This window comes from Kaistella flava (ex Peng et al. 2021) (assembly GCF_015191005.1).
GTDB classification, from domain to species: Bacteria; Bacteroidota; Bacteroidia; order Flavobacteriales; family Weeksellaceae; genus Kaistella; species Kaistella flava.
Genome location: NZ_CP040442.1, coordinates 57672 through 115342, shown reverse-complemented (window position 1 = coordinate 115342; position 57671 = coordinate 57672). Strand labels below are relative to the sequence as shown.

The 57671-nt window shown below is 35.1% G+C and carries 54 protein-coding genes and 2 pseudogenes (2 of these 56 cut by a window edge); 24 read left to right on the top strand and 32 right to left on the bottom strand.

Annotated elements, in window-relative coordinates:
• The 5 genes from Q73A0000_RS00490 to Q73A0000_RS00470 all read left to right on the top strand — a co-directional run.
• A protein-coding gene (locus Q73A0000_RS00490; protein WP_193812141.1) for a CDP-alcohol phosphatidyltransferase family protein crosses the window boundary here: on the top strand, window positions 1–415 show its 3' portion. It extends 302 nt beyond the left edge of the window; the window shows 415 of its 717 coding nt (coding positions 303–717); its start codon lies off the left edge, out of view; the stop codon is at window positions 413–415.
• Between the two features lie 73 nt (window positions 416–488).
• The gene (locus Q73A0000_RS00485) at window positions 489–1253 is read left to right on the top strand and encodes a 3'-5' exonuclease (RefSeq protein ID WP_193812140.1); all 765 of its coding nucleotides are present in this window, start codon (window positions 489–491) and stop codon (window positions 1251–1253) included.
• Window positions 1254–1272: 19 nt separating this feature from the next.
• Window positions 1273–1848, top strand: a complete 576-nt coding sequence (locus Q73A0000_RS00480) for a hypothetical protein (RefSeq protein ID WP_193812139.1) — start codon at window positions 1273–1275, stop codon at window positions 1846–1848.
• 33 nt (window positions 1849–1881) lie between these two features.
• Entirely contained in the window at window positions 1882–2490 is a 609-nt protein-coding gene (locus Q73A0000_RS00475) for a fumarylacetoacetate hydrolase family protein (RefSeq protein WP_193812138.1), read from the top strand.
• Window positions 2491–2549: 59 nt separating this feature from the next.
• Entirely contained in the window at window positions 2550–2984 is a 435-nt protein-coding gene (locus tag Q73A0000_RS00470) for a universal stress protein (RefSeq protein ID WP_193812137.1), read from the top strand.
• 71 nt (window positions 2985–3055) lie between these two features.
• On the opposite strand, the gene Q73A0000_RS00465 is transcribed toward Q73A0000_RS00470, so the two are convergent.
• Window positions 3056–3292 (bottom strand): hypothetical protein, encoded by a 237-nt coding sequence (locus Q73A0000_RS00465; protein WP_193812136.1) that lies wholly within the window; start codon window positions 3290–3292, stop codon window positions 3056–3058.
• A 42-nt stretch (window positions 3293–3334) separates the two neighbouring features.
• On the opposite strand from Q73A0000_RS00465, the gene Q73A0000_RS00460 reads away from it, so the two are divergent.
• Genes Q73A0000_RS00460 through Q73A0000_RS00450 form a run of 3 tightly spaced genes read left to right on the top strand, consistent with a single transcriptional unit; the run spans window position 3335 to window position 5503 of the window.
• Window positions 3335–4240, top strand: coding sequence for a DUF6427 family protein (locus Q73A0000_RS00460; protein ID WP_193812135.1), 906 nt, complete (start codon window positions 3335–3337; stop codon window positions 4238–4240).
• Between the two features lie 9 nt (window positions 4241–4249).
• Window positions 4250–4834: a DUF3109 family protein gene (locus Q73A0000_RS00455; protein ID WP_193812134.1), complete on the top strand. Its 585-nt coding sequence runs from the start codon at window positions 4250–4252 to the stop codon at window positions 4832–4834.
• A 24-nt stretch (window positions 4835–4858) separates the two neighbouring features.
• The gene (locus Q73A0000_RS00450; protein ID WP_193812133.1) at window positions 4859–5503 is read left to right on the top strand and encodes an MgtC/SapB family protein; all 645 of its coding nucleotides are present in this window, start codon (window positions 4859–4861) and stop codon (window positions 5501–5503) included.
• Window positions 5504–5772: 269 nt separating this feature from the next.
• Here the strand turns inward: Q73A0000_RS00450 and Q73A0000_RS00445 are convergent, their stop codons facing one another.
• The 4 genes from Q73A0000_RS00445 to Q73A0000_RS00430 form a co-directional block, all read right to left on the bottom strand.
• Window positions 5773–7107, bottom strand: coding sequence for a trigger factor (locus tag Q73A0000_RS00445; RefSeq protein WP_193812132.1), 1335 nt, complete (start codon window positions 7105–7107; stop codon window positions 5773–5775).
• A 127-nt stretch (window positions 7108–7234) separates the two neighbouring features.
• A complete protein-coding gene (locus Q73A0000_RS00440; RefSeq protein ID WP_193812131.1) occupies window positions 7235–7792 on the bottom strand; it encodes a hypothetical protein in 558 nt (185 codons plus the stop codon).
• A gap of 12 nt (window positions 7793–7804) precedes the next feature.
• Window positions 7805–10189, bottom strand: a complete 2385-nt coding sequence (locus Q73A0000_RS00435; protein WP_193812130.1) for a TonB-dependent receptor — start codon at window positions 10187–10189, stop codon at window positions 7805–7807.
• An 89-nt stretch (window positions 10190–10278) separates the two neighbouring features.
• Window positions 10279–10635, bottom strand: a complete 357-nt coding sequence (locus Q73A0000_RS00430; protein ID WP_193812129.1) for a hypothetical protein — start codon at window positions 10633–10635, stop codon at window positions 10279–10281.
• Window positions 10636–10799: 164 nt separating this feature from the next.
• Between Q73A0000_RS00430 and pfkA the strand changes: the two genes are divergently transcribed.
• From pfkA to Q73A0000_RS00415, 3 genes are all read left to right on the top strand, one after another.
• Window positions 10800–11786 carry a 6-phosphofructokinase gene (gene pfkA, locus Q73A0000_RS00425; RefSeq protein ID WP_193812128.1) on the top strand — a complete coding sequence of 329 codons (987 nt, stop codon included), beginning with the start codon at window positions 10800–10802 and terminating at the stop codon, window positions 11784–11786.
• 33 nt (window positions 11787–11819) lie between these two features.
• Window positions 11820–12824 carry a type I glyceraldehyde-3-phosphate dehydrogenase gene (gene gap, locus Q73A0000_RS00420; RefSeq protein WP_193812127.1) on the top strand — a complete coding sequence of 335 codons (1005 nt, stop codon included), beginning with the start codon at window positions 11820–11822 and terminating at the stop codon, window positions 12822–12824.
• A 758-nt stretch (window positions 12825–13582) separates the two neighbouring features.
• Window positions 13583–14416, top strand: a complete 834-nt coding sequence (locus Q73A0000_RS00415; protein WP_410504135.1) for an oxygenase MpaB family protein — start codon at window positions 13583–13585, stop codon at window positions 14414–14416.
• Window positions 14417–14593: 177 nt separating this feature from the next.
• On the opposite strand, the gene Q73A0000_RS00410 is transcribed toward Q73A0000_RS00415, so the two are convergent.
• Entirely contained in the window at window positions 14594–17461 is a 2868-nt protein-coding gene (locus Q73A0000_RS00410) for an alpha-amylase family glycosyl hydrolase (protein WP_193812125.1), read from the bottom strand.
• A 117-nt stretch (window positions 17462–17578) separates the two neighbouring features.
• Window positions 17579–18313 carry a DUF4230 domain-containing protein gene (locus tag Q73A0000_RS00405; protein WP_193812124.1) on the bottom strand — a complete coding sequence of 245 codons (735 nt, stop codon included), beginning with the start codon at window positions 18311–18313 and terminating at the stop codon, window positions 17579–17581.
• A 139-nt stretch (window positions 18314–18452) separates the two neighbouring features.
• Between Q73A0000_RS00405 and aqpZ the strand changes: the two genes are divergently transcribed.
• Entirely contained in the window at window positions 18453–19169 is a 717-nt protein-coding gene (aqpZ, locus tag Q73A0000_RS00400) for an aquaporin Z (protein WP_193813615.1), read from the top strand.
• Window positions 19170–19212: 43 nt separating this feature from the next.
• Here the strand turns inward: aqpZ and Q73A0000_RS00395 are convergent, their stop codons facing one another.
• The 7 genes from Q73A0000_RS00395 to aceB form a co-directional block, all read right to left on the bottom strand.
• Window positions 19213–19752 carry a hypothetical protein gene (locus Q73A0000_RS00395; protein WP_193812123.1) on the bottom strand — a complete coding sequence of 180 codons (540 nt, stop codon included), beginning with the start codon at window positions 19750–19752 and terminating at the stop codon, window positions 19213–19215.
• A gap of 12 nt (window positions 19753–19764) precedes the next feature.
• The gene (locus Q73A0000_RS00390; protein ID WP_193812122.1) at window positions 19765–20805 is read right to left on the bottom strand and encodes an acyl transferase; all 1041 of its coding nucleotides are present in this window, start codon (window positions 20803–20805) and stop codon (window positions 19765–19767) included.
• Window positions 20806–20894: 89 nt separating this feature from the next.
• Window positions 20895–21308 (bottom strand): hydroxyisourate hydrolase, encoded by a 414-nt coding sequence (gene uraH, locus Q73A0000_RS00385; RefSeq protein ID WP_193812121.1) that lies wholly within the window; start codon window positions 21306–21308, stop codon window positions 20895–20897.
• Between the two features lie 94 nt (window positions 21309–21402).
• Window positions 21403–22167: a UDP-2,3-diacylglucosamine diphosphatase gene (locus Q73A0000_RS00380; RefSeq protein WP_193812120.1), complete on the bottom strand. Its 765-nt coding sequence runs from the start codon at window positions 22165–22167 to the stop codon at window positions 21403–21405.
• 104 nt (window positions 22168–22271) lie between these two features.
• Entirely contained in the window at window positions 22272–22718 is a 447-nt protein-coding gene (locus Q73A0000_RS00375) for a 6-pyruvoyl trahydropterin synthase family protein (RefSeq protein WP_193812119.1), read from the bottom strand.
• A 431-nt stretch (window positions 22719–23149) separates the two neighbouring features.
• Complete coding sequence (aceA, locus tag Q73A0000_RS00370; RefSeq protein ID WP_193812118.1) at window positions 23150–24436, bottom strand: isocitrate lyase; 1287 nt, start codon at window positions 24434–24436, stop codon at window positions 23150–23152.
• 229 nt (window positions 24437–24665) lie between these two features.
• Window positions 24666–26243, bottom strand: a complete 1578-nt coding sequence (gene aceB, locus Q73A0000_RS00365) for a malate synthase A (RefSeq protein WP_193812117.1) — start codon at window positions 26241–26243, stop codon at window positions 24666–24668.
• Between the two features lie 178 nt (window positions 26244–26421).
• Between aceB and Q73A0000_RS00360 the strand changes: the two genes are divergently transcribed.
• Complete coding sequence (locus tag Q73A0000_RS00360) at window positions 26422–27891, top strand: helix-turn-helix domain-containing protein (RefSeq protein ID WP_193812116.1); 1470 nt, start codon at window positions 26422–26424, stop codon at window positions 27889–27891.
• Between the two features lie 210 nt (window positions 27892–28101).
• Complete coding sequence (locus Q73A0000_RS00355; protein WP_193812115.1) at window positions 28102–28755, top strand: ComF family protein; 654 nt, start codon at window positions 28102–28104, stop codon at window positions 28753–28755.
• A gap of 52 nt (window positions 28756–28807) precedes the next feature.
• Here Q73A0000_RS00355 and upp read toward each other — a convergent pair whose 3' ends face one another.
• Together upp and der are read right to left on the bottom strand one after the other, a co-directional pair.
• Window positions 28808–29458 (bottom strand): uracil phosphoribosyltransferase, encoded by a 651-nt coding sequence (upp, locus tag Q73A0000_RS00350; protein WP_193812114.1) that lies wholly within the window; start codon window positions 29456–29458, stop codon window positions 28808–28810.
• A gap of 81 nt (window positions 29459–29539) precedes the next feature.
• Complete coding sequence (der, locus tag Q73A0000_RS00345) at window positions 29540–30847, bottom strand: ribosome biogenesis GTPase Der (protein ID WP_193812113.1); 1308 nt, start codon at window positions 30845–30847, stop codon at window positions 29540–29542.
• A 196-nt stretch (window positions 30848–31043) separates the two neighbouring features.
• On the opposite strand from der, the gene Q73A0000_RS00340 reads away from it, so the two are divergent.
• Both Q73A0000_RS00340 and Q73A0000_RS00335 read left to right on the top strand, forming a co-directional pair.
• A complete protein-coding gene (locus Q73A0000_RS00340; protein ID WP_244140770.1) occupies window positions 31044–31595 on the top strand; it encodes a LemA family protein in 552 nt (183 codons plus the stop codon).
• Between the two features lie 4 nt (window positions 31596–31599).
• Window positions 31600–33525, top strand: coding sequence for a DUF2207 domain-containing protein (locus Q73A0000_RS00335; protein ID WP_193812112.1), 1926 nt, complete (start codon window positions 31600–31602; stop codon window positions 33523–33525).
• Window positions 33526–33601: 76 nt separating this feature from the next.
• On the opposite strand, the gene Q73A0000_RS00330 is transcribed toward Q73A0000_RS00335, so the two are convergent.
• Entirely contained in the window at window positions 33602–33844 is a 243-nt protein-coding gene (locus Q73A0000_RS00330; RefSeq protein ID WP_193812111.1) for a GlsB/YeaQ/YmgE family stress response membrane protein, read from the bottom strand.
• Between the two features lie 367 nt (window positions 33845–34211).
• Between Q73A0000_RS00330 and Q73A0000_RS00325 the strand changes: the two genes are divergently transcribed.
• On the top strand, window positions 34212–36446 hold the full coding sequence (locus Q73A0000_RS00325) for a polyribonucleotide nucleotidyltransferase (protein ID WP_193812110.1): 2235 nt from the start codon (window positions 34212–34214) through the stop codon (window positions 36444–36446).
• A 48-nt stretch (window positions 36447–36494) separates the two neighbouring features.
• Window positions 36495–36659, top strand: a pseudogene (locus tag Q73A0000_RS00320) (acyl-CoA dehydrogenase); the annotation flags it as partial.
• A gap of 37 nt (window positions 36660–36696) precedes the next feature.
• Here Q73A0000_RS00320 and Q73A0000_RS00315 read toward each other — a convergent pair.
• Window positions 36697–38076 (bottom strand): tyrosine phenol-lyase, encoded by a 1380-nt coding sequence (locus tag Q73A0000_RS00315; RefSeq protein WP_193812109.1) that lies wholly within the window; start codon window positions 38074–38076, stop codon window positions 36697–36699.
• Window positions 38077–38659: 583 nt separating this feature from the next.
• On the opposite strand from Q73A0000_RS00315, the gene Q73A0000_RS00310 reads away from it, so the two are divergent.
• Window positions 38660–38992 carry a HopJ type III effector protein gene (locus Q73A0000_RS00310; protein WP_193812108.1) on the top strand — a complete coding sequence of 111 codons (333 nt, stop codon included), beginning with the start codon at window positions 38660–38662 and terminating at the stop codon, window positions 38990–38992.
• A gap of 72 nt (window positions 38993–39064) precedes the next feature.
• Window positions 39065–39190, top strand: a complete 126-nt coding sequence (locus tag Q73A0000_RS17060; protein WP_262892924.1) for a hypothetical protein — start codon at window positions 39065–39067, stop codon at window positions 39188–39190.
• Window positions 39191–39229: 39 nt separating this feature from the next.
• On the opposite strand, the gene Q73A0000_RS00305 is transcribed toward Q73A0000_RS17060, so the two are convergent.
• From Q73A0000_RS00305 to Q73A0000_RS00285, 5 genes and pseudogenes are all read right to left on the bottom strand, one after another.
• Window positions 39230–40417 (bottom strand): DUF1501 domain-containing protein, encoded by a 1188-nt coding sequence (locus Q73A0000_RS00305; RefSeq protein ID WP_193812107.1) that lies wholly within the window; start codon window positions 40415–40417, stop codon window positions 39230–39232.
• 60 nt (window positions 40418–40477) lie between these two features.
• Window positions 40478–41854: a DUF1800 family protein gene (locus Q73A0000_RS00300; protein ID WP_193812106.1), complete on the bottom strand. Its 1377-nt coding sequence runs from the start codon at window positions 41852–41854 to the stop codon at window positions 40478–40480.
• A gap of 326 nt (window positions 41855–42180) precedes the next feature.
• On the bottom strand, window positions 42181–43125 hold the full coding sequence (locus tag Q73A0000_RS00295; RefSeq protein ID WP_193813613.1) for an NAD(P)H-dependent flavin oxidoreductase: 945 nt from the start codon (window positions 43123–43125) through the stop codon (window positions 42181–42183).
• A 320-nt stretch (window positions 43126–43445) separates the two neighbouring features.
• Entirely contained in the window at window positions 43446–43787 is a 342-nt protein-coding gene (locus Q73A0000_RS00290; RefSeq protein ID WP_193812105.1) for a hypothetical protein, read from the bottom strand.
• A gap of 74 nt (window positions 43788–43861) precedes the next feature.
• Window positions 43862–44841 (bottom strand): annotated as a pseudogene (locus Q73A0000_RS00285) (IS30 family transposase).
• A gap of 384 nt (window positions 44842–45225) precedes the next feature.
• On the opposite strand from Q73A0000_RS00285, the gene Q73A0000_RS00280 reads away from it, so the two are divergent.
• Window positions 45226–45915: a hypothetical protein gene (locus tag Q73A0000_RS00280; RefSeq protein WP_193812104.1), complete on the top strand. Its 690-nt coding sequence runs from the start codon at window positions 45226–45228 to the stop codon at window positions 45913–45915.
• Between the two features lie 131 nt (window positions 45916–46046).
• Entirely contained in the window at window positions 46047–47345 is a 1299-nt protein-coding gene (locus Q73A0000_RS00275) for a DEAD/DEAH box helicase (protein ID WP_193812103.1), read from the top strand.
• Window positions 47346–47483: 138 nt separating this feature from the next.
• Here the strand turns inward: Q73A0000_RS00275 and Q73A0000_RS00270 are convergent, their stop codons facing one another.
• The 9 genes from Q73A0000_RS00270 to mutY form a co-directional block, all read right to left on the bottom strand.
• Window positions 47484–47822 (bottom strand): cupin domain-containing protein, encoded by a 339-nt coding sequence (locus tag Q73A0000_RS00270; RefSeq protein WP_193812102.1) that lies wholly within the window; start codon window positions 47820–47822, stop codon window positions 47484–47486.
• Window positions 47823–47948: 126 nt separating this feature from the next.
• A complete protein-coding gene (locus Q73A0000_RS00265; protein ID WP_193812101.1) occupies window positions 47949–48206 on the bottom strand; it encodes an FUSC family protein in 258 nt (85 codons plus the stop codon).
• Between the two features lie 111 nt (window positions 48207–48317).
• Window positions 48318–48941, bottom strand: coding sequence for a class I SAM-dependent methyltransferase (locus tag Q73A0000_RS00260; protein ID WP_193812100.1), 624 nt, complete (start codon window positions 48939–48941; stop codon window positions 48318–48320).
• 212 nt (window positions 48942–49153) lie between these two features.
• Window positions 49154–49561 carry a hypothetical protein gene (locus Q73A0000_RS00255; RefSeq protein WP_193812099.1) on the bottom strand — a complete coding sequence of 136 codons (408 nt, stop codon included), beginning with the start codon at window positions 49559–49561 and terminating at the stop codon, window positions 49154–49156.
• Between the two features lie 426 nt (window positions 49562–49987).
• Window positions 49988–51358 (bottom strand): peptidylprolyl isomerase, encoded by a 1371-nt coding sequence (locus Q73A0000_RS00250; RefSeq protein ID WP_193812098.1) that lies wholly within the window; start codon window positions 51356–51358, stop codon window positions 49988–49990.
• 65 nt (window positions 51359–51423) lie between these two features.
• Window positions 51424–53253 (bottom strand): peptidylprolyl isomerase, encoded by a 1830-nt coding sequence (locus Q73A0000_RS00245; protein ID WP_193812097.1) that lies wholly within the window; start codon window positions 53251–53253, stop codon window positions 51424–51426.
• A gap of 105 nt (window positions 53254–53358) precedes the next feature.
• Entirely contained in the window at window positions 53359–54279 is a 921-nt protein-coding gene (locus tag Q73A0000_RS00240; RefSeq protein WP_193812096.1) for a PfkB family carbohydrate kinase, read from the bottom strand.
• A gap of 186 nt (window positions 54280–54465) precedes the next feature.
• The gene (gene gldD, locus Q73A0000_RS00235) at window positions 54466–55023 is read right to left on the bottom strand and encodes a gliding motility lipoprotein GldD (protein ID WP_193812095.1); all 558 of its coding nucleotides are present in this window, start codon (window positions 55021–55023) and stop codon (window positions 54466–54468) included.
• 441 nt (window positions 55024–55464) lie between these two features.
• The gene (mutY, locus tag Q73A0000_RS00230) at window positions 55465–56586 is read right to left on the bottom strand and encodes an A/G-specific adenine glycosylase (protein ID WP_193812094.1); all 1122 of its coding nucleotides are present in this window, start codon (window positions 56584–56586) and stop codon (window positions 55465–55467) included.
• Window positions 56587–56633: 47 nt separating this feature from the next.
• Between mutY and Q73A0000_RS00225 the strand changes: the two genes are divergently transcribed.
• Together Q73A0000_RS00225 and Q73A0000_RS00220 are read left to right on the top strand one after the other, a co-directional pair.
• On the top strand, window positions 56634–56924 hold the full coding sequence (locus Q73A0000_RS00225) for an HU family DNA-binding protein (RefSeq protein WP_133439951.1): 291 nt from the start codon (window positions 56634–56636) through the stop codon (window positions 56922–56924).
• 343 nt (window positions 56925–57267) lie between these two features.
• Window positions 57268–57671, top strand: partial view of a ribonuclease E/G gene (locus Q73A0000_RS00220; protein WP_193812093.1) — the beginning only. It continues 1159 nt past the right edge of the window; only the first 404 of its 1563 coding nucleotides appear in the window; it begins with the start codon at window positions 57268–57270; the stop codon falls past the right edge of the window.

The window sequence follows — 57671 nt, the reverse complement described above, 5'->3', positions numbered from 1 at the left end:
CGAAATTAAATATATCGGAATTTTAGTTACATTATTTTCTTGTCTACGATTAGCGATTTTTAATTTAGATGATGAACAGACTTATTACTTTAAAGGATTAAATACACCTTCAAACACTATTCTAATTTTCGGATTATACTACGCTTTTTTAGAAAATGAAAGTTTTAAAATGATTTTTGAAAATCCTTTATATTTAATTCTAATCACGATTATTTTATCATGGCTTTTAGTAAGTCCGATTAAAATGATTTCGTTGAAATTCAAATCGATGAAACTGGAAGACAATTATCCGAAAGTCGCTTTGCTGATTGGGGTAATAATCCTTTTAATCATTTTTAAAACAGTGGGAATTCCATTAGCGATGTTGTATTATATTTTGATATCGGTGATTTTTCAAAAACAATTGAAAGCGTAAAAACACATTCAAACTTCTACTATTAAATAACACATTTGGACAAGTCATGACATGTCCGTACAAAAAATAAACAATGAATTTAAAACTACATAAACCTCTTTGTATCTTTGATTTAGAAACCACAGGAATACAAGTTGCCAAAGACAGAATCGTTGAAATTTCTATTCTAAAAGTGAATCCTGATTCTTCACGAGAAAGTAAAACCTGGTTGGTTAATCCTGGAATGCCGATTCCGCCCGAAACTTCAGCGATTCACGGAATTACGGATGAGAGAGTAAAAGATGCTCCAACATTTAAAGAAATTGCGTCGAAAGTAATGGATATGATTTCAGGAACTGATTTGGGCGGATTTAATTCTAACCGTTTTGACGTTCCACTTTTGGCGGAAGAATTATTGAGAGCAGGATTCGATTTCGATTTAAGTAAATTTAAATTAGTCGATGCACAAACGATTTTCCACAAAATGGAACCGAGAAATTTAACAGCGGCTTATCAATTTTATTGTAAAAAAGAATTAGTCAATGCGCATTCAGCAGAAGCAGATGTTTTGGCGACTTTCGAAGTTTTAGATGCACAAGTTGGACATTACGACGAATTACCGAACGATATCGCGAGTTTAAGTGAAATTTCTTCTCATCATAAATTTGCTGATTTGGCAGGTTTCATCGCTTTTGATAAAGAAGAAAAAGAAATCTTCACTTTCGGAAAATACAAAGGACAAAAAGTGAAAGAAGTTTTCCAAAAAGATTTAGGTTATTATGGATGGATTCAGAATGCTGATTTTCCTTTGTATACAAAGAAAGTTTTGACGGGAATTCAATTGAGAAGTAAGTTTTAAAAACTGGAAAAGCAAATCGATGAAAATTTTAAATAAAATATTTCAAATTTTTGTAGGTATTATAATTCTAGGTTTTGTTTATCTGCTTTTTCAATATTTTATGAAGTGGGATGCTATCACAATAGATAACAATATTTCTAAAAATTCAGTTTATAGAAAAATTGATAATCAAAAAATTAGTCATTTTTCGACGATGAATAAAGAGAATAAATATACAAATAATATCATTTTTTCATTCGATGAGCGCACAACAGAAATACAAGACTTTAATTATCATCATTGCAATATCTACTTTGAAGGACCATTTTTAATAATTCAGTTTATTTCTGGTGATGGATTTAGTGGAGGTGGCTATAATCTAAGATTATTAAAAGGTAGATTTAATACTGAACCCTATTTTTATACTGATAGTCCCTCTACTTTTGATAACAATGAATATAGTAAAGTACACTTGCAACATTTAGTTTTAAACAAAGAGAATTACAAATCAGGCGACAGTATTTTTGGAAAAATAGATTTAAAAATTCAGAAAGATTACGGGCCTGAAAAAAGTTTCGAATATGGAAATGGCTATTTTAGAGGTTTAATTCCTTAGATAAAAACTTACACATTAAAAATTAAATCAAACATGAAAATCATTTGCATCGGCAGAAATTACGCAGAACACGCTCAGGAACTCGGAAATGAAATCCCGGAAAGTCCCGTTATTTTTATGAAACCGGACACGGCAGTTTTAAAAAAAGGAAGCGACTTTTATATTCCTGAATTTTCTGATGACGTTCATTACGAATTAGAAGTCGTTTTAAAAATATCAAAAGGAGGAAAATATATTCAGGAAGAAAACGCTGATAAACATTATGAAGAAATCGGTTTAGGAATTGATTTCACAGCCAGAGATTTGCAAAGTCAATTGAAAGCAAAAGGACTTCCGTGGGAATTATCCAAAGCATTTGATGGCAGCGCAGTCGTTTCTGAGTTTTATAAAAAAGAGGATTATGATATGAGAAATATCAACTTTTCTTTAGTGAAAAATAAACAGGAAGTTCAAAATGGAAATACTTCATTAATGATTTTCTCACCGGAAAAAATCATCGCATTTGTTTCTCAGTACTTTACGTTAAAAGTTGGAGATTTAATTTTTACAGGAACACCAAAAGGCGTTGGCAAAGTTTCGGAAAACGATATCCTGGAAGCTTTCTTAGAGGATCAAAAAGTTTTTGATTTACGAATCCAGTAGCGTCACAGTTGACGGTGTCAGTAAATATTTGTAACTTTATTCAACAAAAATTAAACATCATGATAAACATTATTCTACCTGTAGATTTTTCTGAAGCTACTGACAAATTAGTGGAGGGAGCAGTAAAATTTGCAAAAGAAGCCAACGGAAAGATTTGCCTAATTCACGTGGCACCTTCCGATATTGGTTTTGCAATTGGCGATATGGGATTTCAATATTTCCCGGAAGTTGAGCAGAACGAAATCAAACAAGAGCTTTTTCAGCTGAATGCACTGGAGCAACGTATTATTGCACAAGGTGTAGATTGTGAGCATTTACTAAAGCAAGGAGTTGCAGGAGATATTATTCTGGAATATGCAAAGGATAAAACAGCGGGTTATATCGTAATGGGATCTCACGGAAGAAGCAATATGTACGACGTTTTTGTAGGAAGTTTAACAAAAGAATTAACAAGACGTTCGCCGATTCCAGTACTCGTAATTCCTATCCATTAACTAAAATCTAAACAATACAAAATCCCGAAATTCAGAAAATTTCGGGATTTTTATTGTAAATCCTATATCAATTATTTACTTTCTTTTCTATGAATTTTTGGGTCGTAATAAGGATGATGCCCTTCTGTTGGAGAGAAATACTCTTTGTCTTTATCCCCACCTAATGTGACCAATAAAACATAAACCCAGTAGCAAAACAAACATGTAGCAACCAAAAATAAAATCCAGTTGAATACATTACCTACCGCATCGTAAAATCCGAACGACCATTTAAACACACTGCTTAAGAATAAGAAGAAAGACGTCATTATTTTCCTTTTTTAAATTAACTTTGCACAAATTTATAAAAAATGTTTCGATTACTTTCAAAAGAAAGCAATATTTTTTCAGTTCCTGTTTACATTGGGATTCTTCTTTTAATAGTAATTAGCTTTAATATATTAGACTTCAATACTTTAGAGTTAATTTCAGCCGCAATAACTTTTGCCGGAGTTGCTTTAGGATACTTTTGTTTTAATGCAGTTGCGCTGAATTATCAAACGCATCTGCCTCTTTTTTTATACACCGCTTTTATTTTTGCTTTATATCCGGGAGATCTGGATATTGGAATTGCCGTTTCGCTGTTCACCAATTCGATTATTTTGCTGCTGTTAACCAATGATAATATTTCGGTTCGTAATTTTTCTTACATTTTAGTAGGATCAATTTTAGCGCTTAATTTCATCTTTCTTCCTACAACCTGGCCAATGTCTATTTTCGTTATTTTCCATATTATCGGAACTTCTGACCGAATTGGACTGCACATTTTCAGATTGTTTTTCGGAATGTTATTGGTCGCACTTACCTATTTTGGAATTGCCTATTTCCTTAATATGAATTCCTGGAATCCGGCCTATTTTCCTTTTACTGGGTTTAAATTACAGCCGCATTTCGATAATCTTTTATGGTTGCTTCCAATCGCCCTTTTAATGATTCATGCCGTAATGGATCACTTTAAAAACTTTAATAAAAAAAGCCCCACGAGCAGATTCAAATATACTTTTCTACTGGTTTTCTCTTTAACACAATTAATTACGATTGTTCTTTACATGGGAAAAACTTTTGAATATTTACTTTTACTGGCTTTACCAACTTCTATTATTTTAAGCAGAATGCTTCGTTTTACTAAAAAGTACTGGATGCAGGAAGCCGGTTTATGGCTTATTATTATTTCGCTGCTTATTTTTAAACTCACTACTTATTTTAATTTTTTTTAATATAACAACATGATTCAAATTGACGATAAATTAATTTCTGAAGATATCTTTTCTGAAGAATTTGTGTGTAACCTCAGCAAATGCAAAGGCGCGTGCTGCGTTGAAGGTGACGTAGGAGCTCCTTTGGACAAAAACGAGACGTTAATACTCGAAAGAATTTTCGACCAGGTTAAACCCTATCTTAGACCCGAAGGTGTAAAAGCCATCGAAGAGCAGGGAGCCTGGGTTCTGGATCCGAGCGATAACGATTATGTAACGCCGATGGTGGAAGGAAAAGAATGTGCTTATGTGATTTTTGATGAGAAAGGAATCACCAAATGCGGGATTGAAAAAGCGTACGAAGACGGCGCAGTTGATTGGCAAAAGCCAATTTCTTGTCACCTCTATCCTATTCGTGTCGATGAATACAGAACGTTTACGGCACTGAATTATCACAAATGGGAAATCTGCAGCGATGCCTGTGCTTTAGGAAAAGAATTAAAAGTTCCTATTTACAAATTTGTAAAGACGCCACTCATCCGAAAATATGGTGAGGAATGGTATCAAACTTTATGTGATGCAGCCGACGAGTGGAAAGCGGAGTACGGTTCGTAGAAAATGAATACCTTTAAATAAAAAATGTCAGAACATTTTGAACTTTTAGATATTTACAAAGCAGTCATTTCATTAGTTGCCGGATTAATCTTGGGATTAGAACGCGAAATGAAAGATAAATCTGCGGGCTTGAAAACGATTACGATCATTTGTCTGGGCTCAACGCTCTTCTCTATTCTGTCTTATAAACTGGCAGGAACTGGGGATCCAACCAGAATTGCATCTTACATCGTGAGTGGAATTGGTTTTCTGGGAGCAGGCGTTATTTTCAAAGAAGGATTTAGCGTGTATGGTTTAACCACTGCAGGAATTATCTGGATTGCAGCCGCCATAGGAATGTCGATTGGATTTGGTGAAATCTTTATCGCCTTTACTTTTCTGATAAGCGCTTTGATTGTGATTTATGTTGCCAAATTATTCACGCAGAATTTTGTTTCTTATCATCATAATAAAATTTTAAAATTTCAAATTCCGGTTGAAAACGTTGATCAAAAAAAATCGATCGTCAGTGATATCAAAAAGATTTCAAAAGTAGCGTTCGAAATTGCTTTAGAGAAACATGGCGAATTCCTGTTTATAACACTTGATCTTCATATCAACAACAAGCAGATTGAAGAACTGGAATCTTATCTCATTCAAAATAAAAATATAGCTTCTTTTAGTTATTGATTAGGTTTTTTAAACACGAATGACACAAATGATCTCACGAATCTCACTATTAAATTTTTACGCCTAAACTTAATAGTTAATCTAAAGTGATTTCAAATTTTTGCCATTAGTGCAAACATGATTGCAATTCGTGTTTAACTCTATAATGAATCTACCGTGATTTCCAATTTGTGGCATTAATGCAAACATTTGTGTCATTAGTATTTAATTTTAAAACAAAAAAATCCGTCTCGAATTAACGAGACGGATTTTATATTTATAAGAAAAAATTACTTTTTCAATTCTTCCAAAAACTCATCGTGAGAGATTTTGGTTTCTTTTTTAGTTGCTTTTTCCAAGATAACGTCTTTCAATTTCGCCATTCCTACTTCAGAAGAAATCTGACGAACTTGCTCTTGATCTTTCAACATATCAGCAGCATATTTCTGTACTTCTTCGTCTGGTAAATGGTGAATTCCGTACATCGCTAATTGATTTCTTACCAATTGCTCAGCTTGTCCTAAAACGTCTGCGTAATCTAAAGTGATCTCGTTGTCATTCATCAATTTCCCTTCAAGGATTTGATATTTCAACTGATTTTTTTCTGCTTCTAAGATTTCTTTTGCTTGCGCTTCAGAAGTTACGTGCTCATTGCTAAACATTAACCATTTGATCAAGAAAGTTTCAGGAAGTTTAACTTCTTCTTTTTCGTTGATTTGAGCCAATACTTTATTTACGAAATGAACATCAGCATTTTGTTGGAAATATTCATCCAATTCAGCTTTTACTTTTTCTTTCAATTCTTCTTCAGACTTGATTGTTCCTTCACCGTAAACTTTGTCGAATAACTCTTCGTTTAATTCTGCTAAGTTTAAGCCGAAGAAATCTTTTACTTTAACCTCGATTTGGTCGTGGTGTAAATGCTCAACTTCTTCCGGGCTGAAAGTTAATTCTTTAGCCAATTCTTCGTTTTTCGCTAAATCTGCTTTAGAAACTTTTACTGACTCGTCTTTTTTCAAAGCTTTCACTAATTCGAAAGCTGCTTTTTTAGTAGCATCGATAGTAATCGTTTTTGGCGCGTGGTTATGTTCACCTTCCGCTCCTTCTTCAATCACCTGGCTAATTTCTAAAGCAACAGTAGAATCATCACCGATTGCCTCTTGAGGAACTTGCTCAGCAAAACGCTTTTGCATGTTTTCGATACTTTGGTTGATTTCTTTTTCAGAAGCTTCTACTTTAAAATGAGGTGCTTCGTATTTCGCTAAATCAATAGTGAAATCCGGTTCGTATCCAACTTCAAAACCAACTGAAAGTTGTTCTGCATGGTGATCCATTGCATCAACTGGTTGTGGAACCGGCTGACCTACCAATCTCAATTTGTTATCAGTAACATAATTGTTCAAGGCTTCTGATACTTGTTTGTTGATTTCTTCAAAAGCGATTCCCGCTTCATATTGCTTTCTCACCATGCTCAATGGCACTTTCCCTTTTCTAAATCCAGGAACTTGTGCATTTTTTGCGTAGTTGATTAATTGCTTTTCAACTTTATCTTTATAATCTGACTTATCTAATGTAACTGTAAGTAACGCACTTACTTCATCGTGGTTGGTCGCTGTAACGTTCATTTTAATGTATTGAAAATTTAGGTTGCAAAAATAGGAATTTTTTTTTGATTAATTAAAAGGAAAAATTTTCTTTTCCCGATTCCGAAAGGATGGAAAATTTTCTTCCTTTATTTTGATTTAAAGTCTTTTAGTTTGAAATTGAATAAGTCGCCATCGCATCGGTTTCGCCACCGATTACAGAACCGAATTCTTTTCCAGGTTCGCCCACATTAACCGATACAGGATCGTGAATTACCGTTAAAATCAATTGCGGATTTACGCCGTCCTTGGCTTTATTTACGGTCCATTTAGTTTTTAATCCAATTTTAATTCCATCACTGTTGGTAGAAGATTCATCATCGATTCTCTCTAAACCAATATTGGAATTCTGAAAATCAAATAATAAGAAATGTTCATCTTTCGCTTCTTTGATGCTTTCTGTTTCGTCTTCGTTTCCATTTAAGAAAACAGCATTTACGGTGTACGTTTTTCCGTCAGTTAATTTAATGTCTGGATTCGTTGTGGAGTTGACCGTATAATTATAAGTAGTTGTAATTCCGGTGGCATCGTCTTTTACATTCAAAATTATATTTGAAATATCTTCTTGGGAAAGAACATCTTCATCTTCATCGGCGCGGCTACAGCTTAATGTAAACGTTGCAATTAATAAAAAGACGATATATTTTAGTTTAATTAATGATTTCATTTTTAAAGAATTTTAGAAGTTATATTTAATATTGAAAATAATATTTCTGCCCATTTCATAAGAGAAATAACGCATTCTGTTTAGGTAATCTTTATAATTCGTATCAAAAAGGTTGGTCACATTTAGTCCTGCAGAGAAATGTTTATTAAAATCAAAACCAGTTTGCACGCTCCATAAAGTATAAGTCGGCGGCGGTGTAGAAAGATCTAAAGTTTTCTCAACCTCTACTCCATTTTCGAAAATATTAATAGTCGGATTGTAAAGAGGAAATCTTTTTTGGTGCAAGAACGTTTTCTGCTGAACTTTGAAATAGAAATTTCTCCAATGTTCATTTTTAAATTCTAAACTGTTGGCAAAATTCGTTGGAACCATCATTATTAATGGTTGATCGTTGGTTTGATCGTGTCCATTAATATAAGAGTAATTTCCATGATATTCAAAATGATCGTTCAATTTCAATTGCGCGTCAACATCTAAACCGTACATTTTCGCATCGATCTGTTTATAAGACCAAACCGGGAAAACACCACGAATCGTATTCTGAATTCCAGTTGGAATTTCAGTGATGAAGTTTTTAGTAATGAATAAATACGGATTTACGGTTACTCTCAAACCATCTAGCACATTTACTTTTCCATCGATATTTAAATTAAATTGGTTTCCATCTTCATTTTTAATGCCCATATTTCCAACTTCGATAATCGCCGCGGAATGATGCAATCCATCAGCAAAAAGTTCAGCAATATTTGGCGTTCTTCCAACTTTCGCATAATTCAATTTTACATCAAAATTCTTTGAAGGTTGATAATCTAAACCTGCATTAAAAGATAAATTCTTATAAGTCAAATTCGGTTTGGTGAAAACTCGATTTCCATCAGTCTTCACATAAAACTGTGAAAAATCATTTGCATACAGATTTTCCCAATCGCTTAAATCGTACCATTTTTTTACTTCATATTTCGTAACATCATATCGCAATCCTGCTTCTGCATTTAAGTGTGGAGTCAACTTATATTTAAAAACTGAATAAACGCCGCCCGCATATTGATCATAATTTGGAACCAATCTTCTGGCCTGAGTTTCCGGCGTGGAATAATTAAACTGATATTTCAAATCTATTCCGGTTTCTAAACTCCAGTTTTGGCGCTCGATAAAATCATTGATATTAATTTGATTCGTAAACAGTTCCAAATCCAAAGACGGAATTTGAGCCAACTCACCTCTTCTCACATCATATTCCTTTCTATGATTGTATTGAAAGTTGTAATCGACAGAAACTTTCCCCAGATTTTCAAATCTTTTAAAAGCAGAAATCTTGGCAATATGATGCTGAACATCCTGTTTTGGATTGTTAATCGAATAAGAAAAATCTCTCTGGTAAATCGGAATATCCGACGTCAAAGCTTTATAAAAATCTTCTAAATTCCCTAAATCAGAACCTCTGTAAATTCCAATTTCAGAATCAGTCACGCTGTAATCAAAAGAGATTCCCTGTAAGTAAGTATTATTTTGAACGGTAAAACTGAACGATTGATTTTGCAAACTAGTATTCATCAAGTTATAATCTGGAGTTTTTAAATCACCCAATTTCTTAAATCCACCCGTCGTTTTTACAGCCCAACCATTTTCCCACGTTTTCAATAAATTGATTCCAAGTCCAACGCCTTGACCATTCGAGATTCCCGAAAGATTTACATTTCCCTGAATAGTATCTTTTCTTTTATAAACCGCTGGTTCCAAAACAACTACTCCGCCGATCGCATCACTTCCGTATTTTAAAGCTGAAGCTCCTTTAATCACATCAACGTGATCAAACTGATTAACGTCAATATTCGGCGCATGTTCAACGCCCCATTCCTGTTCGGCCATTTTTACGCCGTTATTAATAATTGGAACCCGGCTTCCGTAAAGTCCGTGGATAATTGGTTTCGCGATATTGTTTCCACTTTTCAACGCACCAACACCTGAAATACTGGACAAGATATTTCCTAAATTTTCCGTCGAATTTCGGTCGATTTCACTTCTATCCAAGGATTTCACAATCAATGAATTGGCATTTTTATGCGTTCCATGAAGCGTAATTGTTTCGATATCGGCAATATGATGCTCAAGCTGAAGCGTAATTTCAGCATCTTTATTAACATTTAATTCTTCAGTTATTGGATTACAATCGGGATGGTTGGCGATAAGCGTATATTTTCCTTTATGTAAAGTTTTAAAAGTAAAATTCCCATTGGCATCTGAAACTTCAGTTGATTTTCCAATAGTAATTGTGGCACTTTTTAAGGGAGTTTTATCGTGATAATCAATCACTTTTCCTTTGATCGTAAAAGTAGTTTGTGCGTTTGCTAATAGCAATCCAAAAAAGATTGCGATGATATTTAAAGTAAATTTCATTTAAATTAAGTTTAAGAATAAAAAAAACACGAATAAATAAAAAACTGAAAATCAATTATTTATTATTCATTTCGAAAAATAAAGCTGGTTTAAATGAAAAACGAAGGCGGACCCCGTAACTGGAAATTAAAGAGCGCAAGCGGACGAAAAGTTCTTTCAGCACTAAAAATTTCTAAATGAAAATCTTCAATTGAAATTGCTGAAAAGAAAAAATCCTGAACACTTACATATTTTCCTTCATGCAAAATATGGCAAGAAAGACAATCTGAGTAATGAGCGGCATCAGTTGTTTTTGTAAAAGTCTTTTCAGCTTTGGTAAAGTGAAAATCTTTAAATACTTCGCCACTTCCATGATCGTGGAAACTTTGAGAAAATAAAGCCACGAAAAGATAGACCGCCGTAAACAGCGATGCTAAAAATTTCTGACTCTTTCTATTTCTCAACATTTTGCAAATTTAGGATTTTTAAAACAAAAGAAAAAAAAATAAACTTTAACCTTTAATAATGAAAAAATGATATTAATCAAAATTATAAAAACGGTTAAATCTCATATCATAAAGCCTTACATAATTGACAGAGATTTTGTAAATTTGTGCTGAAATTTTTAACTATGAAAGAAAGTGCAGTGAAAAAGATTGTGGTTCTCACTTCAGGTGGAGATGCACCAGGAATGAACGCAGCGCTAAGAGCCGTTGTAAGAACAGCAAGTCACTACAAGATAGAATGTTACGGAGTAAGAGAAGGTTTTAACGGTTTAATCAATGATGATTTTACAAAAATGGGCCCTCGCTCCGTGAAAAACATTATTACTGAAGGAGGTACGATTTTAAAGTCCGCCCGTTCCTTAGAATTTAAAACAGCGGCAGGAAGAAAAAAAGCTTTTGAAAATTGTCAGAAACATGGTATCGACGGAATGGTCTGTATCGGTGGAGACGGAACTTTCAGAGGTGCTAAAGTTTTCAACGAAGAGTTTGGAATCAAAACCATAGGTGTTCCAGGAACAATCGACAATGATATTTTCGGTACCGATAATACCATTGGTTACGATACGGCTTTGAATACTGCCATGGAAGCTATCGATAAAATCAGAGATACTGCAACTTCTCACAACAGAATTTTCTTCGTGGAAGTTATGGGTCGTGATGCAGGATTTATCGCTTTAAACAGTGGTTTAGCAACAGGCGCAATCGGTATTTTAATTCCAGAAAAGAAAGACAGTATCGAAGAACTTTTTGCCACTTTTGAAAGAGCAGAAAAAGCTGGAAAAGCTTCAAGTATCGTCGTGGTAGCAGAAGGTGAAAAACTGGGCAGTATTTATGATATCGCCAAAGCGACCCAAACCGGTTTCCCGAGTTATGATATTCGCGTTGCCGTTTTAGGCCACATCCAAAGAGGTGGATCACCAAGTTGTGCAGACCGTGTGTTGGCGAGCAGATTGGGTTACGGTGCCGTTATTGGATTAATGGATGGCAAAACCAATATGATGGTCGGAATGAAGTCCAACAGAATGGTTTACACCGCCATAGATGAAGCCGTAAAAAAACACAATGAAATCGATCAGGATCTGCTGAAAATTTCAGAAATTCTCTCAATTTAAATTAACAACAAATCTAATTTTAAAATAAAAATTATGTCAACAATCAAAGTAGGAATCAACGGATTCGGTAGAATTGGTCGTCTTGTTTTCAGAGCAATGGCCGAAAGAGAAAACATCCAGGTAGTTGGAATCAATGACCTTATCAATGCCGAATATATGGCGTATATGTTAAAGTATGATTCTGTACATGGTGAATTTAAAGGTGAAGTTTCTGTAGAAGGAAATGACCTTATTGTTAACGGAAAAAGAATCAGAGTAACTGCTGAAAGAGACCCTAACAACTTGAAATGGAACGAAGTAGGCGCAGAATATATCGTAGAATCTACAGGTTTATTCCTTTCTAAAGAAGCTGCTCAAGCTCACATCAATGCTGGTGCGAAAAAAGTAGTTCTTTCTGCTCCATCAAAAGATGACACTCCAATGTTTGTAATGGGTGTGAACCACAAAGAATTGACAGACGATATCAAAATTTTCTCTAACGCTTCTTGTACAACCAACTGTTTGGCGCCGATTGCAAAAGTAATGCACGACAACTTCGGAATCGTTGAAGGTTTAATGACTACAGTTCACGCAACTACTGCGACTCAAAAAACAGTTGACGGACCTTCAGTAAAAGACTGGAGAGGTGGACGTTCTGCTTTGAACAACATCATTCCATCTTCTACAGGTGCTGCAAAAGCAGTAGGAAAAGTAATTCCTGCTTTGAACGGAAAACTAACCGGAATGTCTTTCAGAGTACCAACAGCAGACGTTTCTGTAGTTGACTTAACCGTAAGATTAGAAAAACCAACTTCTTACGAAGAAATCTGTCAGGCAATGAAAGCTGCATCAGAAGGTGAACTAAAAGGAATTTTAGGTTACACCGAAGATGCGGTAGTTTCTCAGGATTTCGTAGGTGAAAAGAGAACTTCAGTATTCGATAAAGACGCTGGAATCATGTTGTCTCCACAATTCGTGAAAATCGTTTCTTGGTATGACAACGAAATGGGATACTCTAACAAATTAGCTGATTTGTTGGTACATTCTGCTTCTCTATAGAACATAAGCAATTGTTAATAAGCAATTAGTAATAGGAACCTCTCGAATTTTCGGGAGGTTTTTTTGTATGATAATTTGGGCAATCCCCTCGCCTTGCTTTTCCAGCCGCTCGGGTCGGGCTATCCGTTGCAATCTTTTTTTACAAAAAAGGATTTCCACTCCTATCCCTATTGCAAGACAGTTATAACAACAATATTGGTTTAAAAATTGATAAAAGAAATGCGTATCTTAATAAAGTTAAAAACTAATTTAATTGATAAAACAAGTTTTCACTTTGCGAAGCGAAGCGCCCCTACCTGCCGGCAGGCAGGTTTGCGCTCGTAATTTCAGCACGATGAATTAAAAAAACTTTGCGACTTTGCGTGAAAAAAAACTCTTCAGCCATATAAACTATGACACCAAAATTCCAAAACACCACTCACTTCAAAAACTTCTGGAAACAAGGAAACGGAAAAGAACTACTCGATTGGGCAGAAATAATTCCCAACTTTCAAACTTTTCAAAACTACGCTCCACTCTATCATCAAGTCGATGAACTGGGAGATGAAGTCGTGAAGGAAACTTATCTGAAACTCAAATACAAAGAAGCGAGTGCTTTAATTCAAAAATATTCAACACAACCAATTTCCGAAAATGATAATGCACCTGAAAATGTAAAAAAACTATTTCTTGAATTACAGGAAATCCCTGATTGGTTCGATGAAAACTTGGCCAACAAAGGCGCGAGATTCTGCATGAGAACTGGAGCCAACGGTTTAATGATTCTTCGTGATTTCACTTTGATGGGCGGTTATGATTTCGCTTACATCAGCAAACCTTTAATCTTCACCGAAGCTTTAAAAAAAGGCGCTGTAAAACGTTTAAAAGACACTTTGGAATTCTGGGTTAATGTCACGCGGGAAAACGCTTTAAAACAAAATTCAGAAGCGTATCAGTTAATTGTGAGAACAAGGTTGATGCATTCTTATGCCCGTTTAAAAATTACAGAAAAAACAGAAAACTGGGATTATGAGAATTGGGGCGAACCGATTAATTCCTGGGATATGATTGCAACGTACACTGGATTTTCATTGGTGTTTATGCAAGGTTTAAAAAAATTGGGAATCATTATTTCCGATGAGGAAGAAGAAGGATTATTTCATCTTTGGAAATACATCGGTTATCTCTTAGGAATTCCATTTGACTACTTGCCCGATAATCGGCAGCAAGCTGTTGAACAGTTTTATTGGTGGACCACAATTCAGGACAAAGGCGATGATGATTCAGTTCAATTAGCAAAAGCATTACTCAAAGAGAATTTAGAAAACACCATTTATAAACATTCCTTTCAAAGAAAAATATTGAAAAATCTTCATCAAAGTATGAATTGGTTTTTATTGGATGAAGAAATTAATGAAAGACTTCAAATTCCAAAACCTGCAAAAGCATTTTTAGTTTTCCCAAACATCGTTTTGAGAGGAAATAAAATCTTTCAAAAAATCTATTTACGCAATTCTACCAAATATCAAAAGTTGGTAGAAATGGGAGATGAACAACAGCGGAAAGTTTTGGTAGATTATATTAAACATACGCCGAACGATTTTCATTATTAATAAATACAATAATTAATCTTATAGGTTTTGACTAAAGCAAGATGAATTCTATCACTCTATAAACAGGTAAAAGCCCGTTCCTATTGATGCTTAAATCCAGTTCAAAATCTAAACTAGTTTAACAAAAAAACGGTTCGCTTTTTCAGCGAACCGTTCTTCAATATATTTCAAAGGAAATTATTTCACAATCATTTTTGTTACTGCAACTCCTTTATCAGATTTTAATTGAATTAAATAAATCCCAGATTTTAATCCGTTGGTAGAAATCGTGTCATCACCATTATCTTTAGAAGCTTTTACAGTTTTAACCAAAATTCCTGCAAGATCATAAATCGCAATGGTTCCGTTTTTCGCATTGGTATAACGAACAGTTGCATTTCCATTGGTTACCGGATTTTGAGTCAATCTCAAAGAAACTGAACTTTTATTCCCAACAACTTCATCAGTTCCTAAGGCCGCCGCATTTCCGAAAATTCTGAAACCTCCCGGTTCAATCGTAATCGGCGTAATAGTACTCGTTACTGAAAGCGAACTGTTATCCATCAAATTCACCCAATTTCCAGTGTAAGGAAAGTCTGGAACAATGTTTTGAGAAGCCAAAGTAAAGTTGGCCAAAACAACAACATTCTTTAAAGCACTTGAACTTGTCGCATTATTGATAAAAATTCTCGGCATTAAGTTTCCAGACTCGACGGTGAACGTTGTCGTATTGAAAACGTCATTCGATAATCTCAACGCCAGAATTTTTGCCCAAGTATCATAAACCGATTTTCTGGCAGCATCTACATCGTAAGCCAATCCAAACGCTGACGGTTTCGGATCTAATTTACAATCTCCTGGAGTCGCATCAGTTTCCGTATTTACAGTTCCATTCTCACAAGTATAAATACTTTTATCAAAACCTAATTCTGCAAACTGCCAAATCATTTTCGGCCCAGGAACTGTTAAGAAAACTGCGCCATAAGCTTTTTGTCTTTGGAGTGAAGTTGCTAAATCTCTAACATTATAACTACCTGCAGATCCACCAAAAGTAATGTTTTTGTACATCAATCTTTCCTCATCATGACTTTCACCATAACTCATTGCTCTTCTTTGAGCAAAGCCATGCGCTTGATAATTCACTCTGTTAAAATTACTGCTTGGAGCAAATCCCATTGTATTTTCGTTGTAAGGAGTTGTTTCCTTATCCCACATCATCACGCCTTTTCCTTCGGCAACTTTATAATTTGCCCATTGCGCTTCTTCAGAATCAGTTCCTAAATGTTCGAAAATAATGTAAGAAGTCGGATCATAACTCCATTGATTATCGGCATAACCTTTCAGAATATTAACACGATCTTGTTGATAAGCATTGGTACACGCATCGTCTCCTGCTGTACAATTCTGTGTAAATCCTTTGGTTAAATCCCAACGGAAACCATCCACTTTATATTCTTTAATCCATTGCTCCAAAACTCTGTTTACATAATATTTCGTCGCAGAAGTAGAGTGGTTAAAGTCATTAAATACACTATAAGAATGTTTTGCAACTTGATTAAAATAGGGGTTATTCGCCGCAGGATCACCGTAACCATCTCCATCTGGATCGATCATCCACATTCTTTCGATTGGACTTCTTCCGGTAGCGTGGTTTAAGGCAACATCAAGAATTACGGCAATTCCATTTTGGTGGCAAAGATCAATAAACTCTTTAAATTTCTCTGGAGTTCCGTACGCTTTATCTAAAGCATAATGAAATCCAGTATTATAACCCCAAGAATTATTTCCATCAAATTCCATCACTGGCATTAATTCTATCGCATTGATATTCAAAGATTTTAAATAAGACATTTTATCGATAAGAGATTGCCAAGTTTTCTGAGTGGTAAAGTCTCTCACCAACAATTCATAAACGATTAAGTTTTCTTTTGCAGGTTTATTAAAATTAGTAATCGTCCAGTTATAAGTTGGTTTTGAAGTTTGAATGACAGATACATCAAAACTTTGTCCCGCAGGATAAGCCGGAAGATTTGGGTAAACATTGGCATATTGGTTAATCCATGGATCATCATCTGGTGATAAAACTAAGGGCGAATAAGGATCAGCTACTTTAATTCCGTCTGCCGTTCTATATTGAAAAGTATAGGTTTGCTGCGGAGTAAGACCTGTAACTTCTAACCAATATAGGTCGGGATTCGCAGTGTCTTTTTTCATTAAATAATTAGCGCTAACTGCCCAGTTATTAAAACTTCCGATGACATGAACGTACGCTTTAAAAGGAGCATAAATCGCCAAACCAACTTTGGTTGGATCAGCAGGATCGTAAGAAATACCTTGTCTCATATAAGAAGGAATCGCAGCAGTTTGTACCGGAATTGAAAGTGCAACCGTAAATGATTTGCTCACCACTGTTCCAGAAGCTGCATCTGTTGCAATAACTTCCATTGTCGCATCTTGAGTTACGGTATAAGGGAAATTTAATGTTGTAGATGCAGAAGCACTTGTGTAAACTGAAGTCCCATTTGCTTTAACCACATAATTCGCAGTTAAAGTTGATGTTCCTTTAATATTTAGAATCGTCCCAGAAGTAACTACATTCGTACTTCCTTGGATTGGATTGGTTAAATTAAACTGAAATTTGCCAACGTTCAATAAAATATCCTGAGACTGAATTCCGCCGTTAACCGTTTTTACCAGAAATCCTATTTTAGAAAGTGCATTGGCTCTGTTCCCATAAAAAGATTTTACAGTGTTCATGGAAAAAGTATAAGTTCCCACTCCTGCAGAACTTGATACATATGTCAATTTATTCGCTGCATTAGAAGCTGTCCAGGTTCCGTTTGTTGGACTGTCTGCATTAACATTATTAGAGTCAAAAGACCATGCCCAAAGATAAAGTGCGTGCGAACTTGCCACTCCAAAACTATTCTCATTAACAGTAAAGGTTACGGTAATCGCCTCAGTTTCTTCAAAAGTAGCCGGATTTACAGAATACGTAATAACCTGCTGTGCAACCCCAAAAATCGGAAGCATTAAGGCTAAAAATAGCGTGTAAAAATATTTCATGATTCAATTATTTTAAGAATGTAAAAATACTAAAACTTAAGGATGAAGCACTGAATATTTAAACTTTCATTAATAATGAAAATTGAACCTTAAATACTTTTGAAAAATTCAGATTATTTAAGAATGATCTTTAATTAAAGGAGATTGATAATCGATCCTATTTTTGCTTTCCGAGATAACAGAAGCATTTTCCAGGAAGAAGTTTTTTCCCGCTAAAAGCTCTGTGAGTAAAGTTCGCATCTGCTCTGCCGCCACTTCTGGAAGATGTGATTTCTTCGCCGCTTCGATAACTTGCTGTTTTCCGTTTTGTTGAATTTTAGCTAAATCATCTTTGCTAAAAAGATTAAAAAACTGCTCCTCGATATTGTAATATTTATAATCAGTTTCCGTCGACAGAATTTGCGGAGCTGGAAAATTGATAAGCTTAACTGTTTTATTAACTTCATCGATTTCCCACTTAAATTTTTCGAAGTCATAACCGACCAAAACTTTGGCTTGAACAATGACTAAAGCTTTCTTTTTTGATGGAATAAAATTAAAAATTTTGGTCGTCTCTTCGTAATTATAAATTTCATTGAAATGACCTTCTGCAGAAACAACTTTAAAAACCTTACGCATGCTTTCAGCAATCGTATGTGAACTTTCAGTAATGACAACCGGTGAAGAACCTAACTTACTGGAAGCTAAGAAAGCAATCACTCCACCCAGAATAAGTCCTAAGATGAGCATCAAAACAATCATCATCGAATTGATATTCTGACTCTTCGTCATTTGATAAATAAAGAAGCCAAGGAAAACCACCATTAAAATCCCTAAAGACCAAAGCACGATTTTGAATTTACTGAAGTTCATCTGCTGATATTTTATGTAAAGATAACGATTTTGAAAAATTGATTGTTAAATTACTAATAACTAAGCTAATTTATTTACGAATATTTCAATATCTGTTCCGAAAAATGCATAAATTTGAGTAACATAAAACACAAAAATGATGACAAGAAAATTAGCAGCCGAATTTTTCGGCACGTTTTGGCTGGTATTCGGTGGTTGTGGAGCCGCAGTATTCTCAGCCGGAGTTCCCAATGTAGGAATCGGATTACTCGGAGTCGCCTTGGCTTTCGGACTAACTGTTTTAACCATGGTTTATGCAGTCGGACATATTTCCGGCGGACACTTTAATCCCGCAGTTTCCTTTGGACTAATGGCAGGCGGCAGATTTCCCGCAAAAGATTTAATTCCTTATGTAATTGTTCAATGTCTCGGTGCACTGGGCGCAGCAACTTGCCTTTATTTTATTCTGAATGGCGCAGGTGCTTTTTCCAGAGAAGGAGCTGGAGCTTTTGCCTCTAACTTCTATGACGAAGCCGTTTATAACGGACGTGCTTTTAGTTTAGGAGCGGCATTTTTAGCTGAATTTATATTGACCGCATTTTTCGTATTTGTCATTATGGGAGCAACCGATAAATACGCGAACGGAAAATTTGCAGGAATCGCAATTGGATTAACGCTGACCATAATTCACCTCATCTGTATCCCGATTACCAATACTTCTGTAAATCCAGCGAGAGCAACTTCACAGGCTATTTTCGTTGGTGGGCTTGCCATTCATCAACTTTGGCTGTTTTGGGTAGCTCCAATTCTGGGAGGAATGACTGGAGGTTTAATTTATAGATATCTGCTTCAAAAAAACGAAGTAGAAGTTACCTAAAAACAAAAGTATATCATGATAAAACCGCTCCAAATTGGGCGGTTTATTTTTTCTGTAGAAATTTCGGGGGCAGAATTAACTCTTCAAATTTCCCTTTCACTTCCAGTTTTTTAAAGTAGAGATTTCGCGCCATTATTTTCAGCATTAAATCTTTATCAAATAATTTCCAGAATTTTTCTTCGTGAACTCTTTTAGGTTTTCTAATTTCATCAAAGGTCGTTTTCCAGGAATCTGGATTATGGTAAAACTCAATGATTCCGCAATGTTCAGGAATATCTTCAGCTTCAACCATTCCTTGTGGTAGGAGAAAACTAAACTGATTACACGGATAATCGCCACAGGAAATTTTATCGTGTTTTAGAAATTTCTCTTTGGTTTTCTGATTTTGATATTTCTTTTTAAAATCATTTTTAAAGTCGGCTTTTGATAATTTAATTTCCAGTTCATGACTGAAACCTTCTTCATTAATAATTAAAATATCTGCTTCCCAATCAGAATGAAAGTGATTCGTCAACACCAAATCCTTCTCAAAATCACAAAATTGAGAAATATAATTATAGGTTAATTCTTCTACTTTAAGCATGAAATTTAAAAATTAAGAAACCAGCAAACTGCAACCACGAATGTCAGAATGATCAATTCTTCCCAACACTTGAAATTGATTTGATAAAATTTCTTTTTCATTATCAACGAAACCAATAATCTCTTTATCAGTTAGAATCCGACCTAAATCCTGAGTCGCAATAAAACTGCAAGAATATCTATTTGCAAGATCTATAATATTAATGGCACCATTTCGTCCCGCTTCCAAGTATGAAAAAGGATCTTCCGTATTTCTAATGAGAATGCGCATCCAGTTTGGACTTTCGTAGATATTCTTACCTAGAGAATACGCCTGAGAAAGCAATTCAGTCATTGAGTATTCGGAGTAAATTTTATCCGTTCCGAAACCTTTATGAAAAATTGCCAACAATTCATCTTTGGTCATTTCTTGCTTACGACCTTTCATTCCACCCGTTTCGATGATTGTTAAATCGTTTGTCAATTCAAAAGCTCCTTCGACAAGCTCAGGATGACAGAAATCTAGAAAATCTAAAAGCGCAAAAGAAACTCCAAACAAAATAACTTTCTTATTTTCAGTTGAAAGCTTATTTAACAATTCAAATAAATCCTGATGATTATAAAGAAAATATCCATTTTCTGGTTTCCCCGATTTTCTCATTAGAAAATCAACCATAAAGATTAAAGAGGAGTTTTGTTTTTCCAGATAACTTGGCAACAATCCGAGGAAAATATAATCTTCCGGTTTTCCAATAAACTGTTCGAAACTTTTCTCAATACTATCTTCATATAACTTTTCATCAGCGATCCAATGTTTCGAAAGATTCATCTGAGTTGTTCCGGAACTTTGAAAAAACAAATTGGTATTTTTATTTTTATCTAAAAGCGTATGATTTTTAAACATCTCAATCGGTAAAAAAGGAATCTTTTCCACTTCCCTAATTTCGTTTGGATTGATGTTTAAATAGTCTACAAACTTTCTGTAAACCTCGATGTTATGATATTGATATTGAAAAGTTTCCAGGCATTTCTGTTGGAATTCTTCTTCGGTCTGAATGTTGAAAATATTGGTCATTTTATTTGAAAGCACAAAAGTCAAAAAAGAAAAGCGGAATTCAAAATTTATATTTGAATTCCGCTCATTTATTTTAGTTGAGAAAAATATTAGTTTCCTCTGTAAGTTGAATAACCGTAAGCAGAAAGAGTGATTGGTACGTGATAATGATCTCCATTTGTAATTTGAAAAACTACCTCAACCCAAGGATAAAAACTTTCAGTATTCATTTTTTTGAAATATTCGCTGGTGTAATAAGTCAATTTGTAAATTCCTAAGTTCGATTTGTCATTAGGTAAAAAATCAGGAACACGACCGTTTTTGTCGGTTACTTTTTCTTGTACTGAAGTCCATGTTTTTTTTGCTTCGTTAAATTTTTCCAACTTAATCGTAACTCCCGGCGCAGGCATTCCTTTCGATACATCAAGAATGTGACTTGACAATTGGTAAGTAACTTCTTTTTTCTGTCCGAACGCAAAAGCGGAAATAAGCACAAAGAAAAGTGCGATAAATGAATTTTTCATGATGATAACTTATAAGATTGTTTAAGTAATTTTCACCGCAAACTTCAATAATCGTCACGGCGATTCTCTTGCTCAACAATAGTGCCGCGAATTTTTACTTTTCAAAAGTTTTTAGCTCAAATTCATCACCAAATTCACCATAAGTAAAGTAAGAAATCCAGTCACCAAGGTTGATGTACTTGGCTTTACCATTTTCTAAATCAAGAACCATTGGTAAATGTCTATGACCGTAAACGAAATAATCTATCTTTTCAGTTTTCAATTTCTCTTTAGAATAAATAATGAGAAATTCTTTGTCTTCACCTAAAAAAGCTTTGTCTTCTTCACCTGAAATCATCTTATTTTTCGTTGAAGCATAAATCGCAATTTTCATCGCAATATCAGGATGCAACCATTTAAAAGCCCATTGTGCCAAAGGATTAGTAAAGACTTTTTTCATTCTTTTATATCCTTTATCGCCAGGTCCTAAACCATCGCCATGAGCAAGTAGAAAGTTCTTTCCATTGATTTCAAAATACTGTTTGTCGAAATAAACCTTACAGCCAATTTCTTCTTCAAAGTAATTCTTCATCCACAAGTCGTGGTTTCCGACGAACATAAAAAGTTCAATTCCAGAATCTTTCAATTCTGCCAATTTACCTAAAACACGCACATATCCTTTCGGAATAACGTGATTCCACTCGTGCCAGAAATCAAATAAATCTCCCATTAAAAATAAAACTTGCGCATCGCCTTTTATTTCATCGAGCCAACGGATAAATTTCTCTTCCCGAACTTTACTTTCTTTCGGCGTCGGTGCACCAAAATGTTGATCGGAAGCGAAATAAACTTTTTTAGTTTGTTCTAAATTGATTTTCATATTTTAAATCTAAACACAAATGGCACTAATTGTTCTCACAAATTTCACAAATCTTATATTGTGTAATTTGTGATTTTCATTCGTGTAATTAGTTTTTAAGAATTTTAAGAATTATCTTCTGCAAACCATTCCCCGTAAGAGTTTTCGGTTTCGTGAAGTTTGAGGTAAGCCAAAGAAACCGTTTCTGGAAGTTGCTTTTTTATTTTTGCTGCGATGTCGTAAAGCATATTTTCGCAAGTCGGCTGATATTGGCAATAAATTACTTTATGACCTTTTCCTTCTAAATCTTCACCTAATTGTTTGTGGGGCGAAATCCCATTCAGCATTACGGCATGATCCCAAATATCAAGTATTTCAGATTTTACAATTTTTTTGATATCGCCAAAATCTACGACCATTCCATTTTTTGGATGGTCTAAATCATTAATGGGAGTGCCTTTTACCGTAACAAAAAGTTTATAGGAATGTCCATGCATATTTTTGCATTTGCCGTCGTAATTGTAAAGAACGTGGGCAGTTTCGAAAGTGAAAATTTTGGTGATTCGTATCATTTTGCAAAGATAAAGAAAGTTTAATCTTTTTGGAGTAATTAAGTAAAATGCCTTTTCATCTCGTCTAAAGGAAGAGACAAAGATTTCATTTATAATGCTTCGTAAAAATTACGGTCGCAAACCTGCCTGCCGGCAGGCAGGGGCGTTTCACTTAGCAAAGGCAATACACATTTTGACAATCTCAAAAGATTACCGATTTTAATAATCAGGTGAAATTTCAATTTAACAATCCCAATTGCGTGAGCGATTGAAGTGGAAATCCTTTTTTTTGGAAGGGAAAAGTATTGGCAAAAAAAGATTGCAACGGAAAGCGCGGTCTTTTGGTGGAGGGAAATGCGACTGCGAAAGGCACGCCCAAAAAAAAATCCCCTCCCAAAAGTATGGGAAGGAATTTTCTAACAATTTATAAAATATGGAGGATCTGTGTTTAATCAATGAAACTGTTCTGCTTCGGTAGAACCGGCTAAGGCATTCGTAGAAGAATTTCCGTCGGTAACTACGGTTTGCACTTCGTCGAAATAAGAGGTTCCTACAAAACTTTGGTGTTTCACCGCGCGGAAACCTTTGGATTGTAAGGCGAATTCTCTTTCCTGCAATTCGCTGTAACCCGCCATTCCTCTTTCTTTGTAAGCCAAAGCCAACTCGAACATGGAAGTATTTAATGCGTGGAATCCGGCTAAAGTAATGAACTGGAATTTGTAACCCATTGCGGCTAATTCTTCGCGGAACGTTTCCATTTCCGGAACTGATAATTTCGCAGCCCAGTTGAAAGATGGTGAACAATTGTAAGCCAACATTTTTCCCGGGAATTTTGCGTGGATTCCTTCTGCAAATTTTCTCGCGTAATCTAAATCAGGATTTGAAGTTTCCATCCAAATCAAATCGGCGTAAGGTGCATAAGCCAAACCTCTGTCGATTCCCTGCTCTACTCCATTTTTCACCTCGTAGAAACCTTCACTTGTTCTTTTTCCCGTCACAAATCTTTTGTCTCTATCATCAATATCTGACGTCAATAAATCTGCAGCATCAGCATCGGTTCTCGCTACCAGAACGGTTGGAACTCCGCAAACATCGGCTGCCAAACGAGCGGCAACTAATTTATTAATCGCTTCCTGAGTCGGAACCAAAACCTTTCCACCTAAATGTCCACATTTTTTTGCCGATGATAATTGGTCTTCAAAGTGAACTCCGGCTGCACCGGCTTCAATCATTTGTTTCATCAGTTCGAAAGCATTTAAGTTTCCACCAAAACCTGCTTCAGCATCTGCTACGATTGGAACTAAATAATCTTTGCAATCTTCACTTTTAACTTCATTTACAGACTGAATTTGATCCGCACGCAACAAAGCATTATTAATTCTTTTCACTACCGACGGAACTGAATTCGCAGGATACAAACTTTGATCAGGATACATTTCACCACTCAAATTTGCATCTGCAGCAACTTGCCAACCTGAAAGATAAATCGCTTCTAAACCGGCGTCAACTTCCTGTACGGCTTGGTTTCCAGTGAGCGCGCCTAATCCTGCTACGAAATCCTGGTTGTTTAATTTATCCCATAATTTCTCCGACATTAATTTGGCAATCGTGTAATCGAGTTTGTAAGAACCTCGAAGTTTCAAAACTTTTTCTGCGGCGTACGGTCTTTTGATACCGTTCCATCTTGGACTTTCTAACCATTCTTTTTCCAGCTGCTGGATTTGTTCTTGCTTTTTCATATCGATTTGTTTTTGTGATTTGTTGTTTTGTTTTTGAATACTTTAACGCAAAGACGCAATGTTTATATTCGTAATACTTCTGAAATTACGGACGCAAACCTGCCGGCAGGCAGGGGCGTTTCACTTAGCAAAGGGAATGTCCTTTTTGTACTTTTAGAATAATGATCTTAGACTTTTGTGACTTTTGTGGTAATGTTGCTCTTGGCTCTTTTTACTTTTTCCTTGGCTCTTAAATAAACTGATACGCTTTCAAAGTCAGGAATTCTGCAAAGTTTTCATTAAGAATGAGGTCATCAAAAAGTTCAGTTGCCAACTCGAATTTTCCATTGTTGTATCGATCTTCACCAACATAATTTTTGATTTTATCCAGTTCTTCTTCTTGCCAGGTCAAAACCATTTCGGGCATTAAAGTTCTGCCGTCGTCCAGTTTTGCTTCATTTTTTAGCCATTGCCAAATTTGAGTTCTGGAGATTTCTGCGGTTGCGGCGTCTTCCATTAAATTGTATAAAGCCGCAGCTCCAACTCCCATTAACCATGATTCTATATATAAGATTCCGACATTAATATTTTTTCTAACGCCATTTTCAGTAATCGTTCCTTTTGGAATTTCAAGGAGGTTTTCTTCTGATACATGATACTCTTCAAATTTTTTATGGATTTGGTTTGGAGTCGGCATGAATTCATCGAAGATTTTCTTGGCCACAGAAACCAATCCTGGATGCGCAACCCAAGTTCCGTCGTGTCTGTTTTTTACTTCTCGTTCTTTATCTGCACGAACTTTCGCGTAAGCGATTTCGTTTTCTGCCTCGTTATTTTTTACAGGAATCTGAGCGGCCATTCCGCCCATCGCGTGAACATTTCTTTTATGACAAACCTGAATGACTCTTTTGGAATAAGCACTCATAAAAGGAGAAGCCATCGTAACCTGATCTCGGTCCGGAACCAAAAATTCAGGAAGATTTCTAAATTTTTTGATGTAGGAAAAAATGTAATCCCAACGTCCACAATTCAGACCAGAACTGTGTTCTTTTAATTCATATAAAATTTCGTCCAGTTGAAAAGCTGCTGTAATGGTTTCAATTAAAACCGTGGCTTTGATCGTTCCTTGTGGAATTTCTAAATAGTCCTGAGAGAATTTGAAAACATCATTCCACCATTTTGCTTCTTTATAATGTTCTAATTTTGGTAAATAAAAATAAGGTCCACTTCCATTCTCAATTAGCTTTTTTGCATTTCTAAAGAAGTAAATTCCGAAATCAATGAGAGAAGCAGATGCTTTTTGACCATCAAATTCAATATTTTTCTCTTCTAAATGCAAACCTCGTGGACGAACTAAAAGCGTTGCTAAATTTTCTCCAAGTTCATATTTTTTACCGTTTTCATTTTCAAAACTAATAGTTCTGTTGATTGCATCAGAAAGGTTTCTTTGTCCATCCATACAATTTTCCCAAGTCGGAGAATTGCTGTCTTCGAAATCAGCCATAAAAGTGGAAGACCCAGAATTCAACGCATTGATGACCATTTTTCTTTCCACAGGTCCTGTAATCTCCACTCTTCTATCGAGTAAATCTTTCGGAATTGGATTACAAACCCAATTCCCAGTTCTGATCTCTTCAGTTTCAGGTAAAAATTTAGGAAGTTGACGATGATCGAATTCCGCTTGCTTCATTGTTCGCGCATGAAGAAGCTCAATTCTTTGATTATTAAATTTTGAATGAAGTTCCGTTAAGAAACTCACTAATCCGGAGGTGAAAATGTCGTTGTATTGTTCTTGAGGAAGAATTTGAAATTGTGTTGCCGTTTCCATTTTGTATAAACTTTAATGATTTGGTATTACAAACTTAATCAAAAAATATTCACTTACAGCGAACGTTCGCTAAATTTATTAAATAATTATTATGCGAACAATCGCTTAATTTTATTTACCTTTGTGTTCATCGGATTTTACAATCTATTTAGACATATTATAAATTAATATTTGATTAATGACAAGCGACAGTGATTTTATAAAAACAATTTTTGGATTGAAAATGAAGCAGTTCCGACAAAAGAAGAACTATTCTTTACAAGATCTTGCGAATGCGACGGGCGTTTCCAAATCTTATTTAAATGAGATTGAGAACGGTAAAAAATATCCGAAGCACGATAAAATTGCGCAACTTGCCACAGCGTTGAACTGTACTTATGACGATCTAGTTTCCACAAAACTGGATAAAAGTTTAGCACCGATAGCTGAAATTATACAGTCCGATTTTTTCAAGGAAATTCCGCTTGAACTTTTTGGTATTAATAAAACCAACCTCATCAATATCATCAGTGATGCTCCGAAAAAAGTCACAGCTTTCATTAATACTTTAATTGAAATTTCGAAGAATTATAATTTGAGTAAAGAGCGTTTTTTCTTTGCGGTGATCAGAAGTTTTCAGGAATTGCAGGATAATTATTTCCCCGATCTGGAAGAAAAAGCAGAAACCTATTTGATTGAAAATAACCTATCCGTAAAACCAAACTCCGACGAATTCGAACTTATTTTACAAGAACAGTTTCAATATGAAATCAAATCGATGGATCTGGAACAATACGGCGCTTCAGGTAAATTACGCTCACTTTTTATTCCAGAAAAGAAACTTCTTTTATTGAATGAACTTTTAGATGAAGATCAGAAAACCTTTATTTTCGCGAAAGAAATCGGTTTTAATGTGCTCAACTTAAATCCTCGTCCGAACACTTATTCCTGGCTGGATTTTACCAATTTTGAAGAACTGCTGAATAATTATTATGCTTCTTATTTCGCAGGCGCTTTATTAATTCGTAAAGAAATTTTAACCCGTAAGTTGAATGAATTCTTTCAAAACCAAGAATGGAATCCCGAAATTTTCGAAACCATAATTGAAGAATTTACCAATTCACCTGAAACATTCTATTATAGACTCACCAATATTCTTCCCGCAGAAATGGGAATTAAAGATGTTTTTTATTTATGTTTTACAAAAAAGAAAGATTCCAATAAAGTACAGATATTAAAAGAATTGCACCTCAATCAACAACAAGCTCCTCACGCAAACGCAACCAATGAACATTATTGCCGTCGCTGGGTTGCAGTGAAAAATCTTTCAAACTTAAAAGACAACGAGAAACTGACCGACGCGCAAATCTCTCATTATAAAGACAGCGGTTTGACTTATCTTGTACTTTCAACATCGCAAAAAAATCCGTTTTCTGATGGAACAAATAGAAGTTATTGTGTAGGTATTTTATTGAATTCTAATTCTTTAAAGAAAATTAAATTTGCGAAAAGCGATCAGATTAAAACCGTGAATGTTGGTGTAACATGTGAATTTTGCAGCATTCCAGATTGTGAAGTTCGACAAGCTCCACCTTCAAGACTGGAGAAAGAAATCTTTAATGAAAATATGAAGAAGTCGATTCAGCAGATTCGAAAGGAAATGCTTTAAAATACTAAAACCACATTTATTTAAACCACAAAGCTACAAAGATTTCTTGCAGAATGAATAAATGCAAGTTCATAAAGTAAAATATATACATTTTTTAAACTTTCGGGACTAAGAAAATAAATTTCCTAGATTTTCTATTTACATCTAAAAACTTTTGTGACTTTGTGGTTTTAAAAAACTAAATCGTAACTTTCACTAAATTAATGAAGTATGTTTTTAGTCGACCTACTTTTTCCGAATCGCTGTCTGGAATGTAACCGAATTATTCATCACAATGAAGTGGTTTGTGAATTGTGTTTTGACCAGATCAATTTTACCCATCATCATTTTTCGGAAAGCAATCTTCTAACGGAGAAATGCCGATTATTATTTCCGATAGAAAACGCTTTTGCTTTGATGCAGTTCGAAGAAGAAAGTACGAGTCAAAAGATTATTCATCAACTCAAATATGGAGGTCGAGAGAAAATTGGAAAGATCATTTCAAACTGGACTTTAGAAAAAATAGATTTAAGGAAGTCCAAAATAGATCTTTTAGTCACCATTCCACTTCATCCGACGAAACAGAAAGAGCGTGGCTATAATCAGTTGCATCTTTTTGCGGATACTCTTTCAAAAGGACTGAAAATCCCTTGTGACCATAGTTTAATTAAAAGAAATTTTTACAAAAAAGCTCAGGCTCAAAAACGTCGTGAACAAAGAACATTTAATGAAAATCTATTTTCAATAACTAAAAACATTTCGAATCAACATATCTTATTAATCGATGATGTTTTTACGACTGGAAATACAATGAGCGCCGTGGCCTGGCAAATTCTAAAAGAAGGAAATAATAAAGTCAGTGTTCTGGTAATGGCAATTGACTAAAAAATTCCTCCTCGAAATGAGAAGGAATTATGCTTATCTATTTTAGAATATATTATCTCTGTAATTTCTCGCCATAAGATAAATCTCCTGCATCTCCTAAACCTGGCGTGATATACCCTTTTGAAGTTAGTTTTTCATCAATAACTCCAACCCAGATTTTTGCTTCAGGATACTCTTTTTGAATCGTGTCAACTCCTTGTTGAGAAGCGATCGCTGCAACGATATGAAGTTGTGTCGGTTTTCCGTGGTTTAATAAATCTTTGATGGCTTCAATTAAACTTGCACCAGTTGCCAACATTGGATCCGCGACAATCAAAGGTCTTCCATCAATACTGGGACATGTTAAATAATCCTGTTTAATGGAAAAATAGTCATTGGCGTCATGTTTTCTGTAAGCAGCGACGAAGCCACAATCTGCGTTATCAAGATAATTTAAAATCCCTTGAAACAAAGGAACTCCTGCTCGCAGAATAGTGGTAATTACGGGTTGTACCGCTATTTCTGTTGCTTTAATTGTATCTAAAGGCGTGGTGATTTCAATTTCTTTAGTTTCGAAACCTTTACTGATTTCAAAGGCGGCGATTTCTCCAATTCGTTCCATATTGCGACGGAATCTTAATCGGTCACTTTGTATATCTACATTTCGAAGTTCATTAATCCATGTATTTACGAGAGAAAAGTGGTCTGAAAGATTTATTATCATTGCTATAAGTTAGGTTGCAAAGTTGGTGAAAAATTAAGGTATTAAAAAGCCCTTTAGATAAAATCTAAAAGGCTATTATTTTTATTTTTGTCTAAAATAAATTTCAATAGGAACTCCGGTGAATCCGAACTCTTTTCGAAGTTGATTTTCAGTAAATCTTTTGTAGGCTTCTTTCACATATTGAGGTAAGTTGCAGAAAAATACGAACTGCGGACTTGGCGTTGGAAGTTGTACGCAATATTTAATTTTCACGTATTTCCCTTTCAATGCTGGTGGCGGCGTTTTTTCAAAAATGGGAAGCATAATTTCATTTAACTTAGAAGTTTTAATTTTCTTGGCTCTGTTGGCATAAACTTCCATCGCAACTTCAACCGTTTTCAGAATTCTCTGTTTCGTTAAAGCTGAAACGAAAAGAATTGGAATATCGGTAAACTGACCAATTTTTTCTTTAATTCTTGCTTCGAAATCACGGGTTGTATTGGTTTCTTTTTCAACCAAATCCCATTTATTAACAACGATTACGATTCCTTTTCTATTTTTCTGAGCCAATCCGAAAATGTTCATATCCTGAGATTCCCAGCCTAAAGTGGCATCAACCATGATAATTACGATATCAGAATACTCGATAGAACGAACAGAACGCATTACTGAATAGAATTCTAAATCTTCTTTTACTTTGGCTTTACGACGCATTCCGGCCGTATCAACCAAAACAAATTCATGTCCGAATTTATTGTATAAAGTTTGGATAGAATCGCGCGTTGTTCCCGCAACATCAGTTACAATATTTTGTTCTTTGTCTAAAAGCGCGTTGGTCAAAGTAGACTTTCCAACATTTGGTCTTCCTGCAATCGTAATTTTTGGTAAACCTTCGAAAGGATCTTTGTATTCGGTAGTCGGGAAATCTTTTACGATATCATCCAACAACTCTCCTGTTCCGGAACCTGTTGCAGAAGACATGGTGTAATATTTTGAAATTCCCAACTGATAAAATTCGGTTGCAGCTAATTCTTCTTTCGCAGAATCTGCTTTATTAACCACGATGTACACCGGCTTATTGGCACGGCGTAACATTTCATGAATTTCGATATCAGTATCTGTTAAACCTTCAGCAACGTTCAGCATGAAGATGATCGAAGTCGCTTCATCTACGGCTAATTCAACCTGTTTGATGATTTCTCCCTGGAATGCATCTTCAGTATCTACTTCATAACCTCCTGTGTCGATTACGGTAAATTCAACTCCGTTCCAGTCAGATTTTCCGTAATGACGGTCTCTGGTAACTCCGGCGGTTGAATCTACAATTGCTTCTCTACGTTCTAGAAAACGGTTAAAAAGGGTGGATTTCCCAACGTTGGGACGTCCTACTATGGCGACGATATTCGACATAAAATTTTGTTTAATAATGTTATTATTAATGGGTTACTCGAACTATTCGAGCCCAAAAATTTTTGCAAAGATAGCTTTTTTTAGTCGTTTGCATTATTAATGTTAATATTTGTAACTTTCCATTTGGTTTGATACTCATTATATTAATAAGTAGGACACTCAATTAAAAAAAAATAATAACTAAAAACTTAAAATTATGATCATCCTAATTATTCTGGCGGCGATTGCTATCTTTTTCTTTTACGGAATCTCCATCTACAACCGCTTGGTAAAATTGCGAACAATGGTTCAGGAAGCGTGGAGCAGCATCGATGTTATGTTGAAAAAACGTCACGATTTAATTCCGAACTTAGTGGAAACCGTAAAAGGATATGCTACCCACGAAAGAGAAACTTTTGATAGTGTGACTCGCGCCAGAGCCGCAGCAATGGGCGCAAATACCATTCAGGAAAAAGAAGCTGCAGAGAAAAATTTAAATCAGGCGATGATGAATTTGAATGCTGTTGCTGAACAATATCCGGATTTAAAAGCGAATACCAACTTCTTACAGCTTCAAGCAGAACTTTCAACCTTGGAAGGTGATATCGAGAAATCGAGAAGATATTATAATGGAACGGTTCGTGAAAACAATATTTTGGTAGATACTTTCCCAAGCAATATCATTGCGAATATGTACAAATTTACCAAATCTGCGTTCTTTGAACTCGATAATATTGCAGAGCGTGTGGTGCCGAATGTACAATTCTAAAACCATGAAACGTTTATTAATAGGATTATTCCTGCTGATTTTCAGTTTTGGATTTACACAGGATGTGAATTCAGCTAATGGTGACGCGTATAATTATGAACACATCTTATCTTTTGATTCCGATATTGTGATTTCAAAAGATGCCGAAACTACGATTACAGAAAAAATCAAAGTTTATGCAGAAGGCATTAATATCAAACGGGGAATTTTTCGTTCACTTCCACTTTGGCGAAATGTTAATGGCAAGAAAATCAGAATTAAATATGATATCCTTTCGGTTCGAAAAAATGGTTCGAACGAAAATTATCACACTGAAAACTCGAGTGATGATTACGCTATTTATTTCGGAGACAAAGACATCATTTTATCGCCGGGAGTTTACGATTATGAACTGACGTACAAAACAAATGATCAGATTGGATTCTTTGAAAAGTATGATGAATTTTACTGGAACGTGAATGGAACTTTATGGGATTTTCCAGTTGATGAAATTTCCGCTAAAGTTACTTTACCGGAAGGTGCCGAAATCTTACAACAATCTTGTTATACAGGAAGCTACGGCTCGAAGGAATCCAATTGTATTGGTAAACAATTTTCTACGAATACTATTGAGTGGTCAGCAAAAAACTTAGGACGAAATCAAGGGTTAACAATTGCCGTTGGTTTTAACAAAGGAATTTTCACACCTCCGCCTCCACCCGGAATGCTGGAGAAGTACGGAGTTTTAGCGATGCTCATCGCGGCAGCTTTAGGATTGTTAGGCTACTTATATTCGAGCTGGCAGAAATATGGAATTGATCCGCAGAAGCCAGTTGTGTATCCACAATTTAATGCGCCACAAAATCTTTCACCTGCGTCTTTGGGTTACTTGGAAAATGAATATTATTCCGCTCCGATGATTACAGCAGCGATAGTAAGCTTGGCCGTTAAAGGTTACATTAAAATCATTGAAGATGATAAAAGGATTTTAGGAATTTTCGGTGGCAAAGAATACACTTTAGAAAAAATAAAAGAACAGGATCAAACTTTACCGAAAGAAGAAATCAACCTGATGAATAAATTATTTTCGGGTGAAGCAACAAGTGTTTCTTTTGATGGAAAATACAATTCAAAAATTGAAAATGCGGTTAATGATTTCAAAGCAAGTCTAAGGTTTCAACATGATGGTTTTTTAAAAAAAGGAAATAACACCAATAAACTCTTCTTGCCTATCATTATTATTATTGTCTTATACGCCGCAGGATTATTTTTTAGTTACAAAATAAGTTACAGCGATGTTCACTTAGGCGCAGGAATTCCTTTGGGTGCGGCGGCTTTATTTGCAGGAATTTTCATTTCTATATTTTTTGAAAGATCGAACGTGGTTAAAGCTCTATTTGCTTTAATTTCAATAGGACTCATTTTAATTCTGGCGACGATATTTTCAGTCGATACGGAACGGTCAGAAAACTTAGGCTTTTACGGAAGTTATGGATTTTTGATCATCGGATTTATCGCAATCGTTCTTTACCAATATCTCATCAAACAACCCACTCCTGAAAAATTAGAAACCCAATCACTCATCGAAGGTTTCAAAATGTACTTGGGAACGGCAGAAGAGAAAACCTTACAGTTTCATAATCCACCAGAAATGACTACACAGGTTTTTGAAAAGATGTTGCCTTATGCGATGGTTTTGGGCGTTGATAAAATTTGGGGTCAAAAATTTCAAAATATGCTGAAGAATTCATCTTTAGAAAACCAGCAATACATCTCCAGTTGGTACGTAGGAAGTTCAATGATGAATATGAACTTTGCCAATACTTTAACTTCATCTTTATCGCAATCAATCGCAAGTTCTTCAACCCAACCATCCAGTTCAGGAAGTGGATCTGGCGGAGGTGGATTCTCCGGAGGTGGTGGCGGAGGTGGCGGCGGAGGCGGCTGGTAAAAAACAAAAAAAAACGTTCTGCGAAAATCAGAACGTTTTTTTTAGCCAATAGCTTTTAACAAAAAATAGATTTGTTTTATACTTTTCCTCTGGTCAATAAGTTAATGATTGCTAATAGAACAATTGCACCAACGGCTCCAGTAAGAATTTGTCCAACAACTGCTGTTCCGAAAGTAGAACCTAAAAGCCAATATCCGATAAATCCACCGACGATTCCGACGATAATATTTCCGATTAAACCTAGGCTTCCACCTTTAAAAATTTGAGATCCTAACCATCCTGCGACAGCACCGATAATCAAAGTCCATAAAATTCCCATAATGTTTGTTTTTAATGTTAATTAATTGTTTTATATTTAATACAACATCTAAATTTATGCCGAAATCACTTTTTAAACTTCTAATTTTCACAAAATTATTATAGCTACTCTAACTTAGTTTACTCATAATGAATCATTAAGATGTAGAAATTAAAACTAGAAATAAAAAGCTTCAATAGATCATTTTCCCAATTCATCGTTCCAGAAGCAAGCAATTATAAGCATAAAACACTCAAGTTTAACCGTGAAACTTCCGCTCAGACGAGACTTTCCCACTCGGGAAAATTCCGTATATTTGCCCTCGAAAATTTAAATAGATTAAATACAAACCGCACTCAATACGGAGTGCCCAAGACGAACAAATTTTATGAATGCTCCACAAGCAATTATTGAAAAATTTCAATTAAGTGATGGTAGAGAAATTACCATCGAAACAGGAAAATTAGCAAAACAAGCTAATGGTGCTGTAGTAGTAAGAATGGGAGGCACAATGCTTCTTGCAACAGTTGTCGCAAGCAAAGACGCGAAACCAGGTGTTGATTTCTTACCTTTAACAGTAGATTACAGAGAGAAATTTTATTCAGCAGGAAAAATTCCAGGAAACTTTTTCAGAAGAGAGGCTAGACCATCTGACGAAGAAATTTTAACAATGAGATTAGTTGACCGTGTTTTGCGTCCACTTTTCCCATCAGATTTCCATGCAGAAGTTCAGGTGATGATTTCACTGATTTCTTATGATAAAGAATGTATGCCAGAATCTTTGGCAGGATTAGCCGCTTCTGCTGCAATCGCAATTACCGATATTCCTTTCAACGGACCAATGTCTGAAGTTACTGTTGCGAGAATCGACGGTAAATTGGTTGTTAACCCAAGTATGGAAAATCTTGCAAAAGCAGATTTGAACATTATGGTTGGTGCAACGAAAGACTCTATCGTAATGGTAGAAGGTGAAATGGAAGAAATTTCTGAACAGGAAATGATCGAAGCCATTAAATTCGCACACGAAGAAATTAAAGTTCAAGTAGCAGCTCAAGAAAGATTAGCTGAGAGAGTTGGTAAATCTCTTCCAAAAAGAGAATATACGCACGAAGATCACAACGAAGAAATTCGTGAAAAAGTTTGGGCAGCAACTTATGATAAAGTATTGGATATTGCTAAAACTCCTTCTGCTAAAGAAGAAAGACATGACAACTTCCAAGCTGTATTAGCTGATTTCTTAACTCAGTATTCTGAGGAAGAATTAGTAACAGTAACACCTTACGCAAAAATCTATTTCCACGATGTAGAAAAAGAAGCAATGCGTCAAATGATTTTGAACGATAAAATCCGTTTGGATGGAAGAAGTCCGGAAACGATTCGTCCAATCTGGTCAGAAGTTGATTATTTACCAGGAGCACACGGTTCTGCAATCTTTACAAGAGGAGAAACTCAGTCATTGACTGCAGTAACTTTGGGATCTGTAAAAGATGCAAATATGGTGGACACGGTTGCAATCAACTACGATCAAAAATTCTTCTTACACTATAACTTCCCACCGTTTTCAACTGGTGAGGCAAGACCTTTAAGAGGAACTTCAAGAAGAGAAGTTGGTCACGGAAACTTAGCGCAAAGAGCTTTGGCGAAAATGATCCCTACAGAAAACCCTTACACCATCCGTATCGTTTCTGATATTTTAGAATCAAATGGTTCGTCTTCAATGGCAACTGTTTGTGCTGGAACTTTAGCATTAATGGATGCCGGTGTTCAAATTTCAAAACCAGTTTCCGGGATTGCAATGGGATTGGTAACTGATCCAAAATCAGGTAAATTCACGGTACTTTCTGATATCTTAGGAGACGAAGATCACTTAGGTGATATGGACTTTAAAGTAACAGGAACTGCAGACGGAATCACGGCTTGTCAAATGGATATTAAAGTGGAAGGACTTTCAATGGACATTATGGAAAAAGCATTAATCCAGGCGAAAGACGGAAGATTGCATATCCTTAATGAATTGTTGAAAACGCTTGACGCACCAAGACCAGACGTGAAACCACACGCACCGAAAATGGAAGTATTGGAAATCTCCAAAGACTTCATCGGAGCGATCATCGGACCTGGAGGAAAAATCATTCAGCAAATGCAGAAAGATTTCGAAACGGTTATCGCGATTGAAGAAATTGGCGAAATCGGAAGAATCGAAATTTCTGGTGTTAGCAGAGAAAATATCAACGCAACAATTGCAGCGATTAACGAGATTTGTTTCGTTCCTGTAGTTGGAAGTGTTTACAACGGTAAAGTTGTTAAAGTAATGGATTTCGGAGCATTCGTAGCGATTGCAAAAGGAACAGAAGGTTTACTTCACATTTCAGAAATCGAATGGGCGCGTTTGGACAAAGTTCCTTACAACGAAGGCGATATGGTAGAAGTGAAATTCATGGGTTACGATGATCGTAAGAAAATGAAACTTTCAAGAAAAGTTCTTTTAGACCGCCCAGCTCGTGAAGAAAGACCAGCGAGAGATGATCGTCCAAGAGATGATCGTCCGCAAGGCGACAGACCTCAACATAGACAAGACAAACCGCAAAATGGCGGTGGACATAATCCTGAAAATAACGGATAAAATAATAGAAACCACCTCGACATGAGGTGGTTTTTTTATGGTTTTGAAGTTTCCAGAGCACGCTTAGTTCCAGGCGAAAACGGAATTTTAATAGAATACGATGTCGCAAGATTTGTCGTTGATACCGAAGCGATTTATTCTTATAAAGGCTCAAAGGAGATTAATTCTTTGATTGTTGGTAGGAGTATTACTGGATTTAGTGCTTTTGTTTAATAGAAAAACCACCTCTCTCAAGGTGGTTTTCATTTATTTAATGTTTTTCAAATCTCGCTTGAAAAAACCTCAAATATTTCGGTTCATAAATCATCTTCAAACCTTTGATCTGGTTTCGTCTTTCATAAACTCGTGCGGTAGATTCTGCAATCACATCCATGTGTGCTTGCGTATAAACCCGGCGTGGAATGGTAAAACGAACCAACTCCAATTTCGGATGGTAATTTTCACCTTTAGAATTTCTTCCGGCAGAAACGATTCCTCTTTCCATGGTTCTGATTCCGGCATCCAGATAGATTTCTGCGGCTAATGTTTGAGCAGGAAAATCATCTTGTGAAACGTGAGGTAAAAATTGTTTGGCATCAACGAAAATCCCATGTCCACCAATTGGCGTCACAATTGGAACTCCGAATTCTCTCATTTTATCGCCTAAATAAAAGACCTGACCAATTCTGGCTTTCATATGTTCTTCCTGCACACTTTCATAAATCCCGATCGACATCGCTTCCATATCACGACCTGCTAAACCGCCGTACGTATGAAGACCTTCATAAACAACGACCATATTTCTGGCTTCTTCAAAAATATCGTAATCATTTAAAGCCAGGAATCCACCGATATTTACCAATGCATCTTTTTTTCCGCTAAAGGTTGCGCCATCGGTATAACTGCAGATTTCCTTTACAATTTCAGCGATAGTTTTTAATCGAAAACCTTCTTCTTTTTGTTGAATGAAATAAGCATTTTCTGCAATTCTGGTCATATCGAGCATGACTTTAATTCCTTTTTCTTCGGTATATTTCCGAACTGCTTTTAGGTTTTCCATACTCACCGGTTGTCCGCCGGCTAAATTCACTGTTACGGCAACGCAGATATAAGCAATTTTTTCAGCACCATATTCCTGAACTAATTTTTCAACCTTGTTTAAATCTACATTTCCTTTAAAGGGAAAATCAGATTCTGAATCATGTGCTTCATCGATAATGACATCATGAAAAACGCCTCCTGCCAACTCCTGATGTAATCTGGTTGTGGTGAAATACATATTTCCGGGAACGATATCGCCCGCTTTAATCATAATTTGAGAAAGAATATTTTCCGCGCCTCGACCTTGATGCGTTGGAACTAAATACTTGTAACCATAAACATCTTTCACGGCATCTTCTAAATGGTAATAATTTTTACTTCCGGCGTAAGCTTCATCACCAAGCATCATCCCACTCCACTGAATATCGCTCATGGCATTAGTTCCGCTGTCGGTGAGTAAATCGATATAAACATCTTCGGATTTTAATAAGAAAGTATTAAATCCAGCTTCTTGAAGTGCTTTTTTTCTTTGTTCGGCGGTGGTCATTTTTAAAAGTTCCACCATTTTAATTTTATAGGGTTCTGCCCAACTGTCTCTTTTCGGTAACATAATTTTGTTTTAATAATTGTACATGAAATTGTATTGGATTTACATAAAACCCAATCTATTAATTGAAAAAAAACAAAGGAAGTTACGTCGGTTTGCGCAGAAATTTTTTAAACAGAAGCAATGAGAACAAATCCAAAAACTGTTCGGATAATTTTAGAAAATTTAATTGAGCGATTCCCATTTTGCGATTCTATCGAACAAATATAGGTAATGAATCAGCACAAAAAATCTGATTTGAATCATACGAAATCAACAAATTTCAATATATTTTCAATTAAAAATTACGATTATGAATCTTATAATCCATTAGAGTCTGTTTAAATATTTTTTACCACATTAGTCACATTAGTTTTAAGTAAAAATAATGCGTATAAAAGTTCACAAAAGATCAAGGGTTCTTTTAACTAATGTGATCTCAATTATATAATTGAAGGACTTTTCTTATGTGACTAATGTGTTTACTTTTTAAATTAAACACATTATAAGCGATTCAAAAGTTCAAAAAAGGGGTGAGTTTTCTATTTTAAAATTAAAAACTTGCATTCTCAATCCGTTTCTTCTATTTTTATTGAAAATTAAAAAAATGTTAATAGCGCAATTAAAGCAAAATCCAGAAACTATTCAATTCAACGATGTTATTTCCTTTATTGATGAGCATAACAACTTTACTCCAACGCAATTTAAAAATGGAAATACAATCAACGAAGCCGATCAGAATAATGGTTCCTGCAAAGTTTTCAGTTTTGCAAAATTGAATGATTTATCAAAAGAAGAAACCTTATCCCTTTTCGGAGATTTTTATCGAAACGATGTTTTGAAAAACCCTGAAGGAAGCGACCATCAAAATATCCGAAACTTTATGGAGTTCGGTTGGGATGGGATTTCTTTTGAAGGTGAAGCTTTGAAGCAGAAATAAATAGAACAAATCTTTCTTAGAAAGTTTTGGCAAAGTAATTGCAAATATCTGTACCAATTAAAAATTACTATTATGAATCCAGCACTTTTAAGAAAAATCCTGATGTGGACGGCACCAATCGTAATCGGTTATGTCATGAAAAAATATGAAACCAGACATGCAAAAAAGCAACAGGAAAACGGTCTCGCTAAAAATTAATTAGCAAAAAAATCTCACTTCGAAGTGAGATTTTTTATTTTAAACAAAATCGTAAATACCATTTTTCCATCCCAGAATTTTATTGGAATCGGCACCGAGCCAATTTTTTAAAACCGTTGCATAAACTTTACGAAAATCTTCGGTATAAATTAAATCGCCGTCATTCAATTTTTCTAAATCTGGTAATTGATTGAGAATTCCTTTCTTCTTTAAACCGCCGGAAACAAAAAACATTTGATTCGCAGTTCCATGATCTGTTCCCTTGCTCGCATTTTGAGAAACGCGCCGACCGAATTCAGAGAAGGTCATTAACAACACCTCATTAAATTTACCGTTCGATTTTAAATCTTTAACAAACGCTTTCACCGCTTCATTAATCTCAGAGAAAAGCTGAGATTGTCGTTGATTTTGATTCACGTGCGTATCAAAACTTCCGACGGAAAGATAGTAGACTTTCGTATTAATATCTGAATTAATGAGCGAGGCAATATTTTTAAAATCTTTCCCTAAAGCAGAATTAGGATAGCTTGCTGTAGTTGCTTTCGCATTGCTTTTATCGAAAATATATCCTGCATTGTTAATGGTTGAACCCATCGTTTGATATAAATACTCTACCGTTTCATCATGATGATCATGCGTATCATAAAGTGATTTGAAATATTTCTCCTGTGAAGTTTCGTATAACCTTTTCGGATCTTTAAACGCAAAGGCTTTCTTCTCTTTCCCTTTCAGCGCCAGACTCAACATATCATCAATCTCTAAAGCCTGCGTTGGATGTTCGCAATTGTAACAGGCTTCATCCAAATATCTTCCGACCCAACCGGTTTCTAAAAACTCATCACTTTTACTCGCGGAATGCCAGATATCCATACTTCGGAAATGAGATTTGTCGGGATTGGGATAACCTACGTTATTTAAAACGGCCAATTCACCACTATCAAAGAGTTCTTTAAAATAACTGAGACTTGGATTAATTCCCGCTTCATCAGTTAATCGCAGAGAATCTTTAATCGCAATCATTTCTCTTTCCCGAAAATAAATATCATTTTTTGTAGGAATGATGGTATTCAATCCGTCGTTTCCACCACTCAGTTGAAGTACAACCAGAATTCGGTTTTCCTTATCCAAAGCTTCCGGAAAAGTCATTGATTTAAGAAAATTCGGCACCATTAGAGAAGCAGTTGCCAGGGAAGATATTTTTAGGAAGTCTCGTCTTTTTAGTAGCATATTTTTAAAATTAGCAATGAGTAATCAATAATGAGTAATGAGTAATGAGTAATGAGTAATTTAACAAAGTTGAAATTCGGGAGTTGACATCGTATTGATGATTCTTTGTTTCACCGAAGCATTAGAAAATTCCTGAACCGTTTTCTCACTTAAAGAAGATTTATTTTGAAGCAGATAATCGCTCACCTTTTTATTTTTATAAACGCTTTCGACAGAATCCCAGTCGATCACAATATTGGCATTTTTGAAATTTTTAAAATTACTCTGTGCATTCTTCATTCCCATTTCTACGTCGTCATCTGATTTTGGAGCAAACTCCAGCGGTCGTAAACCAGACCAAATCTGAGGAAGCTGCAAACGCAACATCAAAGTAGAACTGTCGATCCAGGATTTTCCGGAAGGCCAGCCTGCAACGTTGGGTGGATAAAGCAGCATCTGTCCGAGCAATTTTTGATAAACAATTAAATTTTCCGGCTTTTCGATTTTCATGGGAAGCGTTCGCATGATTCCAGCCATTAATTCAATCGGAGATTTTATCTTGGTGCCAATATTTTCTTCATTGTAAAACCATTTTGCCGTGAAAATCTCGGTCATTAGATCTTTGATATCGTATTTGGAAGCGTAAAACCGATCACTCAAATGGTTGATAATACTGGGATTGGGTTTTTCATTAACAAAAAATTTATAAATTTTTGTCACAATAAATTTTGAAGTTGCCTTTTGATCCAGAATAATTTGCAAAGCATCGTTTCCATCAAAATTACCGGTTTTCCCCAGAAAAGTTTTGGTTCCTGAATCATGCGTTTTTGGTTTTTCGGAAAACGTGCCGTCAGGTTGAAAACTCCATCCGGTAAATGCGCGCGCTCCTTCTTGAACATCTTTTTCTGTATAATTTCCACGACCGAGAGTAAAAAGTTCCATCACTTCCCTGGCGAAGTTTTCGTTGGGATGACCTTTTTTATTTTGTTGATTATTTAAGAATTGCAACATCGCGGGACTTTGAGAAACTGATGTTAATAGATCTCCAAAATTCCCAAGTGCTTTTTGGCGAATCGTATTTAAAAGTTGGAGATTGAATTGAGAGTTTTGCGTTCTGGTGGCAAAATGTCCGTGCCAGAAAAAGGCCATTTTCTCCCGCAGTTGATCTTCGGAATGAACCATCTCCTTGAGAAATTTCAGATTGATTTCCTGATTTTGTTTTCGGTTCTTCTGAAGGATTGCTTTCTTGGAATCAGCATCCAATTTCGCCAATTTCTGATAATCCAGATTCTCCGGTAACGCTTTTAATTCGAGTGGTTTAAAAGAATAATTTGCAGATAAATTTTTCCAAATTCCGGTAACCGTTAAGCTTTCTAATTTTTCAATTTGAGAAAGATTGGATCCGAAACCGGCACGCAAAAGCAGATGTTGATTTTTTTGAAGCTGGGAAATATTCATAGACACTATTTCATCTTTGATGTAAAGAATGAAAATAGGTTAAAATCGAGGATGAAATTTATACTAATTTTTAATCTCGCAGATTTTGGAGATTATGCAGATTTTTTTTGCTTGGCTGAATAAAGGCTGTTGTTAGGAAACGCAAATTAAGAGTGAGAATTAATGCCACGAATGCACGAATTTTAATTCTAAAATCATTTGGGAAAATAGCGATTTAAAAACTTTAAAAGTTATTTAAGTAAAATAACCAAAACGTTTTGTTTCCAAAAGATATTCGTGAATTCGTGGCAAAAAAACTTAATGTGTTTGTAGAACTTGTATCAATACTAAAGGTCAACTGCATTTGCAGCCTGATATTCTTTCAGCAGATTTTCAAAGACTTTTTCGACGGGTAAGATTTCGTGAATTAAAGCGGAGACTTGTCCAATTTCCAATTCGCCTTCTTCCAAGTCGCCTTCGAACATCCCGCGTTTGGCTCTGGCTCTTCCAAGGGTTTCCCTTAAGACTTCGGCATTTCTGCCTTGATCGTAGAGTTTTTCCAAATCATGGAAGAATTTATTTTTCACCAAACGAACAGGTGCTAATTCTTTTAAGGTTAAATGCGTATCGCCTTCATCCAGCGAAATGACTTTATTTTTAAAATTATCGTGAGAACTCGCTTCCACCGTGGCGGCGAAACGGGAACCGATTTGAACACCATCTGCGCCGAGAATCATGGCTGCTTTCATTTGAGAACCTAAAGCGATTCCACCAGCGGCAATCAAAGGTTTTGAGATATGTTGTTTTACATTTGGAATCAAACAGAATGTCGTTGTTTCATCACGTCCATTATGTCCGCCGGCTTCGAAACCTTCCGCGACAATTGCGTCGACTCCAGCGTCCTCACACTTCATGGCAAACTTGGTCGAGGAAACCACGTGAGCGACTTTTAATCCTTCTTTCTTGAGGGTTTCTGTATAGGTTTTCGGATTTCCGGCGGAAGTGAAAATAATCTTTACGCCTTCTTCTAATATGATTTGAATAACTTCTTCTAAATTTGGATAAAGCATCGGAACATTGACGCCAAAAGGTTTGTTAGTTGCTGCTTTGCATTTTTGGATGTTTTCGCGCAAAATATCGGGATACATACTTCCGGCTCCAATTAAGCCTAAACCGCCGTTATTAGAAACCGCAGAAGCCAACCGCCAACCGGAATGCCAAATCATTCCACCCTGAATAATGGGATATTTTATTTTAAATAAAGTGGTGACTTTATTTTCTTTTTCACTCATTTCTTTCATTTTTTTGGCCACGCCAAAATCTAAAAAACTACTCATGGCGTAAATTTAATTAAATCAGTGAAGAGGAAAAAATGTTGGAGTGGAAAATTTAGGATAGAAGAAAATACTTAGAAGTTTTATAATGATCTGAAAGTGCAAATATTTAATTTTTAACCGCAAAAGAGGCAAAAGATAAATGAAGAAAAAGTATATCAAAAGAATGCAAAAAGTACAGACTTAATAAAATGTGTCTTTTACATACTTTTGGATAACTCAGTAGGTCAAAGCTTTTGTTAATCTTTTGCGGTAAAAAAAAGGTTGTAGACCAATTCTTATTCTGTAATAATTTTATAATCACCGAATTTGCCATTCCAGTTTTCGCCGTAGGTTGTGAATTCGATGTATAAAATTTGACCGTCGGTAACGTCAATTACATAGCTTAACCCTTCTTTTAAGCCTTTGACTTCTATATTTTCTCCACCGCTAAATAAGGCATTTATATCTTCGAAAGTAAGTTCATCTTCAGCATTGGTGTATTCAAAATTTACAGTCATTCCGACTTTTGTGATTTCCCGATCTTTGACTTTCAGATAAGGAATATGAGATTTTAAAGAGGGATATTTTTCGGTTAAATTATTGAGAAGGGTTGATTCGAGGGTGTTTAGTTGTTCCATAGTTTTGGGAGTTTCGGTTCGATTAATTATGTTTTGCTGATTTGCGAATAAACGGCAAATATTAGAAGGTGGATTCAAGTAATAAATGCAACATGATCAAAATTATTTAGTTGTTCGGCAAATATTTCATTGGGCGTTTTGTACCCAAATCTTTTCCTAGGTCTATTGTTTAAAATATAAGTTACATCTTGTATTTGTTCTTTTGTGATATTTTCAAAGTTATGCTTTTTAGGAAAATATTGTCTTATTAATCCATTCAAATTTTCATTCGCTCCTCTTTCCCAACTGTGGTATGGTTTGGCAAAATAGTAGCTTATATTGAGTGCTTCTGCTATCGCTTGATGATTTGCAAATTCTTTTCCATTGTCAGAGGTTATAGTTTTGATCAGAGGTTTCCAATCTTGTAATAACTCGATGGTTTTCTTCTCAATTTCAGCAGCTTCTTTACTACCTACTTTTCCCATAAATAGTACACCAGAGGCTCTGTCATTAATAGTTAGTAAGGCTCCTTTGTGATCTTTCCTATGACCAAATCTATTTCTAAATCTCCTAATCTATTCTTCTTTTCAACTATTGAAGGGCGCTGACTAATGTCCACTCTACCAACAATAAGACCTCTTTTGTCTTTTAAATGACCTCTTTTTTTATACTTCTTTCCCTGGGTTCGAAGATGCCGATACAATTTACCTCCTCTGCGTTTATCTTCCCAAATGTATTGGTAAATTCTTTCACCAGATACCATACTTACCTTATCAACTTTAGATCTACCCACGATCTGTTCTGGGCTATAATCCTTAATCAAATAACACAAAATATTCACTTCTATCTCTGCTGTTAATGAGCATTTTTTCCTTTTTATTTGATGCCTATTTTGAGCCTTTTTATCGGCTAATTTTGCTTTGTATGTCCCACTTCTTTGATCCGCATTTCGCTTGATTTCTCTGGAAATTACACTTTTGTCTTTGCCTACAAAGTTGGCTATTTCAGAAATGCTGATTCCAGTACTTCTATAAGTTTCTATTTGGTATCTTTGTTCCAACGTTAAATGAGCCATCTGTTTTTAGAGTTTTGCAACCCAAAGATAAGATGAAATTTTTCGCCGACTGCTGGGATAGCTTCTGTTCCTAGGAACAGAAGCTATCCCAGCAGTCTTTTATTAACCGTTGCATTTATTAATTGAATGTAAGGAATAAAAAAATTATTGATGGAAATAAAGTACTTGGAAGTTACAAACCTTCAAGAGTAGAATATAAAACCTCACGGAAAATTAGTGTAGGAGCAGGATTATATAAACTGTAATGACATCTAAAAGGTTGAATTTTACCAATGAATATTTTGGATTAACTTTGTTAAAATAAAATCTTAACCTCCCGGATATTTCTAATTTTTTATCAATAACGTAGTGTGAAAAAATTGAAGTAAAAAGGCCTTCCCCACCATGAAAAATATATTCCATTTCGTCAGTTTTTTCGCCATTTTTATGATGAGTTCATGTGTTGCTAAGCGGGACAGAACAATCGCAATTGATGTTTTACTTCTTCTTCCACAAAATCTTTCTGAGGAAGCCATCCTTCTTAATACCGCAATTTTGAAAAATAATCCTGATAATTTCACCCTGGACAAAGACCATGTTCCACACATTACACTTTTGCAGTGTTACGTTCGCCAAAGCGATCTTCCAAAAATAACGATGGCACTGAACGGACTTTATAACATGATTGAAAATGAAAGTCTTTGGGCAAATGAACTTCAGTATAAAAAAGATCAACCTCAAAGTTTCGCTTCGATAGGCATTGAGAAAAGCAGTGCGCTACTGGCCATTCACGAAAGGGCAATTGCGCTTGTACAACCTTACATTACGACCGGCGGTTCCCAGAATGCTTTTATACCTACTAAAGATGGTTCTCCAATCGATCAGTTCACCATCGATTATATTCCCAAATTTGTGAGTAATTACAGTTATGAAAATTACAATCCACACATTAGTTTAGGAGTTTCAGAAACATCGGTCCTCCATTATTTGGAAAAAAATGAGTTTCGTGAAATGAAATTTAAAGCTCCCGCAGTTGCCGTTTATCAATTGGGGAAATATGGAACTGCTCGAAAATTACTTTGGAAGTCGGAATAAAAAAAGACGCATGATGGTTGGTCTGGTTTCATAAAATTCAAAACATATTTTTTACTTAAATTAATAAAATCGGTAATTATATCACCCGATCAAACAATTGATGAAAACAGTATCTTTGCAAAAAAATTAGCATGTCCAGACTCATATCCGATTTAGGAATTATTAAAAAACTTCAAAGCGCTTTAACCGATTTAGAAATTACGGTGGCGACTGATATTCAGGAACAGGTGATTCCGGTCATTCTGGATCAAACTGAAGATTTGGTGGCTCTTGCCAAAACTGGAACGGGAAAAACTGCAGCGTTCGGATTGCCTCTTTTACAGTTGGTAGATGTTGAAGATAAAAGTGTACAGACCTTAATTTTAGCGCCGACAAGAGAGCTGGCTCAACAGATTCATAGCAATCTAAAGGATTTAGCGAAATATATCCCTGAGGTTTCCCTTGTTTTACTTACCGGAGGAAATACGGTGAAATCGCAAGTTGAAGAGTTGAAATCGGCTCCTCAAATTATTGTGGCAACGCCGGGTCGGTTTTTAGATTTATTGGAGAAAGGTGCTTTTGATATTAAATCGTTGAAAAACTTGGTTTTAGATGAAGCTGACGAAATGTTTCAAGCATTGAAGGAAGATTTAATGTCAATCTTGAAAGTGGTTCCTAAAAATCGACGTACTTATTTATTTAGTGCGACTATGCCGGGAGAATTGAAAGATATCGTTCATAATTACATGTCGAAGAATGCGGTTTCCATTAATTCTGATATGGCAACGATTGGGCATGAAGGTATTGATCATCAATATATCGTGGTAGATCCGATTGAGAAATTAGATGTGCTTTTACACTTTTTAAATTCGCAGGAAGGCGGAAGAGGTATTATCTTCTGTAAAACCAAAGCGGCGGTTAATAAATTAGCGAAAAATTTAGCGATTCGTAAAATCTCCTCAGGAGCGTTGCACGGAAGTTTAACGCAGGGAATTCGTGACCGTATTATGGATCAGTTTCGTGAAGGATATATTGATATTTTGGTGGCGACCGATTTGGTGGCGAGAGGAATTGATGTGAAAGAATTAGCGTACGTTGTAAATTATCATTTGCCTGACACGCATGAAGCTTATGTTCACCGTAGTGGTAGAACGGGAAGAGCTGGTTCGAAAGGACTTTCGATGACGATTATTCAGGAAGAGGAAGTGAAAGAAATTGCTGAATTTGAACAGGAATTAGGAATTAAATTTCATCCTGTTAAAAAAGCAAACGCTGAGGACATCGAATGGAATAATACTTTGGTTTGGGCTAAAAAAGTGTTCAAAACAAAACCAAACCGTGAAATCCCTGAAGAGGTAAGACAGCAAGTGAAAACGATTTTTCACCATTTGACAAAAGAGGAATTGGTGGATAAAGTTCTTTCAAATTATTTGGCGGAGAATAATAAATAACTTTTTAAAGTTACAATCATAAATAAAGAAGCGGTCTAAGGTTGAATACAAATGTTCAAATTTAGACCGCTTTATTTTTATGTCAACTCTATACAGATTTTTTCTGGTAAAATTTGTATAAAGTTGAAAGTATGAAATCTATTCAACTACTTTTTTAACTCTTTCGACATTGTCAAATTTTGATAATGTTAGTCGGACAATACTGTCTTCCTGTGCGAGTAAATCGTGCGGCACATTGGCTTCTAAAGAAATCAAATCGCCTGCTATTAAAGACATTTTTTCGCCGTTCACGCCAAATTCGATTGCGCCTTCATGAATTTCCACTGTGATCGGGAAACCAGCTTTGTGCTCTTTCATCGTTTGACCTTTTCTAAAGAGAATTCGTATTTCTTTTGATGATTCTGTTTCCATCATTACCGTAACGGCAACTTTATCTTCGTTGTAATTAAGTTCATTTCTTAAAGAGGCTGTTTTCATAATATAATTTTTAATAATTATTCAAGTTACCAAAATCTTTCGAATAATTTTGATTTGCTGTGGTGAGAATTTTAATTATTACAGTCGTAAATTAGTCAATCTTGATTTTTGATGACCTGAATTTGATCACTTTCCTATCGTTAAGTTTCTTTCTTTTAACTGATTTTCGAAGGCTTTTTTGCGAGCTCTATTTTTAATGAGCATTTGGATAAAAAGTAAGGGAAAGAAGGTAAGAATTCCGAAGCCGTTTCTGATGGTGCTGTAAGTTGCAACTCCGATCATTACACCGAATAAGACGGCATTAACGATGTTGGTTGATTTTATTTTTTTTCCTTCCATGAGAAGTTCTTCATCTGTTAATTCTGATAAGTCTTTTTGAATCATTTAGTTTTTTTATTTATTGGGGTGGAGTGATTTTTTATAATGGTTAGAAGCTGAACTAGAATTTAGTACTAAGCACGCCATATTACAAAATCTATTTCAAACGAAGGCCTACTATTTAATGAATTTAAAAGTTAATATTCTTGGTATCAATTTTTCGTTTTCATCATCAAAATATTCATTTATATCTTCGATTTTAAAATTATATTTTTTAGCAATTCTTGTAAATTCAGAAACATGATGGGTAAAACATTCTACAACTTGTTCAATGTCATTATTTTGAAATCTTGCTTTTGACCCAGAATATTGTTTAAATGGATGAAGTTCACCGACATAAAGAATTCCACCCACTTTTAAATGTTTACCAATCAGCTCAAAAACTCTGTCAATATTTTCAATATGTTCCAAGACCAAACTACAAACAACTAGATCATAAACATCGTTTGTAAAATTCCAATCGTGATTGATATCTACTTTGAGAAATTTGACATTCTCACTTTTGATTTTATTTTCAGCAATTTCCAACATGTGCTGTGATAAATCAATCGCTAAGATTTTTTCGCATTTGTTTTTTAGCCATTCTGTATTTTTACCGGTTCCACAACCAATCTCCAAACAGTTTTCAAAAACACCATTATTTAGGGTTTCTCTTAAAGATTTTGCTTCTAAATCTCTGGTTTTATTTTCATTTGAATCATATATTTTTGACCAATGTTTATACGCTTCTTCTGTGTTCATTTACTTTATTTTTTTCTGATTTTTGGGGAAGCTTTCTTCTAACGGTTGGGTATTTCTGTTGGCGGGGGTTTTTATAACAAGTCTTTGTAAATATAACAAATTGAACAATTACCGAAAATCTTTATTATAGGAACTTCCGCCCCGCTAATAGAAATACCGTTTTAGCACCAGTGGTTTCTATCTCATTTTTAGCCTGTCTGTCATTTGTCCGACTATTTAAATTGCATTGGCTTGCTAATCCATCTATTATTAAATCCCTCTGCTTCTGAATATAAAATTTCAGCGTCTCCAAAAACTAATAATGTTCCCTGGTCTGCTCCAATTGTCTCTGTTAGTGCAGTATCAATGTCAAGTCGTTTTTTGTCAATGCGCTGATTTTCCGAAATTACATAGCAGTCTTTCAAGTTTCTTAACAGTTTAATTCGATCTTTAATAAATTCATATTCGTTTCCTTCAACTTTTTCAAACAGGTCTTCGCGTAAGAAATTAATTTGAGATAAAACGTTTATGAATTTCGGTCTTGTTTTTTCGCTTTTAATGAAAGTCAAATATCTTTCCCGTTTTGTCTTGATAACAAAACGGTCAATAACTTTGGATTCTATGTCAATATTATTGGTCATTTGTGTGTCGTCTTACCATTGGTGGTAACTCTCAAATATACGCAAGTTTCAAAAATCACCAAAAATAATTAAAACGTTAATCGTGATTACAATTGCATTAATTCAAAATCTCTGAAGTTTTAAAAAAGTGTTTAGATAACTGCTATCTAATTTTGATGATTGAATGGTTCAAAATGCGTAACCGCTTGCGAGGGAAATCTAATTGAAAAAAAAACCGCCCGAACTTCTAGCCCCGATCGCAGTGGAAATCCCGGAATGAGGCGCGATCCGCCGAGGCGGAGAGTGCCGAAATGAGGAATTGTAACGAAGAGCGGGACCGAGATTTCTAAGAAGCGAAAAATCTTGTTGCTCCCTATTATGATTACTTTTCTACTTCAATTATGGAGCAAAAAAAAATCTCTGCGAGTGCAGAGATTTAGTTTCTTATTAGTCAACTTTCTTACGCCAGTCGGTTTTGAAAGTACAGTCTTTATATCGATCGTTGATGGAGATAAATATATTCGGTAATTTTTCTTTTACCCATTTCTCGACCATTTCGTTTTTCTTTTTGTTCAGCGCCATTTGCTTAATTCTGTTGTAATCGGTAGATATATCGAGTTTGTGAGCTGCGATCACATCATCTACTTTAACGATGGCTACAGTTTTTCTGTCCTGTTGTGCCACATCTTGAAAAACATCGGTGATATCGCCTTTATTAAGCCCTGCAATCTGGTAAGAGATTGTTGGCGGAAGATTTAGTTTTTCGATTTTATCTGAACCGTCTTCCTGAGAAGTTACAATTCCCGCGTTGAACTTGGTTTGCTTGTCATCTGAAAATCGGTATGCTGCATCTTTGAAACTCATTTTACCATCGATAATTAAAGTTCTGATGCTGTCTAATTCTTTTTTGGCTGCATCAATTTCTTCTGCATTTGGTTCTGCTTTTAACAGGATATGACGTGCATCATACTGTTTTCCGCTTTTCTTCACCAACTGAATTAAGTGGTAACCGAAGTCTGATTCTACTGGATCAGAGATTTCTCCTTCCTGTAAATTTAATGCTGCTGCTTCGAACGGTTTTACCATTTTCCCTTTGCCAATGTTGGTATACAAGCCTCCTTTTGCTGCGGATCCTGGATCGTCTGAATAAATTCTTGCCTGGCTTTCAAATGATTCGCCACCTTGAATATCTGCTTTTATTTTATTGAGTCTCGCAATGATTTCGTCTTTGTGAGCATCGGTCAATTTCGGATACATTACGATCTGAGAAAGTGACACTTCGTCTTTCACTTCTGGAAGTTGGTATTGGAAAGTGGTAAAGAAATCGGTTACTTCGTTTGGAGTAACGTCAGCTTTTTCTGTAATTCTACCATATTTTGCCTGTCCGTAATAGTTGTCACTATCAATCTTTTCGATGGCATTTTTCATCTCATAAGACGTACGGAATTTATAGGTAGAAAGCATTGTTTTCTCATCCGGAAACTGTCCTAAAATCTGAGTGTATTTTTGATTAGCATTGTCTTTAATTGCCGCAGATCTATTTTCAATCAAGGTATCTCTTTTGGCTTCATAGATCAAAAGCTTATTGTTAATGATGCTTTCTACAAATTCACATTTGTCTGCAACATTAGCTCCCTGCTGTTTTGCAAAGTTGGCCTGATCTTCTATATCTGATTCTAAAATAATTTCATCACCTACGACTACTGCAATCCCATCAACCAAATCTCCCTTTTTTAATTGCGATTGTGCTTTGCTCAACGTTCCGAAAAACACGAGCATTAAGCTAAAGAGCAGGCTGAATTTTACATTCTTGTTCATATCTATTTTTTATCGATTTGCAAAATTATCATTCTAAACGATATAACATGCATGTTTTATTATAATTATTTCTTAAAATTCTTTTCTAAATCCTTTAGGAATTCAGGTTGAACCACAATTGTAGTTTTGGCTTTTTGTTCCGCGATGATCTCATTCAGTTTTTTCTCATTAACTGCATCTTTCAATTCTTCGCTCGCTTCTTCCTGAGTCATCTGGGAAGGGGCAAGGATTTTATCAATTGCAATCACCAAAGTTTTATCGCCCATTTTAGTTTCATGAACTCCTTTTTTAAACGGAACTTTGTATTTGGTGAAGACTTCTGCTTCTTTCGACATTTCTCCTTTTTCAAAATTGACCAAGACTTGTTTTTTGTCATTCAGCTTTCCAGCGAATTTAGCTTTTAGACCATCCCAACCTTTAGCATCTTTTATTCCTTTAGAAATTTCTTTTGTCAGTTTTGGATCATCGAAAATGGCAACTCTTCCTTCTGCTCTTTCGTCCCAAATGTATTTTGATTTATTCTGATTGTAATATTCAGTTAACCATTCTGGGTGTTTTGTAATTTCTTCGGTCAAATATTTAGAGAAAATATAATCAGAATAAAGTGATTTTTTATTCGCCTCTAACTCCTCTTTTACATTTTTAATATTGGTAAAGTTTTGACTGTAAATTTTCAAAACATCTTGGGAATTGATATTATCCAAAGCTTCAGCCCATATTGCCGGTGATAATTTCGCAGCATCTTCTTTTTTATCGCCAATCATTTCCTTAATATATCCAGCAGTTACTTTTTCATTTTTATATTGAAAAAGAACTTCGCTGTCTTTCGCAGCAACTAAATTTTTATAAGATTTTTTGATCAGTTGAAAAGCTGGAAACTCTTTATAAGAAGGATCTGTTTTTAAATAAGCCGTCATTTTATCCTGTAAAATTTCAGAATAAAGCGTGTTGTTCATTTCTCTCAAAAAGAATGCTCTGTTCTTGTCATTTAAAACATACGGTTCAACATTGTAAATATTGAAAACAAAATAGTTATCTCCAAATAACAAAGGTTCCGGCGTGTAATATCCCGCTTTTTTACCTTTGAACAATTCGTAAACATCATCCGGTAAAGTTGGCGAACCCATGATTACACCACCATTATCTTTCTCATGTTCGTTGGCGCCATATAATTTTGCAACTTCCTGAAAGGTTTTTCCTTCTTTTAAAGCTGTGTAAATATTATTTTTCACGGTCTCAGAATTGTCATCTTTAGGAAAAGAAATCGTTCCGAAAACCATGTATCCTAAACTTGGTCTGGAATTCAACACTTTAGCAAAACCGATGTAAGAAGGCGTGTCGAAGAATTTGGTCATTGTATTATTCGGCAAAGTTTTAATCTCTGCATACATTTGATTATCCAGACTTCCCGGCTTAATGTAAATTGCTTTTGGATTGGCTTTCGTGTATTTCGTGATCGCATCTTCCATCGTTAGTTTACCCGATTTTACATCGTTATAAACCTGCTGATAATTAGTCGTATCGCCAGCGGTTTTTTCTAAGATAAAAACCTGAACTTCTTTTTCTGTCTGATTGTCTTTAACAAAATCATTTAAAACTGGATCAATCACCTGTGGTGGAAAAAAGTATTTGCCTCTCAACTCTACTTCTTTTTCCGACATTCTATCGCGGAAATAAGATAAAGTATCTGCTTTTTTCTCTGCCGCAAATTGCTGAAACAAATAGAAATTCTGTATCGTATTAATCGTATTTTGAACACCGGTATTTTCTAAACCGTATAAGTTTTCTTTTTTAAATTGAGCCAGCGAAATACTGTCTTTGCCCACAATCATATATTGTGCAGAAATCCCACCGCCTAAAACCATCATCATCAATACACCGAATATTTTTCTCATATTTTTATCTGTCTTTTTTTTTGAAGATTAATCCAATTTTAAATTTCTCATTCCCACGAATGAATTTATTTTTCTAACAATTCAGATTCTTTATTTAAAAGGAAGTTAAACCTCTACTTCAAAAGTGGTTAATTCTTTAAAACTATTGATTCTTCCAATCATTTCAGCTTCTGTAACTTCTTCTAAACGCTGAGTTCCGAATTTTTCTACGGTGAATGAAGCCATGGCAGAACCTACGATCAATGCAGATTTCATGGTATCAAAAGAGAAATTTTCTTTCTTCGCTAAATAAGATGCAAAACCTCCTGCAAAAGTATCTCCCGCTCCAGTTGGATCGAAAACTTCTTCTAAAGGCAAAGCTGGGATTGCAAATATTTTTCCTTCGTGGAATAATAATGCTCCGTGTTCTCCTTTTTTAATGATCACGAATTGTGGCCCCATTGCATGGATTTTCTGAGCAGCTTTTACTAATGAATACTCACCAGAAAGTTGTCTTGCTTCTTCATCATTAATGGAAATTACATCAGTTTTAGCAATCATTTGCATTAAAATATCCAAAGCAGAATCCATCCAGAAATTCATGGTATCAAGAATTACCAATTTCGGACGGTTACGCATTTTTTCTAATACAGAAAGTTGCACCCCTGGATGAAGATTTCCTAATAATAAGATCTCTGCATCTTGCATTGATTCAGGAATTTTTGGATCGAAGTTTTCTAAAACATTCACTTCAGTTACCAAAGTATCTCTTGAGTTCAAATCGTTGTGGTATTTTCCACTCCAGAAAAAAGTTTTCCCTTCTTTGATGATTTCAATTCCTTCGATATTCACGCCTCTTCCAGAAAGCATATCTAAATCGGTCTGTGGAAAATCACCACCAACTACAGAAACAATTCCAGATTCTATACCCAAAATTGAAGAAGCTATACTGATATAAGTCGCAGCGCCACCTAAAATTTTATCTGTTTTTCCGAAAGGTGTTTCGATTGCATCGAACGCAACTGAACCAACAACTAATAATTTCATATCTAATTTGTTTTATTTTTTTATAAAAATCTACCTTATAAAAGGTATGATGTAATTTCTTCTTATTAATAATAGGATTTCATCCTAATCCTTTGTTAAACCGTCACGTCCTGACTCAATTTAGTTTTATTTAAATAATCTCTTATTTTAAATATTGCTCATTAACGATTTGCTTAATACTAATTGTTACTTTTTCCACTCAAAGCTTTCAATCAAATGCAGCATATCATTTTTAATATATTCTACCGCCGGCGCCAATGAATCAGGTTTCGGTCTGGAATTGAAATACAAATTTGCAGTCACATAATGTCTTGTAGAATCGGTTACAAAAAATTGTAAATTCGATGCACTCTGACCTTTTAGTTCATAGAAGTTACCAAACACTTTATGGTCCGGAAAACTAAATGATTTCGTGTCAATTGAACTGGCTTTTATGGTATGTTCGTACACCATTTTCTCCGATTCTCTTACATGCAAATCAAAATCATTTTTGATTGGAAAATAGGTAATAAAAACTTTCGCTTTCATTTCTGGATATTCGATATAATACCAGCACGGATTTTTTGCCTCTCTAACTTTCGCAAAATCAGAGTACTCAAAACTAAAATTACACGGAGAAGTGAATCTTTGATATTTAGGTGTGGGATATTCTAAACGAAGTTCACCAGAAGGTTTGGGCTGTGTTTCTTCTGAACACGAAAGTAAAACAAATCCTAAAAAAGTGAAAATGAGTTTTTTAAACATTGCGCAAAAATACGAATTAGTTTTAAATTTTTAATAAAGATAATTATGGTTTGAATTACGTCTTGAAATACAAGACTTTTTTATCTATATATTACGTAATTATGAATATATAGAATTAAAACTCCCGCAGATTTAGCGGATTTAGCAGATTCTTCAAACGCATAAATATAAGATCTGCGAAATCTCCAAAATCTGCGGGAGAAAATTACTATAAACATTCATTGAATTTGAACCATTAAGTTTTTGATTAAGGAGTTTAGAAAATTAAGATTCCCTACGGAAATAGAAGCGTGAAACTCTAATGTTTACTATTAATCGTATTATTAAAATACAAAACTAATGCGACTGATGTGTCAAAAAATTTAAAACATTAAGAAATGAAGATGATTAAGATTTCCTGCAGAATTTAAAGCACGCAAAACCTTTATGAACTTTTATGCATCATATATAAAAACTCTGAAGTACTACACAAAGCTTTGTGACTTTGTGGTTTAAAGAACCCACCTGTTTTAATAATAAATCCCAATCGTTTTTATAAAAATCAACAAGATAATTTTCCAGTGGTTTCGGGAAGGATTTCTGATACGATTCTTCAAAGGTGATGATCGAAAAACCGTTTTGGTTAGCAAATTCGGTGAAAATCTCCTCAGACAGTAATTCTATATGATTCATTTGAATCTTTAAATTTTTATGCGTCAGTTTATGAGCAATGGTTTTCTGCTTAACGATGAACTGCTCCCATTCTACAGGAATTTCAATTGGAAATTCGTAGAGCTTTTTCCAGATGAAATCGTCTTTTCTTTGTCTGATCAAAAATTGACCATTCCATTCGACAAAAGAATAATGAAGTTCTAAATCAGTTGCTTTTACTTTCTTGGTTTTCACCGGGAAATTTGAAATCTTTCCTAAATTAAAAGCCAGGCAATCTTTATTTAAAGGACAAGAATCACAAAACGGATTCTTGGGTTTACAGATTTCAGAGCCTAAATCCATCATCGCTTCATTGAAATGTCCGGCTTCATTTTCGGGCATCATTTTCAAAGCTAATTCAGAGAAATACTCAAACGCTTTCGAGTTTGAAATATCAAAATCATCGGCAAAAACTCGTGATAAAACACGATAAAAATTACCATCAACAGCAGCGATTTTTTCACCAAAACAAATACTCGAAATTGCTGAGGCTGTGTATTTTCCAACCCCTTTTAATTGTAAAATATCATCATATTCTCTAGGGAAAACTCCTTTAAAATCATTGACAATCTGAAGAGCTGCTTTGTGTAAATTTAACGCTCTCGAATAATAGCCTAAACCTTTCCAATACAATAAAACTTCATCAGTTTCAGCATTGGCCAAAGTTTGCACATCGGGAAATCTTTCGATAAAATTCAAATAATGATTGAGTCCTTGCTCGATACGAGTTTGCTGGAAAATGATTTCACAAATCCAAATCTTGTAGGGATCGTTGGTTTTTCTAAATGGTAAATCTCTACCGTGGATTTTATACCAATCCAGTAATTTCCTACCAACATGAAGAAAATCAGCATTTTGTTTTTTTGTTTTCAAAAATTCTTATTATATTTGCACACCAAAAATATAAATAAAAAAAGGAAATGACAAAGGCAGAATTGGTAAACACCATCTCAAATAAATTGGGAACTGAAAAGAATGAAACCCAGAAAGTTATTGAAGCTTTTATGCAGGAGATCAGAACGTCAATGTATAATGGAGATAATGTATATCTAAGAGGATTTGGTTCATTTATTATTAAAACCAGAGCAGCAAAAACAGGAAGAAACATTTCTAAAAACACAGCAATCGAAATTCCTGCTCATAATATCCCAGCCTTTAAACCTTCTAAAACCTTCGTAGAGAAAATCAAAACGAAAGTGCCAGTAAAGTAATAAACTAAATAATAAATATAAGTTACAAACAAAAAAAATTAAAATTATGCCAAGCGGAAAGAAAAGAAAGAGACATAAGGTTGCGACCCACAAAAGAAAGAAAAGAAGAAGAGCAAACAGACATAAGAAAAAATAATCTCTTTGCGATTTAATATATAACAAATATAGTTGGTGTTTTTATCTATTTAAAATTACACCGGCTATATTTTTGTTTTAATCAAAAGGTTAAAATTTTGCCAAAATTGATTATACAAAACCAAGAAACTATTAAAAAATTGAGCAATTAGAATTGATTTTTTCAGAATTTCTAAGACCCTTAATATTTTAATCCACTATCAACAGAATGAAGAAAGAACTGATTATATCACATGAAGACGAGCAATCAAAAATTGCCCTACTTGAAGACGGACGCCTTTTTGAGCTCCACGAACAGGAGGACAAAAGTGATTTCGTAGTCGGCGATTTATTTATCGGTAAAGTAAAAAAACTCGCACCCAATTTAAATGCTGCTTTCGTAAGCATAGGGTATGAGAAAGATGCTTTCTTGCATTATCAGGATTTAGGTCCACAATTTCTTACATACAAAAAGTTTCTACAAGACACCGTTTCAAAAAGACAACACAATTCGTCCCTAAAGAATTTCGAACTTGAAAAAGAAATTCATAAAAATGGAACGATTGATAAAGTTCTGGCAAAAGACGACAGCGTTATTCTGCAAATTACCAAAGAACCAATTTCTACCAAAGG

What these genes read in the sequence shown, in the direction of transcription:
- Q73A0000_RS00485 (WP_193812140.1), top strand. Translation starts at nt 489, where the DNA reads ATGAATTTAAAACTACATAAACCTCTTTGTATCTTTGATTTAGAAACC.
- Q73A0000_RS00480 (WP_193812139.1), top strand. Translation starts at nt 1,273, where the DNA reads ATGAAAATTTTAAATAAAATATTTCAAATTTTTGTAGGTATTATAATT.
- Q73A0000_RS00475 (WP_193812138.1), top strand. Translation starts at nt 1,882, where the DNA reads ATGAAAATCATTTGCATCGGCAGAAATTACGCAGAACACGCTCAGGAA.
- Q73A0000_RS00470 (WP_193812137.1), top strand. Translation starts at nt 2,550, where the DNA reads ATGATAAACATTATTCTACCTGTAGATTTTTCTGAAGCTACTGACAAA.
- Q73A0000_RS00465 (WP_193812136.1), bottom strand. Translation starts at nt 3,292, where the DNA reads ATGACGTCTTTCTTCTTATTCTTAAGCAGTGTGTTTAAATGGTCGTTC.
- Q73A0000_RS00460 (WP_193812135.1), top strand. Translation starts at nt 3,335, where the DNA reads ATGTTTCGATTACTTTCAAAAGAAAGCAATATTTTTTCAGTTCCTGTT.
- Q73A0000_RS00455 (WP_193812134.1), top strand. Translation starts at nt 4,250, where the DNA reads ATGATTCAAATTGACGATAAATTAATTTCTGAAGATATCTTTTCTGAA.
- Q73A0000_RS00450 (WP_193812133.1), top strand. Translation starts at nt 4,859, where the DNA reads ATGTCAGAACATTTTGAACTTTTAGATATTTACAAAGCAGTCATTTCA.
- Q73A0000_RS00445 (WP_193812132.1), bottom strand. Translation starts at nt 7,107, where the DNA reads ATGAACGTTACAGCGACCAACCACGATGAAGTAAGTGCGTTACTTACA.
- Q73A0000_RS00440 (WP_193812131.1), bottom strand. Translation starts at nt 7,792, where the DNA reads ATGAAATCATTAATTAAACTAAAATATATCGTCTTTTTATTAATTGCA.
- Q73A0000_RS00435 (WP_193812130.1), bottom strand. Translation starts at nt 10,189, where the DNA reads ATGAAATTTACTTTAAATATCATCGCAATCTTTTTTGGATTGCTATTA.
- Q73A0000_RS00430 (WP_193812129.1), bottom strand. Translation starts at nt 10,635, where the DNA reads ATGTTGAGAAATAGAAAGAGTCAGAAATTTTTAGCATCGCTGTTTACG.
- pfkA (WP_193812128.1), top strand. Translation starts at nt 10,800, where the DNA reads ATGAAAGAAAGTGCAGTGAAAAAGATTGTGGTTCTCACTTCAGGTGGA.
- gap (WP_193812127.1), top strand. Translation starts at nt 11,820, where the DNA reads ATGTCAACAATCAAAGTAGGAATCAACGGATTCGGTAGAATTGGTCGT.
- Q73A0000_RS00415 (WP_410504135.1), top strand. Translation starts at nt 13,583, where the DNA reads ATGATTCTTCGTGATTTCACTTTGATGGGCGGTTATGATTTCGCTTAC.
- Q73A0000_RS00410 (WP_193812125.1), bottom strand. Translation starts at nt 17,461, where the DNA reads ATGAAATATTTTTACACGCTATTTTTAGCCTTAATGCTTCCGATTTTT.
- Q73A0000_RS00405 (WP_193812124.1), bottom strand. Translation starts at nt 18,313, where the DNA reads ATGAACTTCAGTAAATTCAAAATCGTGCTTTGGTCTTTAGGGATTTTA.
- aqpZ (WP_193813615.1), top strand. Translation starts at nt 18,453, where the DNA reads ATGACAAGAAAATTAGCAGCCGAATTTTTCGGCACGTTTTGGCTGGTA.
- Q73A0000_RS00395 (WP_193812123.1), bottom strand. Translation starts at nt 19,752, where the DNA reads ATGCTTAAAGTAGAAGAATTAACCTATAATTATATTTCTCAATTTTGT.
- Q73A0000_RS00390 (WP_193812122.1), bottom strand. Translation starts at nt 20,805, where the DNA reads ATGACCAATATTTTCAACATTCAGACCGAAGAAGAATTCCAACAGAAA.
- uraH (WP_193812121.1), bottom strand. Translation starts at nt 21,308, where the DNA reads ATGAAAAATTCATTTATCGCACTTTTCTTTGTGCTTATTTCCGCTTTT.
- Q73A0000_RS00380 (WP_193812120.1), bottom strand. Translation starts at nt 22,167, where the DNA reads ATGAAAATCAATTTAGAACAAACTAAAAAAGTTTATTTCGCTTCCGAT.
- Q73A0000_RS00375 (WP_193812119.1), bottom strand. Translation starts at nt 22,718, where the DNA reads ATGATACGAATCACCAAAATTTTCACTTTCGAAACTGCCCACGTTCTT.
- aceA (WP_193812118.1), bottom strand. Translation starts at nt 24,436, where the DNA reads ATGAAAAAGCAAGAACAAATCCAGCAGCTGGAAAAAGAATGGTTAGAA.
- aceB (WP_193812117.1), bottom strand. Translation starts at nt 26,243, where the DNA reads ATGGAAACGGCAACACAATTTCAAATTCTTCCTCAAGAACAATACAAC.
- Q73A0000_RS00360 (WP_193812116.1), top strand. Translation starts at nt 26,422, where the DNA reads ATGACAAGCGACAGTGATTTTATAAAAACAATTTTTGGATTGAAAATG.
- Q73A0000_RS00355 (WP_193812115.1), top strand. Translation starts at nt 28,102, where the DNA reads ATGTTTTTAGTCGACCTACTTTTTCCGAATCGCTGTCTGGAATGTAAC.
- upp (WP_193812114.1), bottom strand. Translation starts at nt 29,458, where the DNA reads ATGATAATAAATCTTTCAGACCACTTTTCTCTCGTAAATACATGGATT.
- der (WP_193812113.1), bottom strand. Translation starts at nt 30,847, where the DNA reads ATGTCGAATATCGTCGCCATAGTAGGACGTCCCAACGTTGGGAAATCC.
- Q73A0000_RS00340 (WP_244140770.1), top strand. Translation starts at nt 31,044, where the DNA reads ATGATCATCCTAATTATTCTGGCGGCGATTGCTATCTTTTTCTTTTAC.
- Q73A0000_RS00335 (WP_193812112.1), top strand. Translation starts at nt 31,600, where the DNA reads ATGAAACGTTTATTAATAGGATTATTCCTGCTGATTTTCAGTTTTGGA.
- Q73A0000_RS00330 (WP_193812111.1), bottom strand. Translation starts at nt 33,844, where the DNA reads ATGGGAATTTTATGGACTTTGATTATCGGTGCTGTCGCAGGATGGTTA.
- Q73A0000_RS00325 (WP_193812110.1), top strand. Translation starts at nt 34,212, where the DNA reads ATGAATGCTCCACAAGCAATTATTGAAAAATTTCAATTAAGTGATGGT.
- Q73A0000_RS00315 (WP_193812109.1), bottom strand. Translation starts at nt 38,076, where the DNA reads ATGTTACCGAAAAGAGACAGTTGGGCAGAACCCTATAAAATTAAAATG.
- Q73A0000_RS00310 (WP_193812108.1), top strand. Translation starts at nt 38,660, where the DNA reads ATGTTAATAGCGCAATTAAAGCAAAATCCAGAAACTATTCAATTCAAC.
- Q73A0000_RS17060 (WP_262892924.1), top strand. Translation starts at nt 39,065, where the DNA reads ATGAATCCAGCACTTTTAAGAAAAATCCTGATGTGGACGGCACCAATC.
- Q73A0000_RS00305 (WP_193812107.1), bottom strand. Translation starts at nt 40,417, where the DNA reads ATGCTACTAAAAAGACGAGACTTCCTAAAAATATCTTCCCTGGCAACT.
- Q73A0000_RS00300 (WP_193812106.1), bottom strand. Translation starts at nt 41,854, where the DNA reads ATGAATATTTCCCAGCTTCAAAAAAATCAACATCTGCTTTTGCGTGCC.
- Q73A0000_RS00295 (WP_193813613.1), bottom strand. Translation starts at nt 43,125, where the DNA reads ATGAGTGAAAAAGAAAATAAAGTCACCACTTTATTTAAAATAAAATAT.
- Q73A0000_RS00290 (WP_193812105.1), bottom strand. Translation starts at nt 43,787, where the DNA reads ATGGAACAACTAAACACCCTCGAATCAACCCTTCTCAATAATTTAACC.
- Q73A0000_RS00280 (WP_193812104.1), top strand. Translation starts at nt 45,226, where the DNA reads ATGAAAAATATATTCCATTTCGTCAGTTTTTTCGCCATTTTTATGATG.
- Q73A0000_RS00275 (WP_193812103.1), top strand. Translation starts at nt 46,047, where the DNA reads ATGTCCAGACTCATATCCGATTTAGGAATTATTAAAAAACTTCAAAGC.
- Q73A0000_RS00270 (WP_193812102.1), bottom strand. Translation starts at nt 47,822, where the DNA reads ATGAAAACAGCCTCTTTAAGAAATGAACTTAATTACAACGAAGATAAA.
- Q73A0000_RS00265 (WP_193812101.1), bottom strand. Translation starts at nt 48,206, where the DNA reads ATGATTCAAAAAGACTTATCAGAATTAACAGATGAAGAACTTCTCATG.
- Q73A0000_RS00260 (WP_193812100.1), bottom strand. Translation starts at nt 48,941, where the DNA reads ATGAACACAGAAGAAGCGTATAAACATTGGTCAAAAATATATGATTCA.
- Q73A0000_RS00255 (WP_193812099.1), bottom strand. Translation starts at nt 49,561, where the DNA reads ATGACCAATAATATTGACATAGAATCCAAAGTTATTGACCGTTTTGTT.
- Q73A0000_RS00250 (WP_193812098.1), bottom strand. Translation starts at nt 51,358, where the DNA reads ATGAACAAGAATGTAAAATTCAGCCTGCTCTTTAGCTTAATGCTCGTG.
- Q73A0000_RS00245 (WP_193812097.1), bottom strand. Translation starts at nt 53,253, where the DNA reads ATGAGAAAAATATTCGGTGTATTGATGATGATGGTTTTAGGCGGTGGG.
- Q73A0000_RS00240 (WP_193812096.1), bottom strand. Translation starts at nt 54,279, where the DNA reads ATGAAATTATTAGTTGTTGGTTCAGTTGCGTTCGATGCAATCGAAACA.
- gldD (WP_193812095.1), bottom strand. Translation starts at nt 55,023, where the DNA reads ATGTTTAAAAAACTCATTTTCACTTTTTTAGGATTTGTTTTACTTTCG.
- Q73A0000_RS00225 (WP_133439951.1), top strand. Translation starts at nt 56,634, where the DNA reads ATGACAAAGGCAGAATTGGTAAACACCATCTCAAATAAATTGGGAACT.